The sequence below is a fragment of the Rathayibacter sp. AY1B4 genome (genome assembly GCF_002932815.1).
Lineage (GTDB): Bacteria > Actinomycetota > Actinomycetes > Actinomycetales > Microbacteriaceae > Rathayibacter.
The window spans coordinates 1-54633 of the sequence record NZ_PSWN01000016.1; the positions used below are offsets into that span (position 1 = coordinate 1).

The window sequence follows — 54633 nt, forward strand, 5'->3', positions numbered from 1 at the left end:
GGCGGGGCGTGCCGGGCAGCTCGAGGAGGCGGCAGTCCGGGGCCTCGCCCGCCCAGACCAGGTCGGGCATCAGGGCGACGGCGTGGCCGGAGGCGGCGAGGCGGATCTGCGCCTGCAGGTCGGCGGTCTCGAAGCGGACGTCCGGCTCGAAGCCCGCGACCCGGCAGGTCTGCTCGGCGAAGTGGCGGCTCGCGGTGCCGCGCGGCTCCATCACCCAGGCGGAGTCGCGGGCCGAGGCGAGGTCGACGACGGCGGAGTCGCGGCTCACGGCGAGGCGGATCGCGTCGGACGTCAGGTCGCTGCGAACCAGTCCGGGCAGCCAGGAGGTCGAGTGGCCGGGGTACTGCTCGGCGACGACGAGGTCGAACTCCCGCGCCCACGACGTCTCGTGCAGCGCACCCTCGGGCTCGCGCTGCACCATCTCGACGCGCACCTCGGGGAAGCGGTCGGCGACGGCCCGGAGCGCACCCGGCATGAGCGCGAGCGCGGCCGACTGGAACACCGCGACGCGCACCCGCCCGGTCACCGACTCTCCCGAGGCCGCGAGCGCCGCCTCCGCCCGCTCGAGCAGAGCCATCACCTCGCCGGCCGCCTCGACCAGGATCTCGGCCTGGGGTGTGAGCTGCACGCGCCGGCCCGCCTTCCGCAGCAGCTCGACGCCGGCCTCGCGCTCGAGCACGGCGAGCTGCTGCGAGACGGCCGAGGGACTGTAGGCGAGGGCCTCGGCCGCGGCGGCGAGAGTGCCGCGGATGGCCACCTCGCGGAGCAGGACCAGGCGGCGGACATCGAGCACGGCGTCCCTCCGATCGTTCAGCTGAGCTGACCGGTACCGATAAGGAACGGTCGCTTCTGCTCAACGGTAGTCGGTCGAATACTGAAGGCACCCACCTCAGAGCAGAAGGACCGCACCATGACGGATCTCGCCAGCCCCGCTCTCGCCACCGGCCCCGCGGCCGACGGCCCGTCCGCCGATTCGATCGATCCCCGCCTGGTCGACGAGAGCGTCGCCCTGGTGCGGCGCTGGCTGCGCGAGGCGTCCGCGATCCCGATCGACGCCTCCGGGGCGCAGCTGGCGGGCGTGCTGAAGGACCCGGCCGGCCTGGACTTCACGGTCGGCTTCGTCGACGGCGTCGTCCGACCCGAGGACACCCGCGTCGCGGCGGCGGCGCTGAAGGCGATCGCGGGCGGCGTGCCGTCCTTCCTCCCGGCTCCGATGCGCGGCGCGGTCGCCCTCGGCGGCGTCATGGCGCCGCTCCTCCCGGACGTCGTGGTGCCGATCGCGCGCCGGGTGCTGCGCCGGATGGTCGGCCACCTGATCATCGACGCGACCGACTCCCGCCTGGGCCCGGCCATCGCCGCGATCCGCCGCGACGGCGTCCGGCTCAACATGAACCTGCTCGGCGAGGCCGTCCTCGGCCGCGAGGAGGCCCACCGCCGCCTGGAGGGGACGCACCGGCTCCTCGCCCGCGACGACGTCGACTACGTCTCGATCAAGGTCTCCTCGAGCACCGCCCCGCACAACCCGTGGGCCTTCGACGCCGCGGTCGACGACATCGTCGAGGAGCTGGCGCCGCTGTTCGCCCGGGCCGCCGCCTCCTCGCCGCAGAAGTTCGTCAACCTCGACATGGAGGAGTACAAGGACCTCGACCTCACCATCGCGGTCTTCACCCGCATCCTCGACCGGCCGGAGTTCCTCGGTCTCGAGGCCGGCATCGTGCTGCAGGCCTACCTGCCCGACGCGCTCTCGGCGATGATCCGCCTGCAGGAGTGGAGCGCCGCCCGCCGGGCCCGCGGCGGCGCCGGCATCAAGGTGCGCCTGGTCAAGGGCGCGAACCTGCCGATGGAGCAGGTCGAGGCCTCGGTCCACGGCTGGCCGCTGGCGACCTGGAGCAGCAAGCAGGACTCCGACACGAACTACAAGCGCGTCGTCGACTACGCGCTGCACCCGGAGCGGATCCGCAACGTGCGGGTCGGCGTCGCCGGGCACAACCTCTTCGACGTCGCGTACTCGTGGCTGCTCGCCGGCACCCGCGGCGTCCGCGAGGGGATCGAGTACGAGATGCTCCTCGGCATGGCCCAGGGCCAGGCGGAGGCGGTGCGCCGCACGGTCGGCTCGCTCCTGCTCTACACGCCGGTCGTCGCGCCGGCCGAGTTCGACGTGGCGATCGCCTACCTGATCCGCCGGCTGGAGGAGGGCGCGTCGAGCCAGAACTTCATGTCGGCCGTCTTCGAGCTCGAGGCCGACCCGGCGCTCTTCGCGCGGGAGGAGGAGCGGTTCCGCGCCTCCGTCGCCGCCCTCGACGGGGCCGTCCCCCCGGCGCACCGCGTGCCCGACCGGTTCGCCGCGAGCGGCCGCCCGGGACCGGGCGACTTCCGCAGCACCCCCGACACCGACCCGTCCGTCGCCGCGAACCGCGAGTGGGCGCAGGCGATCCTCGCGCGCGTCCCCTCCTCCCGGGCCGGCGCCGACGCGATCGAGGCCGCCACGATCGGCACCCTCGACGAGCTGGAGTCGGTGCTCTCCGGCGCCCGCGGCAGCGGCTGGAGCGACGTCCCGGCCGAGGAGCGCGCCCGCATCCTGCACCGCGCCGGCGACGAGCTGGAGGCGCGCCGCGCCGAGCTGCTCGAGGTCATGGCGGCCGAGGGCGGCAAGACCCTCGACCAGGGCGACCCCGAGGTCTCGGAGGCCGTGGACTTCGCCCACTACTACGCCGAGCGCGCCCTCGAGCTCGACGCGGTCGACGGCGCCCGCTTCCACCCGGCCGCGCTGACCCTGGTCGCTCCGCCGTGGAACTTCCCGGTCGCGATCCCGGCCGGCGGCGTCCTCGCGGCGCTCGCGGCCGGCTCCGCCGTGGTGCTCAAGCCCGCCGGGCCGACCGCGCGCTGCGGCGCCGTGGTGGCCGAGGCGCTGTGGGCGGCGGGCGTGCCCCGCGAGGCCCTGCGCCTGCTCCGCCTGCCGGAGGAGGAGCTGGGGCGCGACCTGATCGCCTCCCCGCAGGTCGACCGCGTGATCCTCACCGGCGCCTACGAGACGGCGGAGCTGTTCCGCTCCTTCCGGAACGACCTCCCGCTGCTCGCCGAGACGAGCGGCAAGAACGCGATCGTGGTCACCCCCTCGGCCGACCTCGACCTGGCGGTGAAGGACGTGGTGGCGAGCGCCTTCGGGCACGCGGGCCAGAAGTGCTCCGCCGCCTCGCTCGTGGTGCTGGTGGGCTCCGTCGCGCGCTCGAAGCGGTTCCGCGCGCAGCTGCTCGACGCGGTCTCCTCCCTCACGGTCGGCTACCCGACCGACCCCGCGACGCGGATGGGGCCGGTGATCGAACCCGCCGAGGGCAAGCTGCTGCGCGGACTGACCGCGCTCGGCGCCGGTGAGACCTGGCTGCTGCAGCCGCGGAGCCTCGACGACTCCGGACGCCTGTGGAGCCCCGGCGTCCGCGACGGCGTGCGCCGCGGCTCCGAGTTCCACCGCACCGAGTACTTCGGGCCGATCCTCGGGATCATGACGGCGGCGACCCTCGACGAGGCGATCGCGATCGTCAACGAGGTCGACTACGGGCTCACCTCGGGCCTGCACGCGCTCGACCCGGAGGAGATCGGCACCTGGCTCGACGGGATCGAGGCGGGCAACCTCTACGTGAACCGCGGGATCACCGGGGCGATCGTGCAGCGCCAGCCGTTCGGCGGCTGGAAGAAGTCGGCGGTCGGCCCGGGCACCAAGGCGGGCGGGCCGGACTACCTGCTCGGCCTGGGCTCCTCGACCGCGGCGCCGTCGGAGGCGACCGCTCCGGTCGTCGGACCGGCCGCCCGCCTGCTCGCCGCGTCGCGCGCGGAGCTCCCGGCGCAGGAGTACGCCGCGGTGGAGCGGACGGCGCGCAGCTGCGCGGCGGCGTGGGCCGCGGGCGCTCCTCGCGACGTGACGGGGCTGGAGGCGGAGCGGAACGTCTTCCGCCGCCTGCCCTACGACTCCGCCGTGCTGGTGCGCCTGGCCGCCGGGGAGCCGCTGGGCTCGCTCGTGCGGGTGGCCGTCGCGGCGGCGACCGCGCAGGCACGGGTGGTCGTCTCGAGCGCCGTGGCGCTGCCTCCGCAGCTCGCCGCCGGTCTCGACGAGGCGGCCGGCGCCGTCGTGGTCGAGGACGACGCGGCGTGGGAGGCGCGGGTGCGCGCGCACGGCGCCGGACGGGTGCGCCTGCTGGGCGCCTCCGCCGCGACGGTGACGGCCGTGACGGGCGGGCGCCCCGACCTCGCGGTCTACGCCGGCCCGGCGACCGAGGCGGGCCGACTGGAGCTGCTGCCGTTCCTCCGCGAGCAGGCCGTGTCGATCACGGCCCACCGCTTCGGCACGCCGGACCACCTCACGGACGGGCTGCTCTGACCGGCCTGCTCTGACCGGCCTGCTCTGACCGGCCTGCCGCGGTCCGTCACTCCGCGATCCCCCTCCCGCGAGATGCCGCGCGGAAGAGGGCGCGGGAGCGCGCCGCCGTGTACCGGGAGCGCGAGGAGAAGCTCGAGACCGACTGCGTCGCCGCCACCGATCGAGAGGGCGCGCTCCTCGCGGAGCTCGAGGAGGAGATCTTGAAGCTGCGCGCGGCATCGGAGGAGCAGGCCGCGGCCGCTCGGCTCGATGCGGCGAGGGCGATCGAGGGCAGGGACGCCTCCGTCTCCGTGGACGCCGGTCGGTCCAGGGGGCGGTGGTCGACGTCGCGGGCTTCGCTGCTGCGCTGATCTCCTCGGCCATGGTCTCGCGGGACCGCCCGGACATCGTTGCGATTCGGCCGCGGAGGATCGCTTCGGGGAGTACGACACACGCGCCAACGTCGGAGGCGGCGGTCACGATGGTCTTCTTGCAGTGCTCACCTCGGGTCATGCCGACGGAGGCGCTGGCCCCCGTGGTGAACACCGTCGACGTGATGGCGCGTCAGCCTTGCGTCGAATCCGAGACCACTCGATTCGATGATCGAGAGTGTGTCATCTCGTCGAGAGCGGTCTGAAGGGGAGCGAGTGCGCACCGCTCAGGACTACCCGATCGTCAGGTCAGAGTGGTGGGCTGGGGCGTCACCGGGTACGACAGTGGCGGGACGTCGTCCGCGGTCGGGCAGAACGTCGTCGAGCCGAGTTCGACTCGCGTGGTGTTCGGAGCACCGGATACCGCGATGAGCATGGTGGCGGCGCCCGTGGGCACGCAGGAGCCGGTGGTATCCGTGAGGAAGGTGAGATAGGCGTGTCCGCCCGGGTCGACCTCGACTGGTGTTCCCGGGAACTGCTCGCCTGAACTCGCCTGGACAGCGATCGCCGCCTGGGTGCCCTCGGCGTCGAGGAACGTCACCTGCGGAGTGCCCTGCAGCTCGCAGGATCCGCCGCCGGCGTCGGTCAGCTCGACGATCACTGTCACTTCGTCCTGAGTCGTCAGCGTCGAGGTCTCGCTGAGCTCGCAGCTCTCGCCGGTCGGTGGTGTCGTCGTGACCGCACTCGAGCCGCGGACCGGGGTGGAAGCGTCCGGAGCGGAGCTGTGTGAGCTCGACGGGGTGCAGCCCGCGACTCCGAACGCGAGGAGAACAGCGGCGCCGCCGAGGATGAGCGCATTTCTCGTCACTGCGGGCCTCGATTGTCCACGCGGCACTCCTTCGATCATCCGGCGCGACGTGCGGCTCGTGGCCCTCAGGACGCTCTCGTCGCGACTCTTCGAGCGCCTCGTCACAGTGTGCGCGCGGAGAGGGCGGCAGGGGAAGAGAGACGCCGGTACCGACAGGTCTGCGTGGGGGCTGGGACTTCATGTGGTTGAGGATCGGCGTCGGCGACGTCACTGCCCTTCGAGCCGGGAGCACTGAGGTGACCACCGACTTCACGCACCACGACGCCCTGGCGATGTTCTGGATGGTGGGCACGGCGAGTCCAATTCATGATGGGTCATCTCAACCCACCCGGGATGCTCCGACAGACCCTCCCCTGGCTTTGCACGCGTCTCCCATAATCCGCGTTATGTCAGTTCGGATGGGCGCAACTTCGTGTCGAAGCACTACGCGGCGTCATCCGTCCTTGCCGAGTTCCGCTTTGGTCGAGCGAACGTGTCGAGCGGCATGGTTGACGGCTCGTTAGGTACGTTCGACGTCGAGGAGGACGCTTCCGACCGTGTCGGAAGCACGAACGGAACATGAATCAAGCGCAAGAGAGCCCCGCGGTCAGCCCGCTCACGCCGGAAGACATCGTTCCTGACGAACCCCTACAGGGCGTCGGCCGCGCTGCCATCTCTGCGGAACAAGACCTCCTTCATCATCGAGTAATTGCCCGGAGAATTGCCGAGTTGGCTGTATCGGCATCCGGCAAGGTCAACGTCGCATTGTTCGGCCCGTGGGGATCTGGCAAAAGCTCTTTCAATGCACTGCTCAAGGAAGAGCTCGCAGCCGTAGACAGAAGCGTCGGCCATATCACGTTTGATGCTTGGAAAAACTCCGGAGAAGGATTTCGGGCAAACTTCCTGAGCGAACTCGCTCGACAAATTTCCCCAAAGAACGACCATATCCCTGATCAGCTTTTCCAAGGGACCACAAAGGTTAGCTTCCCCCTAGGCGCTACCTACGTATCAACAAAAACGCGACGAATAGCGACCAGTATTTTACTGCCCTTAGCCCTTCTCCTCTTATTTCTAGGAGGTCCCCTACTATGGGCATTAGCAGCTAATGCGGTCGAACCGTCGAAGAGTTTTGTCGGGCTGTGGTGGCAAAACATTCAGGGGTGGAGTGCATTTGGAGTCAGCTCCACCTTGATTGTTGTAGTTCTCGCAGGACTAATCGAATTGTCCAAGGTGACTGTCTCTCAGTCGATGCCTTCTCACGTTGCCCAGTTCAGCAAATTGTTCGATCAACTCCTCGCGGCAGGACAAAGCAAACGCTATGTTGTCTTTATTGATGAACTCGACCGTTGCTCACCCGATGATGTAGTGAAGACTCTTGAGGGCCTGCGCACGTTCCTCGGCGACAAGCGATGTGTATTCGTAGTGGCTTTCGACCGCGAAGCTGTCGCAGAAACTATCTCGAAACATCTTCGCCACGAAGTACCGCATGGTCCTGCCGCGCCGTACTACGGCACGAGCGGCGAGTATCTGGATAAAATCTTCCAATTCCAGCTCTCCCTCCCACCTCAGGCCGCTCACACCTTCCGCCGATACGCACTTTCGCTCGTCTCCGCCAAGGGCGGTGTCTGGGCCGAACTTGGCGCATATAGAGAAAACTTGCTAGAGCGAGTCGTCACAGTACTCGCCCCAATGCACCTAGCCAGCCCACGCCGCACGAAAGTCTTACTCAATGAATTTGCCGTAACCGCGCGCATTTATCAAAGTTTAGGATTTGAATGGGTTCAGTTTGCCGAGGAGATAGCGATCCTAGCAGTGCTCCGAACCGAATTCCCTCATCTTATGACCGATGTCGAGCGGACGCCCGCATTGATGCGGTTTCTTTACCGCAACGAATCTTCTACCCGTCCAGAAGTAGCCAAGCTTCTCGCCAAGTATTCCGAGCCTGACCCCGAGGACGAGGATGCTTCGGAGCCTACGCAGCTCGACCGCGTGATCGCGAACACCGACACCGACGCCGTATCGGACCAGCTGCTTGTAAACCTACACCGCTATCTACGCCGACTGCGTGAACTGCGCGCGCCCGAACCGCGAGCTGAACTCATCATGATGCACTCGGGGGGCGCGCTAGTGCACTTCGAGGACCCGGCGGTCTATGACGCGGTGCTTCTCGCTCCCGACGCATCTCGTCGTGATGTAGTTGCAGAACTTGCCGCAGCCTCAGAGAGCGACCGGTCTCAAGCGATTCAACACATTCTGGAACAAGCGGAAAGAGAGTCCGCTCAAATCGCAGAGCATCTCAGAATTTTAGCCGGCGACCTAAGCTCGGTCCTGACCGTCGTCCCTGTGCCCTTATCCGATGCACTCCGTGCCGCCGTGACATCCGGTTTTGACGGCCACAGTGAAGACAGCTTGCGTGGCTACGCGGGCGCTATCTCTGTTGCATTCACTATTCCTAGCGCGACAGAGCTGCTGGATGCAGCGGAGCGCTCGCAGGGATCAGCAGGGAGCCTTGTGGTTCGATTTGTCGAAACTCTTACAGAGAACGACTGGCATGTCGCGCAAGCTCTCTTGACGTCGAAGGCTCTTCGCGTGGTTTTGACGGAGCCAGAAGTGCTCGAGACAGTTCTGCGCAGGGTTGAAGTGGCAGCCGAAAGTTCGCTTAGTGCCTCGGACCTGGCAATACTCACCGCTGAGCTTTCTGTTTCGAAGCCGGCAGAGGTCACACCTGAGTCCGCAACGGTTGCCGCGCGTCAGGCCGCTAACGAGGAAAACGAAGCCGCAACCGAAGCGTTTGAAGCGGCTGTCGCCGAGACGCGGGAAGCAACCACACGCGTGCTGCTGGTCTGGGACCACCTCCAGCCAGCCTCAGGGTTACGCCGCGATCTATTGCGAGTGCTTCGCAATGTTAGGGACGATTCACAGTGGCATCTGGACCAACACGACGCCCTCGTGACCCAGGTACGAGACGGTGGAGACATGTCTACTGCTAACCAATACCTGCTAGACGCAATCGCGGAACACCCTGAATGGGCAGCCGGTCGTTGGCGAAAGATGCTAACTATGAAGGCTCCTGTCAAGGCGATCGACAAAAGCAACGCACTGCGGGCGGTCGTCCACCGTGCCACGAACGCCACCAGAATTCTCGTGAGCGAGAATGGCGCCACTAACTCGCTGAGCATCGCCAACTTGATCTCTCCACCTATTTCAGCGGCCCCTTTGGTAGAAATGGTCCGTGAGGACTTAGACAAGGAATGGGAGGAGTACAGCGATAATCGTTTTGAATACCAGTGGACGCTTCTCGCTGCGCTCGATGCGATAGAGGATTCAACTTTGAGCACTCTCGAGCTACGTGCGCATCTGGTCGTCGATGCAGTCGGCACTGCGGCCGAAGACGGAGCATCGGTTGATGCAATCGTGCGCGCGGTGGGCACGGTTTCCGATGAGCAGTGCGTTTCTATCGCCAACATCCTTCAGAGTTCAAACCTGTGGGAGGAAGACGACTCCTTTGCTTCGCAACAGGTCCTTCTCACCACTCAACTTCGAATGTTGTCATTTGGAATTTCTGTCCATCCTCTCCCCAGTAGTGCCCTTGGGTTGATTACTGACGTTGAACAACGTGCGTCTCTCGGTCAACTATGGCTCCAGACCGCGCCGGCCGCACAGGAGATCGAGAAGGTTTTGGCAGACGTCACCTTCTCGAATAGCGCATGGGGTGTCTATAGCCGTAGGTCAACGATCGGTGAGCGCGCGAAGCTTTGGGAAGCGCTTTGGGCGGCGAATGCATCTCCTGCCGCCCTCCGCGCCCTAAGCTCTGCCGGGATGCCCTCCGACATCTACGAGAAAGCAGCCGGCCCTGTGACGGATGCGCAAAATACGAAGGCGCGCCGCATGGCTTTGGATGTGTTCCTGACGTTGCCACCCGGTGTTGCAGGTACCGCCACAGCCCGTGAACTGATCAAAGTGATGAGTACTGAAGCTAAGTTGACGCAGGTGCCCCTCGGTGTCGATTTACTTCGCGCCTACGCCCCATTTTGGCCAGTATCCACTCGAAGTGGCCTGCGGGGCCGGCTCACACCTTGGATGGAAGCCGGCAAGAACTACACCACTAAATCTAACTTGAACTGGCTGATGCAGGAGGGCTTCATCTCGAAGAAGTCCTCGCTCTTCGAGAAACTTCTTGGTATTTGATATCGCTCACCTCCGCGGTTGTGCGAGAGTACTCTAGACGCATAATTCCGTTGTCATAGAATCCCCTGCGATTGGCGGCTTCGCGCGCGAGGAGGACGGGTGCGGCCGCTCCCCGCGTGAGGCATGTGCCGGCCACCATGAGCGGATCGGTCACGCTTAGTGCAGGGAGCGAGAGCATAGCGAACCCGATGAGTGCGCCAAGGATGTTGCGCTTGGAGCCGATGCGGTCGGAGAGAATCGGAAATTGACTTGAGGATCACCCCGTCTACGTCATAGAGCGCGAGCAGTATGTGGATACGTAGGAGAGTGAATCCCATGTCCTCGCCCGTCGTGCCTGATCCTGCCGCAACGATGTGTGCCGGAGGGCGTCACCAAGCTGGCCGCGTAGAGCGGCGCCACTTGGGGAGCATCGGTGGGCCTGGTAGGAGTGCTCGGTCGTAGCGAGACCGACGACACTCGCCATAATCCGGCTAGCACCGCTGGCGACGGGGCGGAGCCGATACTAGGTCCTCGGCGAGTCGCGCTCGCGAACGTGCCTCTGAGCTGCGCCCTTCGCGGCGCTTCCGCATGTTGAACAGCCGACGAGTGCAGGTGGTCACATGTTCAAACATGAGAATTTGTTCGATAATGATACTTTTGTTAGCTTGGTCGCATGGGCGCTGTTCGACGGGCCTCGAGGTTCTGGTCGCACACGAGCCTCGGAAGTCGTCGAAGTCCCGCCTTGTTACGCGTCGGGTGCGAGCCCGAGCTGCTTGAAGATGCCGAGCTCGTCGCTGCTCCCCCAGCGCTCGGCGAGCTTGCCGTCGACAAAGGTGCTGATCTGCATGCCGCGGATCTTCACGGACTTGCCCGTCGGTGCGTGGCCCTGGAACACGCCGGTCTGCGTCCCGGTCAGCGTGTAGGCGAACGCGACGCTGTCGTCGTCGGCGACGAGCTTCTCGACCTCGAGCGCCATGTCGGGGAACGCGGTCCGCAGGTCGCTGAAGAACGCGGCGTACCCCTCCGGACCCGGTGCCTGGCCGGGCGCCGGGTCGTGGTCGACCGAGTCTAATGCGACGAGGTCGTCGAACGCGGCGAAGTCGCCGGCGTTCACCGCCTCGCCGAAAGCCTGCTGGGAGGCGATGTTCTGCTTGCTAGTCATGTGCTGTCGCCTTGCCTGCACCGGTCCGGTGCCTCGAGGAGTGGTGCGGGTCGTCAGCGACGGTACGCAGGTGCGTCAGGGCGGTACAGGGCTTGCGATTCCCCCAGGCGCTTCCCGCCATCGCTCCTATAACTGAGATTATGTCCGTTTGCAGTGCGGTCACACGCAAGAGCCTCGGCTCGAAGCTCGTTCGCTCGCCGACGACAGAAAGGCGGAACGTAGCCTGATGAGTTCGAAGCCAGAGTTTCTAACGGAGGGCTTCGCCGCTGCGCGCAAGGCCAGCCTCGACCGCTGAAGCCAGGTCCGGCGCGTGGATGCCAATAGAATTGGGCTCTCGCGAGACCCGCCAGCTGCCGCCAAGCCGACGAACCCACACCGTGTCTTGCCAAGTTCCATCAAAGAATCGCTGAACCACGAAGAGATCGTGATTTGAGTGGTGCACCTGAATAGTGCGACCTTCGCGATCGACCTCTATTGATTTTCCGTGAGGGATCGTGAACCAGTCGAACATGTCAAAATCCTACAGCGACCTCGGCGAAGCCGCACCACGATCAGCCAACGGGAGAGTACAACTCGTTCGGGTGGAGCATGCTGCGATACTCGACCTCATGACGGACGACGTATGGCCCCAGGTGGTGACCGGGGCGTTCACCTCGTCTGCAGCGTTGCTCGGATTCTTTCTCGCGGGCCTGAACGAAGCTCGCCGCGATGGAAGATCAGCGGTCCGGGAGAGGTCGGCGCGCGCGGAAGAGCGCCGTTCGGCCGCGCTCCAGAATCAGCATCAGTTTCAGCTTGACACCCTCCTCGCGTTGCAGGACGCCGTTCAGCGCATGGCGCGTCTTGCTGGACGCACGATGCACTTCGACCACATGGAGGCAAGGGAAGGCCGATATTCTCTGCTCCCCTCTGAGTACGACGCTGACATGACGACGAACGACTTGGACGTCATCAGGCTGCGGAATCGTCTGCTAGATGACGAGCTACGCGGTGCCGTCGAGAAATTTGCCTCCGCCGCCGCCGCGGCAACCAGGCCCCCGGTCTTCTACCGAGGGCTGGACGAAGGCGAGCGTGAGCGAAAAGCGAGCGACCTCATTCAAGATTTTGAGAGCGACTACAAGCTGGTAATGGATCAACTCGGTCAGACGCTACGTGCCGAACTCGCCTGGGTTCCGACCTACCCTGGGCACTGATCGCTCGAACGAGCGCGTCCCCCCGGGCCAGCGAGTCGACGTCCTCGCCGAGCTCACTGACCCTCTCCCCCGCCCTCCTCGATGTCGCCACCGTTCAGGTCAGAGAGCAGTAGGACGCTTGGCGGAGGCTCTGACGAGGCTCAACCGTCGCCGCGGTGCTTGTCGGTCTCGTCGTTGACCTCCGAGTAGGCGTGCAGCTCGGCCCAGAGCCCGGCGACGTCGTGGTGTCCGGCCTCGGTGAGGAGGTCGATGATGGGCGTTGCGCGGGCGCAGGTGAGCGTCGGGGCGATCGCTTCCGCGACGGCCGGGTCGGAGAGCGCCGAAACGTAGGCCTCGACAGCAGCCTTGTACGCGACGGCCGCGTCGGGCGAGGTGGGCTGCTCGACGAGCGCGTCTTCGGAAATCGGGGTCGTAGTCATGATGAATCCTCTCATTGCGGGCGTGATGGCGGCGGATTCGAGTGGGTGGCGGCGGTCTTGTTCTGACCTTCCCCCTCGTTTTTTGCCGTGATTCTCAATCAGGTTTGTCAAGCCAGCGGGGGTGGTCTGGCTCGCCTGTTCTTCCTTCTCTCCCAGCGTTTTTTTGCCTGGAAGGCACGTAGTGCCGAGCAGAGGCGGAGGCGGGAGCGCAACCCGGAGGGCGGCGGAGGAGAGGTTGTCGGCGCGATGTGAGGGAGCGCAGCGACCGCGTGGCGGGAACCTCGGAGGAGCCGGCCGCGCAGCGGCTTGCGTGGACGCCGCAGGCCCGTACGCTGCCGAAGGCTTCCAGGCAAAAATGCGCGCAGCGCACACCACAGCGCCGACCGAGGTCGGCGTCTGCTTGCTCGCGGAGACTTCCGCCGAGGGGGTTCGATCGGCCAGAGGACGAGCCTCTACTGGGAGGCTGTCTGCTCTTGAGCAGGAGCGCGCCGAGTGGCGTCCGCCTCGTGGCGATACAGCGAAGCCCGATCCCACCTGACGAGGTGGCCCGGATCCTCAGCAGTACGGCCGCGGGTACCGTTCCCTGGCGGTCTGCGTGCTCGTTCGCCTCGGTCTGCGCGGGGATGGAGAGCAGCGCGCTGCCTCGGGCCTTCACGCGAAGGAGCGCGCAACGGATCGTCGCTCTCGCTGAAGCCGCCCGCCGCGCGGATGCTCTCCCAGCGATCTTCTCGCCTCGTTGAACGTCCGCGACTGCTGTGTCGTGTCCTCGGTGGGACCACCTCGGCCCCCGCACTACAGGAGGCATCATGCTCAAGCGAATCGCGACCACTGTGACCACTGCGGCGTTCGCCGCCGTCCTTCTCGCCGGATGCTCGACGGCCGCCGGCTCGGCCGCCTCGTCGGAAGCGCCGGCCGACAGCCCTTCCGCCACCGCCTCCGCCTCCGCTGAGACGGCGGCTCTCACGACGGCGTCCTCGCCGCTGGGCGAGATCATCACGGACGAGGCCGGCTACACCGTCTACACGTTCACGAAGGACACGCAGAACTCGGGCAGCAGCAGCTGCTACGACGAGTGCGCCACGACCTGGCCGGCCGTGTCGGCGTCCAGCACGACCGCCGCGGATGGGATCACCGCAGAGGTCGGCTCGATCACGCGCACCGACGGGACGACCCAGCTGACCGTCGACGGATGGCCGGTCTACCGGTTCGCGAAGGACACCGCACCGGGCCAGGTCAACGGGCAGGGTGTGAAGGACGCCTGGTACGTCCTCCTCCCTGACGGCACGACGAACAAGGAAGCTGCGGGCATGAGCACCTCCACCCCGGCGTCCTGATGCGCCGGCGACCCGTCCCCGCGCGCAGCGAAGCGCATCGCCCGGACGGGTCGCCGGTTCTCGACAGGCAAAGACCGGAAGGGATGACCCGCAGTGATCGGAGCAACCGAGATGACGGAGTGCGCCGTGGCGCTTCGAGGCGGTGAGCACTGTGCCCCGCCCCGTCGATGAGCTCCTGGCGGCGCTATACGAGAGTCACGGCCCGGCGCTGCGGCGCTTCGTGCAGAACCTCACTCGGAACGCGGCGCTGACGGAGGACGTCGTGCAGGAGACGATGGTCCGGGCCTGGCAGCGCCCGCAGGTCCTCGAACGCGACGCCGACGCCGCTCGCGCGTGGCTGTTCACCGTCGCCCGCAACCTCGTCATCGACGACGCCCGCTCCGCTCGGAGCCGACGCGAAGTGCCGGCGAAGGACGAGGACGGCGGCGGCGCCGTCCCCGATCACACCGACGCAGTCCTGGACAGCATCCTCGTCGCCGACGCTCTCGCATCGCTGTCGGTGGAGCATCGTCGGATCGTGGTGGACGCGTACTTCCTCGGACACACCGTCCCCGAGATCGCCCGCCGGCACTCCATCCCCGAGGGAACAGCGAAATCTCGATTGCACTACGGACTGCGCGGACTGCGACTGGCTCTGCAGGAAAGGGGCGTCACCCGATGAACGACCACCACGGAAGCTCTGCGACGGAGGACGAGTACCGCGACTGGGACGCGTCCTACGTCCTCGGCGCTCTCCCCGCGGATCAGCGACTCGAGTACGAGCAGCACCTCAGCGGCTGCGCGGCCTGCCGCGCGGCCGTGGCAGAGCTGGCAGGACTGCCCGGCATCGTCGGTCGGCTCTCCGTCGAGGATGCTCTCGCCATCAGCGCATCGGACGACGGCGAGGACGCGCCGCCCTCCCCGGTGACGCTGCCCGCCATCGCTCACCGTGTCCGGACGCGCCGACGTCGGCGCCAGCTGGTGACGTCCCTCGCCGTCGCGGCCGCCGTCACCGCCTCCGTCTTCGGAGGCGTCGCTCTCGGCACGGGCATCGCGGGTGCTCCCGTGGCGAGCGAGGCGACCCTCGAACCGATGGACCCGATCGCGGACGATCCCGCTCTCGCTGCGGACATCCAGGTCGAGGGGAAGCCGTGGGGCACCCGGCTGGAGTGGAGCTGCACCTACAGTGGTGATGCGCCCGCCGACGCGGAGTACGAACTCGTGATCACCCGCACAGACGGCAGCACGATCACCGTCGCCACCTGGACGGCGGCCGGGCAGCGCGCCGTCGACCTGGCGGCGTCCACGGGCATCGCCCGGTCGGAGATCACCGGTGTCGACATCAGGGTCCGCGGCACGAACTCCCCCCTCGTCCGCACCGACACCTGAGACACCGCCCACCCGCAGGAGACACCGGCACTGCCCGCGGTGCCGCGGACACAGGACAGGAGCAGACCATGAGCACCGAGACCACACCGCTGCACATCACCCGCGAGGGCCCGAGAAGCTTCATCGGCCGCAACGCGCGAGGAGCCGAGGTCCGCATCGGCGGGTCGGACGCCGACGGCGTGTTCTCGCCCGGCGAGCTGCTGCACCTCGCCCTCGCCGCCTGCGGCATGCTCTCCTCGGACCACCTCCTCGCCAGCCGACTCGGAGCCGACTTCGAAGCGACCACCGACATCACCGCGACCAAGCCCGAGGGTGAGGACCGCTACGACTCCATCACCGCCGTGATCCGCGCCGACCTGTCGGCGCTCGATCCCGAGCGGATCGCCTCACTGTCCGAACGCACCCACCGGGCCGTGGATCGCCAGTGCACCGTCGGCCACACGCTCGAGCACGGCGCGGCGTACACCGTCGACGTCGTGGACGACCCGGCCGCTCCCGTCAGCGGTCCGAGGACGGGGACCGTCTGAGATCAGCGCCTCATCGGTCACGACGACCGGTGCCGACCGAGCCGCGGACGTCTCCCTTCAGTGCCGTCAGTCTGCGATTCGCCGACCGGATCCGAGACGATTCGCGAGGCGGAGCGCGTTCACGGAGCGGAGGTGCTGGTCGGCGCGGTGACGTCCGTTGGCCGGTGAGGGGTGCGGTGCCGCGAGTACGGGGACGACACGGGGATCATCGTGCAGGGTCAGATAGCGCATGACCCCGTCGAGCGCCACGGTCCCGTAGGTGACGACGGCGCCGAGCGCGGGCAGCAGCTCCAGCAGCTCACCGAGCGCGAGCCGACCCTCCTCGATGTCCGCGGGGCGGACGCGGCCAGGGATCTCCCACGGGATGAGGTTCCATCGGAGGTAGTGGTCGCGGGAGAGTCCGGACTCGATTCGGGCCGCCCGGAACGCGGCGGCGGTGGGCCCGAGGTTGTCCTCGCTGCAGACGGCAGCGGATCCCGCGGCGATCGTCCGAGGGCCGGGTGACTGCATCAGCACCAGGACGCGACTGGCGGTGCCGCCGGAGCAGGGATCGAAGCCCGGAACGAAGCGTCCGGTCGCGTCCGCGGTACTCCGCCAGGTCTCGGCGAGGGCGTTCAGGCTTCGGACATCCACGATGGTCCTCGATCCCGGTCAGGCCGGCCGCGGTGGTGCGAGCAGGGTTCCGCGGATCACGGAACCGTGGAACGTGCGGGCGGCGACGATGATCCACGCGGCGACCAGGCCGACGTAGTAGAGCACCGCGAGGCCGGCGACAACCGTGAGACCGGAGTGCAGGGCGAGGCCGTTCAGTCCGGTGACGCAGGTGCCGACGGGGAACGTGAACGACCACCACGTCAGGCTGAACGGCAGGTGCTCCTTCGCGGTGCGGAGGGTGATCGCGAGGGCGATGACGGTCCAGAGCAGTGCGAAGCCGAGCATCGCGAAGCCGTACACCAGAGCCACGACCAGCAGCGCACGCGCCATGCCGGCGTCCACGACGGTGGGCGCGTTCGAGGCGAGCAGATTCACGGCGGTGATCGACTGTCCGACCGGACCGAGGACGATCCACAGCGTCGGCACCATCCCCGCCGCTCCGACCTTGTGCTGCGCGAGCCGGTTCCAGATCAGGGTGATCACCACCAGCGACGCGACCAGGCTGAGGCCGAAGAAGCCGTAGCAGGACCACAGGAGCGTCTCCCGCGCTTGCCCGGCGGGCGCGTACGGCAGCAGCAGTGCGCCGGTGGAAGCGGACACCATCGGCGGAACGATCGGCATCAGCCAGCCGCCGAACGCCGAATCGGGCTTGTTCTCATGCCGGGTGAACGCGAGGTAGGGCACCAGGACCGCCGTCACCAGCCCGCCGAGAGTCCCCGCACCCCAGAGCACCCAGTCGATGGTGACAGCGGCCGGCAGGCCGATCCAGTCCTTGCCGAGGAGGAGGGTTCCCGCGCCGACAGTGAGGAACGCCATGGGCGGCGCGCCGTAGAAGTGCGAGAGCACGGGATTCAGGTGGTGCCTCACCGCTGTACCGCGGTAGCGGACCCAGTGCAGCCCGGTCGCGACCGTCAGCGCGACGAGCAGCAGCGCGGCGATCGCCCAGACGACGGTGGCCCCGGTGCGGAGTCCGGGGAACTGGAGTGGCAGGGACGCGGCGGCGACCGCGACGATGCCGGTGCCCATGATCGACGCGAACCAGTTCGGCGTCAGGTTCGACACGATCAGTCCCGGATGCTCCAACTCCCGGAACAAGCGCCTCGACCGCGGAGGATGCCCGATCGAGGAAGATGCGCGGGCGGGGGAGAGAGTTGTCATGCCTCCAGCCTGAGCATCGCCGGCACCAGCCGATACAGCGATCGTCTTGGCGGGGCACAATGAGTGCTTGTGGCGACGCGGCGATTGACGGACCGGATCCTGGATCTCGACACGCTGGAGGTGCTCGAGCGCATCGCCGAGGCGGGCTCGCTCTCCCGCGCTGCCGAAGACCTCGGCGTCACCCAGCAGGCCGTCTCGGCGCGTCTGCGGGTCGCGGAGCGCGCCATCGGGCAGCCGCTCGTGCGCCGCTCTCCGACCGGGTCCCTGATGACCGACGCGGGCCGGCTCGTGCTCGAGCTGGCCGGCCCGGTCCTCGAGGCGTCCCGCCGCCTCGAGGCGGGCGCGGCAGCACTGCGACAGCCGACCGGCTCACTGGTTCTCGCGGCGTCGCAGACCATCGCCGAACTGCTGCTCCCACGCTGGCTCCTCGAATTCCGACAGCGCACACCCGAGGTGAGTGTGCAGCTGATCGCCGGCAATTCAGCCACGGTCACAGAGCTCGTGAGATCCGGTGCCGCGCAACTCGGATTCGTCGAGACACCAGCGTCCACGGCCACGCTCTCCTCTGACGTGGTCACGGAGGACGAACTCGCTGTCGTCGTGGCACCCGACCACCCCTGGGCACGCGCGGCGAGTATCAGCGCCGAGGACTTGGCCGGCACCGCACTGCTGACACGAGAGGAAGGCTCCGGCACCCGGACGACCCTCGAAGCATGGCTCCACGACGCCGGGCTCGCACTCACGACTCCCGCCGCGATCCTTGAAACGACGGCGATCATCCGAGCGAACGCCCGCGCCGGCATCGCGCCCGCAGTCATGAGCATCCTCACCGTCGAAACAGATCTCGCCGCGCGCTCACTGATACGAGTGCCCCTCCGCGGACCAGCACTCGTGCGACCCCTCCGCGCCATCTGGTCCGATCGCATCGGGTCGTCCGCGGCGGCGTTCCTGGAGATCGCGCACGAGATGCGCTGACCGGTGCACGGCTCGTCGCAACGCCGATCACGCCAGCGGCCGTGTCTGCTCGAGCTGGAAGGCGGTTTTCCGCCTTAGCAACCGGAGGGCGCAGTGCAACCCGCAGGGCGAGGGGGGAGAGAGTTTCGGCGCGAAATAAGGGAGCGCAGCGACCGCGTGCTGAAAGTCTCGGAGGAGTCGGTGGCGCAGCCACTTGAACGGAGCCCGTAGGTAGCTACGACCGCAGCGAAGCGGAGGGAGCCGCCGAAGGCTTCCCTACGGTGAAAAACGTGGATCCGAAGCGTTCGTAAGCTTCGGAACGCGCCAGGGATCCCAGGTATGGCCAGAAGGCTTCAGCCCAGTGATGGCACGCCGTGATTTGCCACCCGGGACCCCGCAACGACACGACCGCTCATTGAGAAACGCGATTCATCGCCCCGTAGGGACTTGCCGGCTTGGTCGCTGAAGGCGCGCACGAAAACACACCTCGAGGAAGGACATGCGCGTGCCGCAACTCTGGGCCGGGATCGATGCCGGCAAGAACCACCACCACTGCGTCGTCATCGACGCAGACGGGAACAAGCTCCTCTCCCGCCGCTTCGCTAACCGCGAACCCGAGATCCTCACCCTAATCGGCGACGTGACAAGCGTGCAGGCAGGTGCCGAGATCACCTGGACGACTGACCTCAACCATGGCGGAGTCGGCCTCTTGCAGGCAGTGCTTTCCGCGCATGCGCAGCCCCTGCACTACATCCCCGGACGAGCGGTTCACCACGCGGCGAATACCTACCGCGGTGAGGCGAAGACCGACGCCAAGGACGCCGTGATCATCGCCGATCAAGCTCGGATGCGCCACGACCTCGAGCCCATTCGGCAAATCGACGACGTCTCGGCCGAACTCCGATTGCTCTCCGCTCGCCGCGAGGATCTGATCCACGACCGCACCCGCGCCGCGAACCGCCTCCGCTCAACCCTTGCGCACTACTTCCCCGCACTCGAGGCCGCCTTCAACTACGCGGCCACGAAGTCTCCGCTGATCCTGCTGACCAAGTACCAGACACCCGCCGCACTACGCCGCATCGGCCAACAGCGACTCACCAACTGGCTCAAGAAGAACGGAGCCCGCACCCCAGCCGCACTCGCCACGACAGCGCTGGGGGCGGCGGCTGAGCAGCACACTGCGGTTCACGGCGAAGCAGCTGCGGCTCGATTGGTCAGCCAGATCGCACACGACCTACTTCGCCTCCGCCAAGAACTCCTCGACCTGGATACCGAGATCGACGCACGCCTGAAGGATCACCCTCACGCCAACCTTCTCATGAGCGTTCCCGGCTTCGGACCCCGCCTTGCAGCGGACTTCTTCGCCGCAACCGGTGCCGACCTCTCCTACTTCGGAACACCCGACCGACTCGCCAGCTTCGCCGGCCTCGCCCCCTCAACGCACGACTCTGGGAAGATTTCCGGAAACCATCACCGACCACGCCGCTACGACCGGCGGCTACTGAACGCCTGCTTCCAAGCCGCGTTCATCGCCTCCATGCACTGCGACACATCACGGACCTTCTACGAACGCAAACGCCACGAGGGCAAATCCCACAAGCAAGCCCTCATCGCCCTTGCCCGCCGCCGTATCAACGTCATATGGGCCATCATTCGGGACGGCACACCCTTCACCGCCCCGGTCCTAAACGCGTAGGAGCTTCACCAACCAACACAGCCCCATAACGTCAGCCACGCCATGGGCTCTCTCCGCCATGCCTAGCGGGATACGACTCCGTTACCATTAGATCAGATAACGAGATGGCACACTAATAGCCGCGCAGGTCAAAGTTTTGGCCTGCGCGGCTACATGGTGAGTTCTAGACCAGCCTGAACAGCAGAGGCTTCAGCCGCCGATACCTGCTGGGAGCGAATCGTTCACCCATTGGGGGCAGGCCTCCTCGGGCGCCTGAATCGCTGGGCCCTTGCAGTAGGACGTGACGACACCGAGCTCGAATGCATCTGGACTTGCAGACGAGGGCTGTCGGTCATGAATCGTCTCGAAACGAATCTGAGGCTCACCGTCTTTCAGAAAGACCGCACCATAGAGATAGCGGCCATTGGCCTGCAACTGTCCTGCCGCGCTGCCCGTCACTACTGCGTCGATAGTTTGTTCTTCGACCCCGTGGTCGATCAATCCGTGCAGGTAGCCGAAAGCTGACGCACCTGACTGTCCCTGTCGCAAAACAACCTTCTCGCCCGTCTGGTCCTGGAACACAGCAAGACACGCGTAGGCAGGCGCCTGTGGGTAGGAGGTCGTCCCCGCGGCACAACCTACGTCGGCCCGCGCCTGAACCCCACCGCCTGGCGTACCAGGGCTGTCGAGCAACCACGTCCCGCCGGCCGGCCGCTCAAGCGTGGCGACAGAATCTTGCGGCACCGCCTCGACGGCCGCCGCATTGGACATCGCCCCGCCCGAAAGCCCTACAGCAATCACCGCCGTCATCAGAACTTTAAATGCTTTTCTCATACTTTATCCCCCGATATCTAGTAATGACTTGAACTAGCCTAAGATGATTTGAGCATGATGAAAAGCACCTTCCAGGCCCCTCGCAGGTTTCTTGCAATGACGCGGATCAAGTGGTACGGTGCGCGAGATGACGTTCTTTGAAACTCTCGAGTCAAAATTCGACGTAAGCAAAGTTGATGATGAAGCGATTTTACTTAGGCGCCGAGGGGATGGCCGCTCGATGCTTCTAATACTCAATGAGAATACTCGCCTCCACATTTCGCATATCGTCGAAGATCAGATACTCCTAGCTGAAATAAGTGAGGCAATTGGCCGATCTCGCGGAAAAGAGCGCTACCTCATTGTGTCCGGGGGTACACTCGTCCCCTCAATGGACCGGAGCATTCTCCTAACGGACGATTCATCAGTCGAGGAACCACCCAATGGTGGAAATTGGGAACCGTACGAGCACTGACGAAGGCAGCCCTGCCATGACGCTGCAAATGCCCCATCCGATCGACGCGGCCAGCGGAGGCGACCAACCTCGCGGCCATCGGTTCGTAGCGCGAGCCTTAAACGCCTTGCCGCGCTCCTCCTCCAACCGGGGCCAAACTGCTTGACAACCTGATTGAGAATCACGGCAAAAAAGGGTGTGAGCCCGCAGGGCGACCAACGGCGGCCGGCGCAGCCGGTCGACCTCCGGGCGTCGCTCCGTCGACGCTGCGCGGGCGGAGCTCGCGCCCCGCCGCCGGTGGAACATCGGGGAGTGTGAGGGGGTCGCCCCTCACGGGCCGGCCCGGTCCGGGGCGGCCCGCGCCCGCGCTCAGAGGGTGAGGGTGTGCAGGATCAGGACGGTGGAGCCGATGGGCTTTCCGAAGTCGGTGTAGTCGAGGGTTTCGCGGCGGTTGCTGATGAGGTCCAGGGCCACCAGCTCCTCCTCGGACTCATCGCTCATGCCGCCCGGGTCGTCCTCCCACTCGCGGAGGGTCTGACGATCGGCGTCGAGGACTCTCCACAGCCCCCAGACGTGGGCGACGGGGCCGGTCGTCTCGTACTTGAACACGAGGGCGGTAGCGGTGGGCCAGGCGTGCGCGGCCGCGGCGACGATCAGCGCTCGCGCGGCCGCGGCGATCGCGTCGAGGTCGCCGGTCGCGGTGGCGGCGGCGACGGCGGCTTGCGCATCGCGCAGCGCCGGGGTGTGTCCCCACACGTCGACGTCGACGGCGGGTGTCGTGGTGGTGGTCATGGCGGGCCTTTCTGCAGGAGTCGGGAGCGGGGGTGCGGGGACCGGCGGATGCCGGTCCCCGCGGAGCGGCTAGCTGATCCCGGCGGCGTTAGCCGGGGTGCTCTCGCCCGTGACGACCTGCTCGACCGGGGAGAGCGCGTACCCCCACGCAGCGAGCTGGCGGAAGTGGGCGGCGGCGCGCTCGTCGCCGCGTCGCCACGACTCCTTGCTCGTGTTCGCCTCCTGACCTCCGAGCACGACGGCCAGCGCGACCAGCCGGGCCTTCGCCGGGTTCGCCTCGACCAGCGCGGCGAGAGCGTCGGTGCGGTAGCCGGAGGGGCGGTCGATGCCGAGCAGCGTGTGGGCGAGGTCGCTGCCGTTGCTCATCCCCGACGACACCGCAAACCGGTGCGCGGTGAGCCCGAGAGCGATCACCCGATCCGCATCCTTCGGAAGCGTCTTGCGGCTGAGGAACGTGGCGATCCACTGGCGGCGGACCGTCTCGGCGGCAGTCCACGCCTTGTTGTTGGCGATGAGCACCTTCCGCTCGGCGGACTTCTCGACGCGCTCCTCCTCCGCCTCCTCGGGGGTGAGCGCCGCGGCGGGCACGTCGCCGCGGTAGGCGTAGGTGAATCCGGCCTCCGTGGGCTCCTGCACGAAGTGGGTCACGTCGATGTCGCCGTTCCAGCGGGTGTCGATGAGAGCCCCGCGAACCGGGATCGCGGCGATGTGCTCGGCGGTGACCTGCTCCCCGTCGGCCGTGCGGAGCTTGCGGAGGGCGACCCACGGGCTGCCCTCGCCGTAGGCGTCGGAGCGGGTGAGCACCTGGAAGCCGTTCGCGATCTGCTCCTGCTCGACGGCGGCGAGGCGTGCCTTCTCCGCGGCGTCCTCGCGGAGGCTCTGCGCGGTGTGCTCGAACTGGGTCGGGTCGTTGGTCGCGACCTCGATCAGGTGGGCGCGGGCGTCGGCGTCGTCCTCGAACTCCAACAGCACCGCGGCCTGGTCGAGAGTCAGCTCGTGCTCGTGGAGAACGGACGTGACGGTCGCGGACTCCGCGACGGCGAGGCCCTTCTTCACCGCGTCGGTCTTGGTTCCGGTGCGCTTGGCGATCTGCGAGGCGGTGATGCCCTCGAACGCGAGCTGCGCCCAGGCGGCGGTGCGATCCGCGGTGCTGAGTTCGGCGCGCTGGTCGTTCTCGATGATCTGCTGAATGATCCGGTCCGCGGTGGTGTCGTCGCCCTCCACGACGTAGACGGGGACCGTGGCGACTCCGGCCTCGCGTGCGGCGAGGGTGCGGCGCTGGCCTGCGCGGACGATGACGTTTCCGTGCTCGTCGCGGCGGGCAAGGATCGGGGTGATGACGCCGTTCTCGCGGATCGACGCGACGAAATCGCGTGTCACGGGGGCGCTGGTGCGCACGTTCGCCTCGATGACGAGGGTGGTCGGGTCGATGTGCTGAACGGTCCCGGTTCCGGTGGTGATAGTCACGATGGTTTCTCCTTGATCGGTGTGCGACCATTGAGGCGACGGGTCCCGTGGTGCTTCATTCACTACGGGGCTTTTGTCGTCTTCCTGATCGTTTTTCTTTGCCTCTCCGGCGAGTGAAAACCAATTGAGTGGAGTCGGCGGAGTGACGCCGATCACGGGCGAAATAAGCCCGCAGGGCGCGTCCGGGATCGGTGGCACGTAGCCGATGGAGCGAGATAGGTTGAAACCGCGGAGAGGTGAAGAAAACCTGGGAACGCGCCGCGTAGCGGCTCCCGCCGGCGGTGCTCCGTCACCGCTGCGCGTGCGGAGCTCGCGCCCCGCCTTCGGCGGAACACGGGGGAGCGCGAGGGGGTCGCCCCTCGTGGCCGGCCCGAGGGCCGGCCCCTCCCCCGCGCTACTCGGCGGGCGTCAGGAACGCGATCAACGCGGCGGCCTCGGCGGTGCCGTCGTCGTAGACGGGCATCCCGCCGGGGCCGCACTCCCCCGGCAGTCCGAGCGTGTTGCGGGTGTGCGTGAGAATCTCCACGTCGGTCGCGGTGGTGTTCTCCGGGTCCTCGTCGCGGCTGGTCGCGAGGATGAGGGCGAGCTGGTCGGCGCTCGCGCGGCCGGTGTCGGTGCGGGTCATGGTGTGGTCCTCTCAGCGGCTCAGGAACGGGGCGACGCGGCGGATCGCTGCGCGGCGGGCGTGGGCGACGCAGTGGCGGAACGAGCCGCTGGTGATGCCGTGCAGCTGGTCGGAGTGCCACGCCTCCCAGACCCCGGACTTGCGGCGGGTGACGTGCACCGAGGGCGTCGTCTTGGGGTCGGTGCCCACGACGCGGACGTCGACCGCGCGGGTGCCTCCGAGCGTGAGGTAGGTCTTCGCGGTGGTGTGCAAGTCGGTGGTGATCTGCATGGTGTGGGTGCTCCCTCTGGCTGATCGTTTTTCTTTGCCTCTCCGGCGGGGAAAACCGTTTGAGTGGAGGCGGCGCAGTGACGCCGATAGCGGGCGAAATAAGCCCGCAGGGCGCGTCCGATAGCGGTGGCACGGAGCCGGTGGAGCGAAATAGGTTGAAACCGCGGAGAGGTGAAGAAAACGGGTGGAACGGGCCGCATCGCGGCCTCCCATTGGCGGCGCTCCGTCGCCGCTGCGCGAGTGCAGCTCGCGCCCCGGAACGGGACACCGGGGAGCGTGAGGGGGTCGCCCCTCACGGGCGGGCAGCGCAGGCCCTCCTGCTTAATTGCTTGGCTGGCAGGCGGCGCTGGCGGCTACGGTGGGCGGATGAACCGCCTTACGGCAGCTGCGATCGCGATCGCGGTGCTCACTGTCGCCAGCGGTTGCTCGGCGGTTGCACCTGAACCCGCGTCGAAAGCGCCGAACGGCGATCCGATCGTCGCCGCTCGCAGCCTCCCTGATGCTGGTGGCGTCGTCGCCGGTAGCGACGCCAGCTCAAGCTGCGGCGAATACGTTCTTGAGCAAGGCGGTGACTTGCCTAGCGAGGCTCGAGCGTGCCTCGCGACCGCCGCGATCGCGGGAGACGAAGCGGAACTGGCGTGGAGCACACCGACTACCGAAGGCGACCCGATCGTCTCGTTCGCGTTCGTCGGAGGCTCGATCGACGGCGTCGACGTGTACACGACGACGGCGTTCGATCGCCACAACGGTCTCGAAGAGACCACGGGCGTGGGCGCCAGCTGGTCACTCCTGCACTGTGCCGATCCGGCAGATCTGCAAGGTTCGGGCGACTGCGAACGCTACGTCGAGGGATGAATCCTGAGCCGGGCACCTCGGAGACTGAGCCGCATCGCGGCCTTGGATGTGCGGTGCTCCGTCACCCGCCGGCCCCCACGCTCGAGCGGTTTGTGTCAGCGTCGGATGCGACGATGGGAGCCTGTAAGAGCTGGCACACCGGACGCGCGCGGAATCGGCATCAACGGTGGTGCGCAGCAGCGCGGCGACGCCGGCCGCGGCGATCCCGGAAGTGCGCGCAGCGATCCCGGAGGATCACGGGATCTTGTACATGCTCCGCCTCAAAAACTGAGCGCGCTAACGCTCACTCGTCCCGCTGGCGTGCGCGCTGGACCAGGCGAGGCAGCATGGGGATCTGGATGAGGACGAAGAGGGCGACACTCGCGGTGTACACCCCGCTACTCAGCGGCGGGACGCTCTCTGTCGTCCACGCGAGAACGAGCCAAATCGCTGCTCCAGCAAACATGAGTGCCAACGCCCAGAGCGTGGTCCGGGCCGCCCTCCGGTCGTTCACCGCGCCATCCGTCTTCCATGCACGGTTGCTGACGGCGAGGCCGAGTGCGACGGCGAGGAGTGCGGCGCCGACGACAGCGAGAGCGATGGTCAGCGAGGAATCGAACATCAGCTGCGATTATTCCGCTACGGGCGCGGCGCTGCGGCGCGGTGCGCGCTGGGTGGTTGTGGTGACGACGGCGGTCGCGCGGGTGAGGTTGGGGCCGATGGCGTCGGCTTCGAGGACGCGGCCGGTGCGGCGGTTCTCGCCTTCGCCCCAGGCGACGGTGCGCTCGTAGCCGACGACGATTACGGCGTCTCCCTTGTGGAGGGAGGCGAGCACGTGCTCGCCCAGTTCGAACTTCGCTTCGACGTAGTGCGTGGTCGGGGCGTCGTGCGGGGTCCACTCCCCCGCGCGGTATTCGCCGGTGTTCTCGATGACGCGCAGCTTCACGATCTGCACGCGGCCCGCCTGCACGGCTTCGGGGTCGGCGGCGAGGTTGCCGGTGATGGTTCTGGTGCTCATCTGTCGTCTCCTGCTCGTGCGGTTGGTGGGTCCCGTCGACGTCGACGGGTTCTCGTTCGCGGCCGCGGCCGCGGGTGTGTCGGTGGGGGGTGTCTCGATGCCCCAGGACGCCAAAGCGTCGCGGCGGGTGACTTCCACGGGCGGCTCGGACAGCGCTCTGCGCTGTTCGAGCTCGGCGCGCGTTACGGTGAGGGCGGGGATGCGGCGCTCGTCGCCGTAGGCGAGGCGGTAGAGCCGGTCGGCCTCGTTCTCCAGCCAGTCGACTTCGCCTTGCCGGTCGGCTTGTCCGGCGAGGTACCCGGCCCGGTAGTCGTCACCGGTGATGTTCGGGCCGGTCATGCGGCGTGCTTCTCGATGAGGTCGGGGCGGAAGCCCGACCAGTGGTCCTGGTCGCTCGCGACGACCACGGGGGCGGCGGAGTAGCCCAGCTCCTCCGTGACGTACGCGAGCGCTGCGGGGTTGGTGGTGATGTCGACGGTGGTGTACTCGATGCCCTTCTTCTCGAGCACCCGGTAGGTCATGGTGCACTGCACGCACGACGGCTTCGAGTAGACGGTGAGCATCAGTCGTCCCACCGGTCGCCGCGGTGCGGGTCGTGCTCGTCGTTGACCGGGGACCAGGCGTGCAGCTCGGCCCACTTCTCGGCGGCGTCGGTGTGTCCGGCCTGGGTGAGGAGGTCGATGATGCCCGTCGCGCGCCAGCACGGCAGCGTCGGGGCGATCGCTTCCGTGACGGCCGGGTCGGAGAGCGTGGCCGCGAAGGCCGCGACGGCCGCCTGGTAGGTCGCCGCCGGGTCGGGCGTGGTCTGCTGCTGCTCGCTCATCGGTGGGTTCCTTCCGGGGTGTGGGCGTCGCCTTCGTCGTCGTCGCTCGCGTGCTCCGCGATCCACAGGTCCGCGGCCTCATCTCGTCCGAATGCTCGCAGGAGTCCGGCCAGCGCGTCGACCTCGGCGCAGCTGAGTCGCACGGCCAGCTCGTCGGCGGTGTCTCCGTGGGAGAACACGGACGCGAACTCGGCCACCGCGCCCCAGAGGGTCGGCTCCTTGGCCGTGGGGCTGGTGGTGATGGTGTCGGACATGGCGTTTGCTCCTCGGTGGTGGTGCGGGTCAGGATTCGGTGCGGGTGAGGGTGTCCACGAACATGACGCCCTCGGGGCCGGGGATCGTGGCGGTGTGTGCCAGCGCCCACCCGTTGCGTGCCAGACCTGAGAGGTCGACGTCGCGCTCGGCGATCCGGCGCAACTGGCTCTGCATCCCGTCCTCGTTCGTGGCCGGGACGAAGGTGCTGACGGTGGTGATCTGCTGCATGTTCTTCCTCTTCCTCATCGTTTTTTTGCCGTGATTCTCAATCAGATTTGTCAAGCCAGCGGGGATGGTTTGGCTCGCCTGTTCTTCCTTCTCTCCCAGCGTTTTTTTGCCTGGAAGGCACGTAGTGCCGAGCAGGGTCGGAGGCGGGAGCGCAACCCGGAGGGCGGAGGAGGAGAGGTTGTCGGCGCGATGTGAGGGAGCGCAGCGACCGCGTGCCGAGAACCTCGGAGGAGCCGGCCGCGCAGCGGCTTGCGCGGACACTGGAGGCCCGTACGCTGCCGAAGGCTTCCAGGCAAAAATGCGCACAGCGCTCAACACCGCCGCCGGCCAGAGGCCGGTGTTCGCTCGGGTCTGTGAACCGCGACGCTCGTCGCGGCGGCTCTCAGTGGTCTTCGGTGAGGTGGCGGTAGATGGTGCCGCGAGACACGCCGAAGGTGTCGGCGATCTGCTGGACCGTGTAGGTCTTCTCGTCGTACATCGCACGCGCCTGTTTCGCCTTCGTCGGCGTCATCTTGAAGCGCCCGCCGCCCTTACGTCCGCGAGCTCGAGCGGCGGCAAGGCCGTCGTGGGTTCGCTCCACGATGAGGTCGTGCTCGAACTCCGCGATCGCGGCGAGCATGTGGAAGAACAGCCGGCCGCCCGGAGTGGTGGTGTCGATGCCCTGAGACAGCGCCTTCAGTCCGACGCCGCGCTGCTGGAGGCCGTCGGCTACCTCTTTCAAGTTCCGCACGGACCGGCCGAGGCGATCGAGCTTCGTCACGACGAGGGAGTCACCCTCGCGGAGGTAGTCGAGAGCGTCCTCGAGCGCGGGACGCTTCGCGAGTACTCCGGAGGCGTGCTCGACGAACACCTTCTCGCAGCCGGCTGCCGTGAGCGCATCGGTCTGAGCGTCGGGGTTCTGGTCTCTGGTCGAGACGCGCGCGTATCCGATCGAAGCCATAGGCCTGACTGTACTGCGAACGTAGGTTGCGGGTCATAGCTCTCGGACACGGGCCGTGGAACACGGCGCGCCGATTGGACCGCCGCGCTGCTCGACCGTCTCGTAAACGATCGTTCGCGAACACCTCGGCAGTGGTCGCTCAAATCGATTTCTGTCGATAACATCGGTGCATGCCGATTGATCACGTGCGGGGCACCTCTGCCGCCGTCTCCCTCTTTCACTCTTTGGCCGACCCGAAGCGTCTCCAGATCGTGCGGCGACTTCAGCATGGTGAGGCTCGGGTCAGTGATCTAGTGGCGGAGCTGGGCGTGGCGCAGTCGACGGCTTCTGAGCACATGAGCTGCCTGCGCGAGTGCGGCCTGGTCGTGGGGCGTGCAGAGGGACGGCAGGTGTTCTACTCGTTGGCCCGTCCGGAGCTGATCGATCTTCTCGAGTCCGCTGAGGCACTTTTGGAGGCGACGGGGTTCCAAGCGGATCTGTGCGGCACGTTCGGGGCGGAAGCACGGAGCGCACGTGACGTGGACGCTGCCGCATCGGAGGTCCGTCGGGGCGTGGAAGTGGCGCCGTGATCGGCACTATCGCGGCGGCAATCGGACTGTTCGCTGCGACGAACATCGATGACATCGTGGTTCTGACGGTGCTGTTCCTCGCGTCCGCCCGTGGCTCGCTGCCGGGCTGGAAGGTTGTGGCGGGGCAGTACCTCGGCTTCGCGACTCTCGTCGCGATCAGCGTCGTTGCCGCCGCCGGGTTGACGATCATCCCGGATGAGTGGGTGGGGCTTTTGGGCCTGATCCCGCTGGCGATCGGTCTGTACGGGCTCATCCGCACCCTGCGCAGCAGGGGCGATGATGACGACGACGATGACGAGAGTTCGATCAGTGCGGTCGGGCTGCTGGGCGTTGCGGGGATCACGATCGCGAACGGCGCGGACAACATCTCCCTCTACACGCCCGTATTCCGCACGAGCCCGATCGCGGACACGGTGGTCACGATCATCGTGTTCTTCCTCCTCGTCGCGGTGTGGTGCCTGATCGCTCGCGTCGTCGGCACGAACAAGACGGTGACCGAGCTGTTGGAGAGGGTCGAGCACTGGCTCGTGCCTGCCGTATTCATCGGCCTGGGTCTGTTCATCCTGATCGAGTCGGGTGTTCTGCCTCGACTCCTCGAGCTGTTCTGATGCCCGCCACGCGCAGGCTCGTCCTCCGAGTGGCTTTCATCGCTGCGCTGATTGCGGCCGCGTTCGGTCTTGATCAGCTCACGAAGAGCTGGGCCCTGACAGCGCTGGAAGACGGACGCACGATCGAGCTCGCTCTCGGAGCGCGGTTCGAGTTGATCTTCAACCCCGGCGTCGCCTTCGGGATGGGCTCCGAGCTGGGACCTGCACTGGCGGTCGGACTGATCGTCATTCTTGTGACCCTCACGGTGTGGGTGTTCGTGCGGACCATCCGCGGGGCTCCGCTGGGTGGACCGGCACTTCTCGCTCTCGCCGCCGGCGGTGGCGCAGGGAACATCTGGGACCGCATCAGCCGAGCCGCGGACACGCCGCTGGGCGGAGAGGTCGTCGACTTCATCGCGGTCGACTGGTTCGCGATCTTCAACGTCGCCGACATCTTCACCACCTGCGGCATCGCCGGCTGGGCCCTCCTGCAGGTCTTCGGCAGAGCGGACGCGCCCCAACCACAGACGAGCGAAACCTGATCGAGGCGCAGCCCTGAGCCTCACCGTTCGCCGGATCACGGCGCCGTCCCCTTGTTTCTGCCGACCACCGGCCTGACAGAAAGCACCACCCGTGAAAACCAGCACCAAGGTCAACCTGATCGCCATCGCCGCGGCTGTCTTCGTCGTCGCGGTCATCGCCGCGATCGCGATCTTCCGGCCCTTCTCCGCCTCCCGCGAAGAGGTCGCCGCCGCGACGCCCGTCCTCGAGCAGAACACCCACATGCTCGATCAGGCGGAGGACGGGAAGGTGACGCTGGTCGAGTTCCTCGACTTCGAGTGCGAGGTCTGCGCGGCCGTCTACCCGACCATCGAGCAGCTGCGTGAGGAGTACGCAGGCCGGGTCACCTTCGCGACCCGCTACTTCCCGATTCCCTCGCATCGCAACTCCGAGAATGCCGCTCTCGCCGTCGAGGCAGCAGCGCGGCAGGACCGGTTCGAGGAGATGTACGACCGGATGTTCCAGACGCAGGCGAGCTGGGGCGAGAGCCAAGACTCCAAGGCCGACGTGTTCCGCGGCTTCGCGGAGGAGATCGGCCTCGACCTGGAGCAGTACGACGCGGATGTGGCCGACCCGTCGACGCTCGAGCGGGTGCGCTTTGATTTCGAGGCGGGCAAGGACCTGGGGGTGCAGGGCACGCCGACGATCTTCGTCAACGACGAGGCGATCCAGCTCGAACGCCTCGAAGACATCCAGGCCGCTCTCGACGCCGCTCTCGCCTCGTGAGCGCCCTCAGCCGCCGCGCCCTGCTGGCCCTTCCCCCGCTCGCGATGATCGGCATCGGGACCAGCGGATGCGCGCGGGACGACCTCGCGGAGCAGTACCGCGGCGGGTCGAACAAGAACTACGTCGCCGGTGACGGCACCGTCATCGAATGGCCTGTCGGCAGCCGCGGCGAGCCGGTCGACTTCGCCGGAACGAGCGAAACGGGCGACGCGATCAGCTCCGAGGATTACCGCGGGCAGGTGCTCGTCGTGAACTTCTGGTACGCCGCCTGCGCCCCCTGCCGCGCCGAAGCACCCGACCTGCAAGCGCTGCACGAGCAGTACGACGGGAACGGAGCGGCGTTTCTCGGTGTCAACGTTCGCGACCAAGCCGACACCGCCACCTCGTTCGCGAACACCTACGGCATCACCTACCCCTCGATCATCGATACCGACGCCGCCGTGGCCCTCGCGTTCTCTGGGAAGTTCGCCGCGAACGCCGTCCCTACCACCCTCGTGCTCGACGTCGACGGCCGACCCGCCGCGCGGATCCTCGGCCGGGTCACCGCCCGCTCCATCCTCGACACCCTCATCGCGGACACCATCGCGGAGGCGGCCTCGTGAACTGGGGAGAGGCTGTGTTCAGCGGCCAACTCCTGCTCGCCGCGCCCATCGCGGTCCTCGCCGGCCTCGTCTCGTTCGCGTCCCCGTGCGTGCTCCCCCTCGTCCCCGGCTACCTCGCCTACATCGGCGGAAACCCCGACCTCGCCACAGGCAGCCGGCGCCGCCTCGTCGCCGGAGTGGGCCTGTTCATCGCCGGTTTCGCCGTCGTCTTCATCGCCTACGGCGCCGCGTTCGGCGCCCTCGGGACATGGCTGCTCGAATGGCAGGACACCGTCACCCGCATCCTCGGAGTGCTCGTGATCCTCATGGGCGTCGTGTTCATCGGGCAGGTCCGGTTCCTGCAACGCACCATCCGCCCCCGCTGGAAACCCGCGACCGGACTCGCCGGAGCACCCCTGCTCGGTGTGGTGTTCGGGCTCGGCTGGACACCCTGCTTCGGGCCCACCCTCGCCGCGATCTCCGCGCTGAGCCTGGACGGCGCCTCCGCCGGCCGCGGCGCGTTCCTCGGCCTGCTGTACTGCCTGGGCCTGGGACTGCCGTTCCTGCTGATCGCCCTCGGATTCTCCTGGGCCGCCACCGCGACCAGCTTCCTCAAACGCCACATCCGCACCATCAACCTCCTCGGCGGAGGGCTACTCATCCTCATCGGCACCGCCATGGTCAGCGGCCTGTGGACCCAGTTGATCTACCGCCTCCAGAACCTGATCAACGGATTCGTCCTCCCCATCTGACCCGTCACCCCCGCCCCGAGAGGACCACCGAATGAGCGCACTCACCCCCGCCGAGACCGAACAGCTGACCCGACGCGGGCTGCGCCTGGCGCAGTTCACCGTCGCCTACAACGTCATCGAGGGCATCGTCGCGATCGCGGCCGGTATCGCCGCGGGACTCGTGTCCGTGATCGGGTTCGGCATCGACTCCGGCATCGAGTCGATCGCCGCCGTGCTGGTAGGGCTGCGCCTGGCGGCGCGGCTGCGGCATGGTGAGGCGGACGAAGCGAAGGAGCGGCGCACGTTGAAGTTCGTCGCCGTGACGTTCTTCCTCCTCGCCGCCTACGTGAGCATCGAGGGCATCCGCAGCCTGATCGCGGGTGACGCTCCCGAGTCCTCCCCGGTCAGCATCGTGCTCCTGATCCTCTCGATCATCGTCATGCCGGTCCTTGCGGCGGTGAAAACGCGTGTCGGGAAGAGGCTCGGAGACCCCCTGATCCTCGCGGACGCAGCGGAGACTCGGATCTGCGTGCTGTTGAGCGTCTCCACCCTCGTCGGGCTCGTCCTCTACGCCCTCACTGGAGCCGCGTGGCTTGACCCGGTTGCAGGGTTCGTCATCGCTCTCTTCGCCATTCACGAGGGACGCGAGGCCTGGGAAGGCGAGCTCGTAGAAGACGACGATGACGATGACTAGAGCGGGCGCCGACAGGCGAGCCACGAGCGGGCTGACGATCGATGTTCCGGGGCAGACACCCTCAACCTCAGAAGTGCTCTCCTCGGGTGCGACGCGCACGGCGGGAGGATGATCGGAGAATGATGATCGAGGTTCTTCACATCGACGACTGCCCGAACTGGAAGGACGTCGGCCCTCGCCTGGACCAGGCGCTGAAGTCCACCGGCCACTCCGACATCCCCGTCACCTACCGGCTTCTGGCGACACCGGAGGACGCCGCCGGCGTCGCTTTCGCGGGTTCCCCGACGATCACCCTCGACGGGGAAGACCTGTTCCCGTCGGGCGGGCGGACCACGGATCTTGCCTGTCGGATCTACTTCACGCCGAGCGGGCTGGCGGGTCTTCCGACGACGGAGCAGCTCGTGGAAGCGATCGCTGCCCGTGAACCCTGATTCCTCCGTCACCTGTTCCTGCTGCGGACGGGCCCGCCGTCGACGTCAGGTTCACGCACTCAACGATGGCGCCGCGTACGTGTGCCGGCGGTGCGGGCTCTGGATAGCGCTGCGCCCGGGCAGCGATCACCCCCGCGCCTCCTCATTGTCTCGGCGCTGACACGCCGGAACTCAACGCCGGTCAGGTCGTTCGGGTTGCTCTCAGCCCGAGCCGGGTGCGGCCGCGAGGCTTGAGGACGGACAGGGCGGTGATAACCACGAGAACGACGGCGCCGCCGGCGGTCGCGACGACCAGTTGCGTGCGGGTTCCCTCGAGCGTGGAGGGGATGAGCCCGTGGCGGGCGGCGAGGGACATCGTCTCGATGAGGCGCGTGTGCAGCAGGAGGACTGCGGTTGCGAAGACACTCAGCCACAGCTTGATCGCCACCCAGTAGTGGCGCACCAGTCCCCAGTGCGTTCCGAGGCCTTGCAGGATTCCGGTGGCGAGGGAGGCGAGGGCGAACGGGATGATGACGAACGTCCCCAGCGGGTCCAACGCCAAGTAGGCGCTTCGGACCGTGAAGGGGTCGCTGCTGGTCGCTCCGACGAGCGCGATCGCGAGGAACGCGCCCACCGCGCCGAACCAGCCCACGGACACCAGGACGTGGACGGTGAGGGCGACTCGGCGAGCTCGCGGGCCGAGCATCATCAGTGATTCATCATCTGCGCCCCGCCGCCGGTGAGCAGGTGCACGACGATGAAGCCGATCGCGAGGACGACGACGACGACCATGAACACCTTCACCCAGCGGGGGCGCTCCGGGACGGGCGACGGCGTGCCAGACGGGTTGGAGTCACTCATGCGCTCAGCCTAGGCACCCGCCCAACCCATCCCGTATCGATGTGGTGCGTTGCCCCTGCCCCGACATCTTCGGTCAAGTCGGGAATCTTCCGCCCGATCACCCCGTTGTCTGATACCCCCGGGGGGTATACCGTCGGATCAGGCCGGAAGCGGCCGGAAGGAGTCATGATGGCGCAGCACCACCTGCACGATGACGAGCACGAGAGTGCTCACCGCACCGTCGAAGCACGCGACGTCGACGCGGGAAGGACAGGTCATCACGTGAGTACGGCCCCTGACGGGCACGCCGGGCACCAGATGCGCGGAGCGCCTGATCCTCACGCAGGCCACAACATGACGGCGGGCGCTGCCGGCCACGGCGGCCACGGCGGCCACGGCGGCCACGGCGGCCACGGCGATCATGTCGGCCAGTTCCGGCGGTTGTTCTGGATCATGCTGGTGTTCGCGGTGCCGGTGGTCGTGTTCAGCGGCATGTTCTCGATGATCCTGGGCTACTCCCTCCCCGACGTTGCGGGGGTCGGCTGGATCTCGCCGGTGCTCGGGACGGTGATGTACGTCTGGGGCGGCCGGCCCTTCCTGCAGGGGGCGGTGTCGGAGCTGCGCTCGAGGACGCCGGGGATGATGCTGCTGATCGCTCTGGCGATCACGGTCGCGTTCCTCGCGTCGTGGGGTGCGAGCGCGGGGCTGCTGGATCACGAGCTGGACTTCTGGTGGGAGCTGGCGCTGCTGATCGTGATCATGCTGCTCGGGCACTGGATCGAGATGCGCTCTCTCGCGCAGACGTCCTCCTCGCTGGACTCTCTCGCGGCGCTGCTGCCGGATGAGGCGGAGCGGGTGCGCGAGGGTGAGGTGGAGAAGGTGTCTCCCGCGGACCTGGTGCAGGGGGATGTCGTGGTCGTGCGTCCCGGCGGCCGGGTGCCGGCGGACGGCCGGGTGCTGGAGGGCACCGCGGACGTGGATGAGTCGATGATCACCGGGGAGTCCCGCCCGGTCAGTCGCGGCCCGGGATCGATGGTCGTGGCCGGCACGGTCGCCACGGACACGGCGTTGCGGGTGGAGGTGACGGCCGTCGGCGACGACACCGCTCTCGCCGGCATCCAGCGCCTGGTCACGGAGGCGCAGAACTCGTCCTCCCGGGCGCAGCGCATCGCTGATGTTGCCGCCGGGTGGTTGTTCTGGTTCGCGTTGGGCGCGGGAGTGATCACCGCGATCGTGTGGTCGCTGCTGGGCAGTCCCGACGAGGCGGTGATCCGCACCATCACGGTTCTGGTCATCGCGTGCCCGCACGCGCTGGGACTCGCGATCCCGCTGGTGGTGTCCATCGCGACCGAGCGGGCCGCGAAGGGCGGCGTCCTCGTCAAGGACCGTCTCGCGTTGGAGAGCATGCGCACGGTGACCACGGTCCTGTTCGACAAGACGGGCACCCTGACCAAGGGCGAGCCGACGCTCGCCGCCGTGCACACTGTCGACGGGGTGAACGAGGAGCAGCTGCTCGCGGTCGCTGCGGCGGTCGAGGCGGACAGTGAGCACCCTCTCGCTCGGGCGATCGTGGCAGCCGCGAACAGCCGCGGCGTGCGGGTGCCGGCAGCGACCGGTTTCCAGGCGTCGACCGCTGTCGGCGTCACGGCGCAGGTCGAGGGGCGTGCGGTGAGCGTGGGCGGTCCGTCGATGCTGCGCGCGCACGACGCTGCCGCGCTCGAGCAGACGCGCGCGTGGGAGGCGGAGGGGATGATCATCCTCCACGTCCTCGCCGGCGGTCGGGTCATCGGGGCTCTCGGGCTCGCGGATGAGGTGCGGGAGGAGTCCCGGCAGGCTGTCGACGCGCTGCACGCGATCGGCGTGCAGGTGGTCATGATCACCGGCGACGCGGAAGCGGTCGCCCGCACCGTGGGCGAGGAGCTCGGCATCGACCGGGTGTTCGCCGGCGTGAAGCCGGAGGACAAGGCCGCGAAGGTCATCGAGTTGCAGCGCGAGGGCCGACGGGTCGCGATGGTCGGTGACGGCGTCAACGACGCTCCCGCTCTCGCGCAGGCCGACGTGGGAATCGCGATCGGCGCAGGCACCGATGTCGCGATCGCATCCGCCGGGGTGATCCTGGCCTCCGATGACCCCCGGTCGGTGCTGTCCGTGATCGAGCTGTCCCGGGCCAGCTACCGGAAGATGAAGCAGAACCTGTGGTGGGCGGCCGGCTACAACCTCCTCTCCGTCCCCCTGGCCGCGGGAGTGCTCGCGCCGATCGGGTTCGTGCTGCCGATGTCGGTCGGGGCTCTGCTGATGTCCGCGTCCACGGTCGTCGTCGCCGTGAACGCGCAGCTGCTGCGCCGCCTGGAGCTGTCCCCGCAGGCCAGCACCCGCGCCGCGCGCGAACGCGACACCAGCCCAGTCCGTCACGAGGAGGGCCGCAGTACCGTCCAGGTGCGCCCGTAGTCGCCGGAGGCGACCACTCCGCGCTCGTCGGCGGCAAGGACCCACTGTTCTTCGCCGTCGACGAGCGCGAACGCCTCCGGCTGCCCCTCGAGGGTTCCGTGGCTCTGCCAGGAGCCCTCGAGAGTTCCCGTCCACAACGTCCCGTCGACGTCGACACCGACCAGCTGCCCGCCGGCACTGCCGTCCACGAGGAACAGGGCGGGCGCGCCGGAGACGGGCCGGAACGTGACCGCGGCGACCTCGCTGACCTGTAAGCCCGTCTCGGTCGTCGCGAACACCCGGTCGGGACGCTCGGGGTCCACGGTCAGATCGCGCAGCGGCAGTTGCGCAGACGGGGTCCATGCGGCGCCGGAGTCGTCGCTGCGGAGGATGACGCCGCGGCTCGCGTCGTACCCGTACACGCGGGTCGCCGCATCGGTGAGAGCGACGGTCGCGAGGTCGTGGAAATCCGTCTCCCCACTCAGGGACACCGGCTCCCAGGTCGCGGCCGCATCGATGCTGCGGATCAGACCCAGGTTGGGTCCTGGCGCGGACCTGTCGGCGGGGTCGGGATGCCCGGAGGCGTAGAACACTCCCTCCGGGGTGATCGTGAACCCCATCGTGTCCTGCGCCCGGCCGGCGACCGGCCCTCCGCCCGCTTCGTCGTCGGTCGGGGTGGGGCTGGCCGGGTAGGTGTCCGGGAGGGTGTCGGTGGGGATCACCCACACTCCCGAGTGCGCAGCCGCGTAGGTGAGCCCGGTCACCGGATCCCAGCCCAGCCCGTGCACGTGCTCCAACCCTGCCGGCGCGGCCACGAGCGCGCCCGTCTCCACGCGGCCTGACGAAACGCAGCCGGTGAGCAGCGCCACCGTCACGGCGGCGCCGACGATGACGGCGAGACGCCGCGTGCGGCGCGAGCGGTGCCCGCAATGCTCAGCCAAGGCCGACACCCAGATCGCTCATGAAGCCTTCCGGGTCCACGGGGCTCCCGTCCACGCGCGTTTCAAAGTGCAGGTGACAGCCGGAGGAGGCGCCGGTGGAGCCCACGAGAGCGATCAGGTCGCCGGCGGCGACCGTGTCACCCACGTCCACGAGCAGGTCGCTGTTGTGCGCGTAGCCGGTCTCGATGCCGTCGCTGCTCGCCAGCAGGATCCAGTTGCCGTAGCTGCCGGCGTAGCCGGCTTCCTCGACCGTGCCGCCAGTCGCTGCGACCACCGGGGTTCCGCAGGGGGCGGCGAGGTCGGTGCCCTTGTGGAACGCGCTCACGCCCGCGACCGGGGCATCCGGGCGAGGACCGAACGTGCTCGAGATGCGCCCCGCGACCGGCACCCGCCAGGTAGCGGACGCGACCTCGCTGTCCTCAGTGGATGCGGCGGACTCTTCTGATGCGTCGTCCACGAGTTCCGTGGCGACGGCGGCGGTCACCAGCACCTCGGGTTTGGCTTCCGCGCCGAACGTGTCCCGGGTGACGGTGAGCTGCACCGCGCCGGCCGCGACGAACGTCTGCGGCTGCGCCTCGCTGACGGCCAGGGTCGTGGTCTTGGTCGGGGTGCCGTCGACGGCGAACGCGGGCATGGAGGAGGTCACCGCGATCATCGTGACGAGAGTCATCGCGGACATCCCAGCCAGGCGCGGCCGCATCGTGGCCGTGCCCGGCGGGGCCGGGCGCGGGCGGGCCGCGACGCGGGCGGCGTGCTGCAACGCCTGCGCGTCGGCTCGCGAGGGCGCCGTGTACGTCACCCGGCGTCCGAGCGTGAGCGCAGCCTGCCGCGGGGAGGCATCGCGGGTGCGGGTTCGGGTGCGGTGCACGTCGCGGCGGCGCGGGTCGCTCGTCGGCGTCGACGCGGCGCTCACCGGGCGACTCCCGAGCGAAGCGGACGGGGGTGAAGAGGAAGGCGGTGCATAGGGGGACGTTTCTGGTTCGAGCGCCCTCAGAGGGCGCGAAGAAGTAGAGGGTGGGGATCGCCAGGTACGGCGACCCCCACCGGGGCGCGGCGGTAGCGCGCACGGGCGCGACGCAGCAGCGCTCCGCCTGCCCAGGAGGGGGAAGGGGCGTCAGAAAGACGGGTCAGCGGGACGCGAGGAGATCCTGCATGGTTGCGATCTCCTCGGTCTGGGTCTGCACGATCGTGTTCGCCATGTCGATGGCGTCCGCGTTCTGGCCCTCGTCGACCTCGGTCTGCGCCATCTCCACGGCGCCCTCGTGGTGCATCATCATCTGCTCGAGGAACAGCGTCTCCGCCTCGGCGCCGGTCGCGCTCTCCAGCGAGGACATGTCCTCGTCGGACATCATCCCGTCCATGCTGTGATCCATGCCCGACATCGAGTCCTCAGCGCCCCACGCGCTGATCCACTCCTCGAGCTGCGCGATCTCCGGACCCTGCGCTTCCTTGATCTGGGTCGCGAGGTCGGTGACGTCGGTGCTGATGCCGTCCTTCGCGAGGATCATGTCGGCCATCTCCACCGCCTGCTCGTGGTGGGGCTTCATCATCTGCGCGAACATCACGTCCTGATCGTTGAAGTCCGCCTCCGCCGCAGCAGTCGAAGACGGCGACGCGGACGCGGACGAGGAGGAGCTGCTGTGGTCCATGCCGCCCGTGCCGGAGCTGTCCGAGCAGGCGGCCAGAGTAATTGCGGTCGCCAGAGCGAGAGTCGAGGCGAGAAGAGTGCGCTTGGTGTTCATGAGTGTCGTATCCGTTCAGTAGGTAGCAGGAATCGCCGGAACCGCGCCCTGCGGGCGGGGTGATGAGGTCGCAGCGGACGCTGCGACGACAGGCGAATCAGGTGCGACTGATCGACAACACCGTCAACGACGGCAGATACACATGGAACTTCGCGCGCGGAACGAGCAGCAGAAGACGCGGACCCGCGTCGAGCACGCGCGCGAACAGCGCCGGCACCCGGGCCAGGAGGATCAGGGACGCGAGGAAGAAGACGATGACGCACGTCGCCGCCATCAGAGCGCACCCCATCGCGCAACTGTCATCACACGGCACCATCGGCACGACCGCGCCCTGATCGGCGCCAGCCACGAGAGCCATCCCGCCTGTCGACGCAGCTACCGGGTCGGCGTGAGCATCGGTCTGCGCATGCGTGTGTCCTGCGGACACAGACGCGTCGGAATGGCTGCCCATCATCGAGTGCATCGCGAACACGCCCAGCAGCAGAGCCGCCAACGTCAGCACCACGACCACCGCGCGCATCAGCGGCGCGGACAGCTTAGAAACGACGCTGTCGCTCATGATCCACACCTCCGACACTGCTCGTCACTCGTCCGAGGGCATCAGAAGGGACGCCCATGCATACCCCCCTAGAGTATGCAGAAAGCAGCCGGAGCGGCTGAAAACCCCCTCCGTACCCGTCCGCCCCGCGCAGCAGCGGACGAGCTGCACCAGCACCCGGGGGATGAGGACACCGTGACCGAGCAGACGAGCGAGCAGACCGACATCACCGGCGCCCACGGCTACATCTCCGACAAGGACCAGTACCTCCGCCGCCTTCGCCGCATCGAGGGGCAGGCTCGCGGCCTGCAGAACATGGTTGAAGACGAGCAGTACTGCATCAAGATCCTCACCCAGATCTCCGCGATGACCAGCGCCCTCGAGTCCGTCGCGCTCGGTCTCCTGAACGACCACCTGAACCACTGCGTCCTCGAGGCCGCCGCAGCCGGCGGCGACGAAGCGAAGATCAAGCTGCAAGAAGCCTCCGACGCCATCGCGCGGCTCGTCCGCTCCTGACGTTCAAGTGCGCAACCCGCCCTGAATGACGCCGGCGGTCCTCGACGCAGCGGGATACCGGCGCCCTGGCTAAGCGTTCCCGCTTGTCCTTCGACGGCTTCACGGCAGTTCGATCCGCTGCGATCCGTGGGATGAGGCGAACGAACACGACCGCAGTAGCGCCGCAGCCTGGCGCAGGCGTGCCGAGGTGAGCGATGACATCGGCTATCGGGGCAGCAGTTCGGTTCGTAGGGTCGGACTTATGGAACCGTCTCGACAGCTACCCGCCATCGGCGCCCCGGCCTCCCGCGCGCTCGAGGAAGCGGGCGTGCATGATGCGGACGACCTGCGGCGGGTGGGCCTGGACCACCTCGCGACCCTCCATGGGGTAGGACCTAAGGCTCTCCGACTTCTCCAGCAGACCCTCGACGCCGACGCGCGCAAGCGGTGACAGCCGATCGATCGGGTGCTCTCCATGCACCCCGAGCATGTGTGTTCCTGCGACATGCTCGCGCCTTTGAGCTGTCCGGAGCGGCCCGTCCGGGCTGTTCTGCCGCCAGTGGTGGCGGGGGTCGCTGACATGATGACGGGGTGCTGATCGCGTACCTGGACGAGTCCTACACACAGGACTTCTACTTCATCGGCGCTGCCGTGACGACACAGGAGAAGTGGGAGCAGCTCGAGCACGGCTACGCCGCTCTCCGGGAGCAGATCGCCGCGGATCACGGGGTGCCGGCGGATGTCGAGTTTCACGGGCACGAGCTGATGGGCGGCGCCGGCGAGTGGGCTCCTCTGCGCGGGAAGCATCGTGAGGCGGCGGGCATCTACGCGGCCGCGCTGCGCATCGCGCAGGAGGCAGAAGTCCGCTACCTGTTCCGGGGCGTGGACGTGAAGCGCCTGAACGCCCGGTACCGGTACCCGGAGCAGCCGCACAAGATCGTGCTGCAGCACCTGCTCGAGCGGGTGAACGAGTACCGCCGTGACGTCTTCTCCTTCGATACCGAGGAGGTGATCGTCGTCGCCGACGAGATCGCGACGCAGGAGGAGCACCGGCGGCAGTTCGAGAGCTACCGGTCACTGGGCACGCCGGGCTACCTGACGAGCCGCCTTAACCTGATTTCCTCCCCGATCCAGTTCGCGTCCTCGAGGAACGCCGCCGGGGTGCAGGCGGCCGACCTCGCGATCTACCTGCACCGGCGTCGGCAGACGGTGACGGAGACGCACCCGAAGTCCGCGGCGACGATGACGCGCCTGGGCGCTCTGATCGACGCGTCGACGTCGCACGACCGGATCTGGACGCCTTAAAAACGAAGACCCCGCTAGGCGGGGTCTTCGGCTGGCAACGTTCCGGGAACCGGCCCGTTGTGACGATCACGATACACGCGGATCCTGGACGAGTCACGGCGTCACGGGCGCCGCCGCTCGATGAGGATCGTGTCGCGCCAGCGGCCAGCCTCCGGCCCGTACGTCATCTGCGCGATGCGCTCCCGGATGCCCACACGCCGGAATCCAGCGCGGTCGTGGAGGGCGAGACTGGCGGTGTTCTCGGGGAAGATGCTCGACTGGATCGTCCACAGGTCCGCGTCGTCCGCCGCGGCGATGAGCGCGGCCAGCAGCCTCGATCCGACGCCGCGGCCACGTGCAGCGGCGGCGATGTAGACGGAGTGCTCGACCACGCCCGGTAGACGGGGCGGGCCGAGACCTTCGACAACGCGGCCCAGCCGAGGATCTGTTCTCCGTCGACGGCGACCAGGCGCCCGACGTCGAGCTTCCCCGCGTCGAACGCCTCCCGCGTGGGCGGTTCGGCCTCGAAGGTGGCGTGCCCGGTCGCGATCCCCTCGCGGTAGATCGTCTCGACCGCCGCCCAGTCTCCGGGGGTCATCGGCCGGATCGCGGTCATGAGCAGCAGCTCCCTCCGGCGGATCCGATGTCGGTGGAGCAGACGCCGGTTTCGGGGAGCACGAGCTGGACGCGCCGGGCGGCGGCGTGATCGCCGGCGAGTTCGTCCGCGATGGAGCGGACCTGCTCGTAGCCGGTGGCGAGCAGGAAGGTCGGCGCACGGCCGTACGACTTCATCCCGGCGATGAAGAAGTTCGGCTCGGGGTGGGCGAGTTCCGCGACGCCGTGGGGGTCGACGGTGCCGCAGGAGTGCAGGTTCGGGTCGATGAGCGAGGCGAGGGCGCGGGGTGCTTCCACGATCTCGTCCAGGGAGACGCGGATCTCGCGCAGCATGTCGAGGTCGGGCCGGAACCCGGTGGCCTGCACCACGACATCGACTTCCACGCTCTCGCGCTCCTTCCGGCGGCGCCCCATCACCGTGACGCCGCCGGAGGGGGTCTTCTCGAGGCGGTCGATTTCGAAGCGGTCCAGGAGGGTGATCGCGCCGTCGCGGACGAGCTGGTGGACGGTGCCGCCGAGCTTGCCGCGCTCCTCGAGCTCGTCGTCGCCGGAGCCGAAGACGCGCACCGGGCTCGTGCCGCGGATCGCCCACGTGATCCTCGTCTCCGGTTCCTCGCGGGCGAGTCGAGCGAGCTTGATCAGGGTGTTCGCGGCGGAGTGGCCGGCGCCGACGACGAGGACGCTTTTCCCGGCGAACCGGGCACGGTCCGCACCGAGCACGTCCGGCAGTGCGTGGCTGAGGTGCTCCGCGACATCAAGGACACCGATTGGGTCAAGGCCCGCGGAGGCGAGCGCGTTGGGCGTGGAGTAGGTGCCGGAGGTGTCGATGACCGCGCGCGCGGTGACCTCGACGGCGCCCTCCGGAGTGTCCAGGCGCAGCAGGAACGGGGTCGCAGCGCGGCCGGTGGAGCGGGTGCGATCCATGCCCTCACGAGAGACGGCGGTGACACGGGAGCGGTAGCGGATGACCGGGGCGAGCTCCGGGGTCGCGGCGAGAGGAGCGAGGTAGTCGCGGACGAACTCGTGCCCGGTGGGCAGCTTCTTCGCTGCGGGGGCCTCCCAGCCGGCGGCGTCGAGCAGGCGCCCGGCGGCCGCGTCGACCAGGAACTCCCACGGGGAGAACAAGCGAGTGTGACCCCACTGCTGCACAGCGGCACCTGCGCTCTCACCCGCCTCGTAGACGATGACGTCGAGGCCGCGCTCGAGCAGCTGCGCGGCGGCGGCGAGACCCACGGGGCCGGCGCCGATGACGGCGACGGGCAGGCCGGTGAGGCGGCGCTCGTCGGTGCGGGGCGGGACGGTCAGCAGCAGGGTCATCAGGTGCACTCCTCAACATCGACGGTCATCGATGGATCGAGTCTGCCCCGGCATATCGATGGCTGTCAATGTGTGGGAGGGTGGAGGCATGGCGACGACCGAGCTGACTCTCACCGCGGCGGCGGCCGCGTGCTGCGCGCCGCTCGCGCGCGAGCCGCTGAGCGCCGAGGGCGCGGAGCTGCTGGCGCGAGCGTTGAAGGCGATGGCGGATCCGGCGAGGCTCCGCCTGGTGTCGATCGTGGCGTCGAGCAGCTCGGGCGAGGTGTGCGTGTGCGACTTCACGGAGCCGGTCGGGCTGAGTCAGCCGACCGTGTCGCACCACTTGAAGATCCTCGTGGACGCCGGGATCCTGGCCCGCGAGAAGCGCGGCACGTGGGCGTACTTCTCCCTCGTCCCCGGCGCGCTCGACTCCCTCGCCGGGATGCTCACCCGCGTCTGATCAGGCGGCCGTGACCCTCGCCGCGAGAGCGTCGACGCGCGCGGCGAGCTCGTCGTAGGCCGCATCGAACGCAGCATCCGTGCCGGCAGGTACCGGGTCGGGGATCGACCAGTGCAGCGCGTCCGAGCCGAGTTCCTCGTGCGCGGCGTCGCAGACGGTGATCACGAGGTCTGTGTCGGCGGCGACGTCCGCGAGCTGCTGCGGGGCTCCTTCGGGTAGCGGGAGGCCGTGGCGTTCGGCGGTCGCAATCGCTCCGGCGGCCACCGCGGCGGCCGGGTGGGTGCCGGCGGAGGCGACGGGGATGGGGCTGCGCTGCGCCCAGAGCTGCGCGGCGAGCTTGGAGCGGGCGGAGTTCGCGGTGCACACGAACAGCACTCGCCGCGCTGCGGCGGTGGTCGAGGGCCCGAGCTGGTCGAACGCCCCGGGGATCAGATGGACGTAGCTGCGGCGCCGGTCCGCCTCCGAGCGGCGACGGAGGATCATGCCTTCGCGCTCGAGGACGGCGAGGTGGTGCGCGACGAGGTTCGAGGGCATCCCAAGACGGTCCTGCAGCTCCCGCGGCGCGAGGTCTCCGAGGGTGAGCAGGTCGGTGATCCGCAGGCGCGCGGGGTCGCTGAGGGCGGCGTGCCGGGCGGCGCGCGCTTCGAGTTCGGTTCGCTCGGTGTTCATTGACTCAATCTTGACTGAGTGATCGTGAGCGGTCAAGATGGCCGACGACATGGACACCACTTCCCCTCCTCCGCTCGCTCGTCGGGCCGTGGCCGAGTTCCTCGGCACCGGTCTGCTCGTGGCGATCGTCGTCGGCTCCGGCATCGCCGCTCAGACGCTCTCCCCGGACGACGTCGGTCTGCAACTGCTGGAGAACTCCCTCGCGACCGCGCTGGGGCTGGCGGTGCTGATCCTCACTCTCGGCCCGGTGTCGGGGGCGCACTTCAATCCGCTCGTCTCCGCCGTGGACGCGGTCCTCGGTCGTCGCGACCGCACCGGCCTGCTGGGGCGGGAGCTGGCGGTGTTCGTGGGCGCGCAGCTGCTCGGAGGCATCGGCGGCGCGGTCCTCGCGAATGCGATGTTCGAAATCCCGTCCTCGATCGCGACGACGGAGCGGGTCACTGCCGGGCACCTGCTCGGGGAGGTCGTCGCCACCGCGGGCCTGGTCCTCGTGATCCTCTCCCTCGCCCGTACGCACCGAGGCCCGCTCGCGGCGGCCGCGGTCGGCGCGTACATCGGTGCCGCGTACTGGTTCACGTCCTCGACCTCGTTCGCGAATCCCGCCGTGACTCTCGGCCGCGTCTTCACCGACACCTTCGCCGGCATCGCCCCCGCCTCCGTCCTGCCGTTCGTCGCTGCGCAGCTCGTCGGCGCCGCGATCGGCGTCGGCATCGCCGTGTTCCTCTTCCCGGGCGCCGCCCGGGCCGCCGGGGACCTTGTGGTCCCGGCCACCTCGACCTCTTCACACGTCTGATTCGAAAGGCCCATCTGATGCATCTCGTCGCTATCGGCGGCAGCGACGCGGGGATCTCCGCCGCGCTGCGCGCCCGCGAGCTCGACCCGTCCGTCGACGTGACCGTCGTCGTCGCCGACTCGTACCCGAACTTCTCCATCTGCGGGATCCCGTACTACTTCTCCCGCGAGGTGCAGCCATGGCAGTCGCTTGCGCACCGCAGCCACGCCGATCTCGAAGCCACCGGCATGACCCTGCGCCTGGACACCTTCGCGACGGACATCGACGTCGCCGGGCAGCAGCTCACCGTCCGCACCCCCGACTGCTCGCTCGACCGGATCGGGTACGACGAGCTGATCGTCGGCACCGGCGCCCTCGCCTCCTCCGCCGGCATCGCGGGAGTGGACGCACTGGGGCCGGAGGACGGAGTGCACGTGCTGCACTCGATGGGCGACACCTTCGCGCTCGAGCGGTTCCTCGACAGTCGAGACCCGCAGACCGCGATCATCGTCGGCGCCGGCTACGTCGGCCTCGAGATGGCCGAAGCCCTCACCGTCCGCGGCCTCCGAGTCACCCAGCTCCAGCGCGGCCCGGAAGTGCTCTCCACCCTCGACCCCGAACTCGGCGCCCTCGTCCACACCGAACTGACCGAGCGCGGCGTCGAGGTTCTCACCCGCACCACCGTCGCCTCGATCGAGAAGACCGCCACCGGCCTCGCCGTGCACGCCGACCACGACGGCACACCTCTCACCCGCACCGCTGACGTCGTCCTCCTCGTCGTCGGCGTGAAGCCGAACACCGACCTGCTCGCCCGCGCCGGAGCGTCTCTCGGCGCCGGCCGCGCGGTCGTCGTCGACGAGGCGATGCGCACGGGCCTGCCGCACGTGTTCGCGGCAGGCGACGGAGTGACCACGCACCACCGTCTGCTCGGCAGCACCTACCTGCCGCTGGGCACCACGGCCCACAAGCAGGGACGGGTGGCCGGCGAGAACGCTCTCGGCGGCGATGCCCGGTTCGCCGGCTCGGTCGGCACGCAGGTCGTGAAGGTCTTCGACCTCGTCGCCTCCCGCACCGGCCTTCGCGAGCACGAGGCCCTCGCCGCGGGCTTCGCGCCGGCGACGACGAGCGCGGTCGCGGACGACCACAAGCGCTACTACCCGGGCGCGCAGCCCATCACGATCCGCATCACCGGCGACACCCGCGACGGACGTCTGCTCGGCGCGCAGCTCGTCGGACGCCTCGGCACCGAGACCGCCAAGCGCGTCGACACGTACGCGACCGCCCTGTTCGCCGGGCTCACCGTCGAGCAGGTCTCCGACCTCGACCTCTCCTACACACCCCCGCTCGGCTCCCCCTGGGACGCCGTGCAGATCGCCACCCAGACCTGGACCCGCACCACCACCGGAAGCAGCATCCCCGCATGACCGAGAAGCCCACCGTCCTCTTCCTCTGCCAGCACAACGCCGGCCGCTCCCAACTCGGCGCAGGCCTGCTCGAAGTCCTCGCCGGCGACCGCTACACCGCCACCTCCGCCGGTCTCTCCCCCGCCGAGACGGTGAACCCCGCGATCGCTGCGACCGTCGCCGAGCTCGGCCTCGACATCAGGAACCACATCCCCCGCGCCGTCACCGTCGAGGACCTCGAGAACGCGGACATCGTCATCACCATGAAGCCCGGCCTCACCCTCCCCGCAACGCCGACCGGCCGATTCCTGGAGTGGAAGTTCCCCGACCCGACCGACTGGAGCACCGAGAACGTCCGCCCCCTCCGCGAGGCCGTCGCCGCCCGGATCCAGACCGAACTCCTCACCTAGACGCGTCAGGCGGCCGCAAGGGCGATGGTGGGTCTGCTCCTCGATGGCGACTCTGGACCGTGCTGCAGAAGCGGGGTGACGGGATCGTTCGGCCGGGGCGGGGTGGGGTTGAAGGTCGTCTGGTCACGGAAGATCGCCCAGATGACGTTCATACGGCGCCGGGCGAGAGCGATCAGAGCCTGCTTGTGCGACTTCCCCTCCTGGCGTTTCCGATCGTAGAACGAGCGCGAGACCGGGCAGTTCCTCGACGCGATGAACTCCGCCTGGAAGCAGGCGTTCAACAGCCGCCGGTCATAGCGACGTGGCCGGTGATGGTTGCCGGAGATCTTCCCGGAGTCCCGCGGCACGGGAGCGAGACCCGCGAAGCTGGCCAACCGGTCGGGCGTCTCGAACGCGGCGAGGTCAGTACCGGTCGCGGCAAGGAAATCCGCGGCGAGCCTGCGCCCGAACCCAGGAATCGACACCAGAAGATCCGCGGATCTGCTGTCCTGCAAAGCGGCTTCGATCTCCCCGTCGAGCTCGGCGACCTCGTCGCGGATGCGGAGGAGATCACGCGCGGACCGGCTCACCAGCCGAGCCGCTGCCCCCTCCCCCACGACGACCGATGTCTGCTCGCGCGCGGCTTCCACCGCCGTCTTCGCGACCGCCGCGGATTTCCAGCAGCCCTGTCCCTTCAACCACGCCGCCAGCCGGCTCTCCCCCATGCGCCGGATCGCACCGGGGGTCGCGTACCGGGTGAGCAGCACCAGAGGTCCCCTGGTCGTCGCGTAGTTGAATGCCCCCTCGAGCGACGGAAAGTAGTGGACCAGGATGGCGCGCAGGCGATTCACGGCGCGGGTGCGATCGTGCACCAGGTCTTCTCGTCGCGCCGAGAGCAGGCGCAGTTCCGCCGTGACCTCGTCGGCCTGGCGCATCAGCGTCACGTCTCGCCGGGTCCGCGCTTGGTCGGCGATGATGACCGCGTCCTTCGCGTCTGTTTTGGCTTCGCCGCGGTAGGCGCCCGAGGCGTGATGCACGACGCGGCCTGAGATGTAGAACAGCGGCTGCGCATGCGAGTGCAGGAGCGTCTGCAGCAGCCCTGTCCCGCCGTGGTTGAGGTCCGTTGCCCAGGCGACGTCGGTGCCGCCTGGCAGGGAGGCGACGTCTCCCATCAGGGTCAGGATCGCCGTTTCTCGGTTCTTGAACCGTTGGGAGAGCAGCTTGGTTCCGTTGGCGTCGATGACGACGCAGTGGTGTTCGGTCTTGCCGGCGTCGATACCGGCCCAGAGTTGGGGCACGCAGGGTCCTTCCGTTGAGGGTGCGGTGCGCCGTGAACGACCTTGCCGGCATGTCCTTACGGGGCGATCTGGTCGCGTTTCTCAATGAGCGGTCCTGCCGTTGCGGGGTCCCGGGCGGCTAATCACGGCGTGCCATCAGTCGGCTGAAGGCGGTCAGCCATACCCGGGACCCCTGGCGCGTTCCGGAGCCTACAACTGCCCCGGATCCACGGAAATAACGGTAAGGAAGGCGGTTTTCCGCCTTCGCGACTGGAGGGCGTAGTGCAACCCGGAGGGCGGCGGAGTAGAGAGTTTCGGCGCGAGATAAGGGAGCGCAGCGACCGCGTGCCGAAAGTCTCGGAGGAGCCGGTGGCGCAGCCACTTGCGCGGAGAGCTCCGGTCGCAATGAGGGAGCGCAGCGAACGAGCCGCCGGAGGCTTCACGGCAAAGAAACGTGAGCCCACCGGGCGAGCCGGAGCGGCCGGCGCAGGCGGACGGGCCTCCGGGCGGCGTTCCATCGCCGCTGCGCGAGCACAGCTCGCGGCCCGGAACGGGATGCTTGGGAAGGGTGAGAGCCGCCCCTTCACGGGCCGCCCGAAGGCCGGCCCTCGCCCGATCCGCTCGGCGAGGACGTCTCCGTGGCGGCCTCGCGGGCTACATCGAGTTCGGCGGCGGTGTGGTGCCCCTGCACGTCGGAGTTGTTCACCTTGTAGGGGCGAGTGCCGTCGTTCCAGTCGAGCGCGACGGTCACGCTCTTGGGGTTCACGCGGGTGACGACGTGCCAGCCGAACCGGTGCTTGATCATGTCGCCCTTGGCGCTTGTCTCGCGGCTGTGGATCGTGACCTGTCCCGCGGCGGTCTGCGCCTCGCGGACGACCAGCCAGTACGACTTCGAGCCCGACGCTCTGCGCACACTCGCCCCACGAATCGAGCACGGGATGCAAGCCGCGAGCGGGGTCGGTCGGGCTGCTGGCGGTCGTCGGATCACGTCAACCAGTAAGCGCGCTGCGCGTCCCTCCGGGATGCCCTCTGGGGCACTCCTGACGACCACCCGCCTCCGGCATCGCACCGCTTATCGGATGGATGGCCTCGATGCGTGTTCAAGCGAAACGACTCAGGTTGAAAGCCGTGTTGCCGACGCGTGCGACCCTGTCGAGATGCACGCCCCTCGGAGACATTTCCTGGCGATAGGCACGGCGTTCATCCGGCTCCTACGCCTAGGATTCGCCCGAGGGACGGTGAGTCATGGCGAGTTGGAAGAAGCTCCACGGCACGACTCTCACCGGCCTGGCTACAGCTTTCAGCGCTCGGCTTGAAAGCGAAGGCCATGCGCCGGGTCAGCTCGCCGGGACTCAGCCTCGCGGTCGGAGCGGCGGGCGTGGCCTACTGGCTCGCCAGCCCTTCAACTTTTGACCAGCTCCCCTCCCGTTTAAAGAGAATGCGAGTCTGACAATCTTCCCTTAGGGAATCCGCAGCAAGTCTGGTAAAAACTGCCGTCGGGCGCGTAGCGCCGAACCCTCTATGACGCAACGATCGCTCGAGGTCGACAGCATCGTCGACTGAATCGCTACTGAGCGACAGTCTCAAATAGCGGTCCGTAGGTGAGCGATGGAGCCTCACCCAATCGCTCGGCCAGAGGTGTCAGGCGCTCTTGCAAGGGGTTACCCGCCAGCACGTGATCCCAGGCCGTCAGCGCTCGCACGAGTAGCGCCGAGGCCACGCGCAACCACATGTCCGCTTGCGGATGGCGGGCCTGATCGAACCAGCCGAAACCGGAAGGGCTGCCTGGATCTGCAGCCGTGTAGAGGTCCACGATTTTCGCGCCGGCGTGACTCACCCCGGATGCCATCCGGAACAGCACGTACAGGCGATCCGTGCCCGTGACGGACCTCGCCCTCTGCTGGAAGTCGTTGTCGGTCGTGTACTCACCGAAGCGGTTGAGCAGCTCTTTCGCGCGAGCCAGCTCCGCCCCGACCAGGTCCGGTTTCAGGTCGGGATTGGCCTGGCGAATGTTGTTGAGCAGCTTGCGCCTCGCCTCCGCACCTTCCCGCGTGAACCCCTTCCAGCCGTCCGGTGCCTTCAGGAGCCAAGCTGCGGTCGTCGCATCCTCCATCAGCGTGCGTATGACGGGAACAGCCGCGAGCGGCTGCTTCGCTTCATACAGCGTTGCGATCGCCCGGCCGCAGTCGACGGCGTGCGCGACGAGCGCTCGAACGGCGATGACGGTCTGCGTGTTCACAGGGGTGGAGTACTTCGTCACGGGATTGGCAGCGTGGTCGTCCCAGAGGACGCAGAGGCGACGCAGCGTATCGGTCGACTTCGTCTCCTCGAGCCACTGCTGGCGCCTCGTGTCAGCGCGCCGCTCCTTGGCGTCGCTTCGACGCCGTTGGTCTCGGGCGCGGCTCACTTCACGCGTCCCGAGGCATCATCAGCGTCGCATCAGCGATCCGAGCGTCCGCCACTGCGGCACGCTGCACCGCGCGGTACACGGTCCACCGCGCCACACAATACTGCTGCGCGAGCTTCGCGATCGAGTGGTTGCAGGACCGGTACTCCGCCACGAGGTGACCTTCGATTCTCGGGCTCAACTTGGGCTTCTTCCGTCGGAGCCGACCCTTCTCCTTCGCAACCTTCATCCCCTCCCGGGTTCGAGCGCGGATCAAGTCGCCCTCGAACTCAGCGATCATCGCCAAGACGTTGAATAGCAGCCGACCGATCGGATCTATCGGGTCATTCACCGTGCCGCCGATTCTCAGCCGCGCTCCCTTGCGTGTCAGCTCATCAGCTATGTCGCGGGCAACACTAATCGATCGGGCCAGGCGGTCGAACTTCGTGACAAGGAGGGTCGATCCGTCATGGCAGGCGGCCAGGGCCGCGGCCAGCGCAGTGCACGCGCGATTGGAGCCCGTGGGGCCCGAGTCGACGTAGAGGCGATCAGCCGGGACGCCGGCGGCCGCGAGCGCGTCGCGCTGCACCTGCGCGTCTTGCTTGTCAGTAGAAACGCGGGCATAGCCAACGAGGTCGGTCATTCTGACATTGTCCCAGTGAGCATCCCCCAACCGGACAATTCACCAGGCGAGTCTAACGGAAAGAAAAGAAAGGCTTCTCGGCGCGGAGGCGTGCAGGCGTGCAGGCGTCCGCAGCGTCCGGTGAACTATCTCTTTGCGGGACCGGCAGGCAGCAGGCTCGACGGGACATCCTCACGCTCCCAGCGAACAGAGAGGGTGTCCCTGCTACGGGCTGGCAGAATGAACACAACAACAGGTCGGACCCGCGGATTCGCAGGTGCCGGCCCAGCAACGGAGACACCCACACTGACGCCGCGCAAGCGATCGTCAATCGGACTAGCCGCGCAAGCGGTGGATCTCACGTTCTGCGAAAGACCTTCCTCACCGAAGATCGTCGAGTCACATGCTCCGCGTCCCGCGACGTCGAGCCGAAACCGCTCAGACGATGCATCCCGGCGCGGAAGTAGCAACGCCCCTAGTAGTCAATCGATCTAGGCGCGACTGCGCGGGCTGTCGCGCCGGCATCGAGACTCTTGTGAGCGACTTCCTCGCCGCGACCGGCACGGTCGTAACCTTCTCCGCCCTTCTGAGCGGACTCGCGACCTTCGGGCCGTGGGTCGTCGGAATCGTCTGCGCTCTTTTCCTGCTGGTCATGCTGGGGTCGCGGACAATCGACCTAGTGGCGCGGGCGATCGATACCGTCGTTGTGCCGCTCGTAGCCCTGTTCGGGAACAAGACCAGGAGCGGTAATGCCCGGGCTGTACTCGAATCGCGCTCCGGCGCCGTTGAGCCTAGGAGGAAGGGACCCTCGTGAGCGGGCGTCTCTAGCTGAGGAGCTGCACGAGGACGTCGGCGGCGACGTCCTCGCCCTCGATAGGGGGGAATCCGCTGACGGTCCCGGTCGCGTCGACGCCGAGCGAGGAGTCCGGGAACCGGGCGACGAGGGAGGCGCCACGATCCGTGACGTGGGTGCCCAGATCACGTCGAGCCGCCCTCGCGCCAGAGCCGATCGCCTGCTCGTGCGACTTCCCCTCGCCGCGTGTCCGGTCGTCGAGAACTCGTGACTCGGTCGTCTGCTGCACGCTGACCATCGCTGCGAGGCAGCAGGCGCGCGGTCCCGAGTACCGCCCGGTGACGATCGGGGACGGCTGCTGGATCGGAGCCGGCGCGATCGCGCTTCCCGGGATCACGGTGGCCGCGGGCTGCGTCAGCGCCGCGGGCGCCGTCGTCCCGTCCGACTCGGAACCGCACGGCCTCTCCGATGGGGCGCCGCGCCTGCGCGATCTCGACGAGTAGCCGGTCGCGGCGTACGGCCGGCTCAGCCGTCCCCTCCGCCCGGGATGTCCCGGACGACGCTTCAGCGCGGGTCCAGCCGGGTCGCCGCACCACCGCCCGAGGAGCGGCTGTGGAACCACGGTGCGTGGGAGTCGGCGTGATTCCCGCCGAGCACGGCGTCGCTCAGGTGCGCCCGCGTCTTCTCGCGCCGGCGCTTCATCGCCGAGGCCCAGGACCGGGTCGCGGAGCAGACCGCCTGACGACGGCGCTCCCTGGCCGCTCGTGCGCACGTCGCCGTGCGCGCGAGCGGCCCCGCGGAGGGATCAGAACAGGCCGCGCGGGGGCTCGATCGAGGCGAGGACGCCGGGAGCGGCGATCACGCTGAGGCGGCCGACCTCCTCCGGGGTCAGCTCGGGCAGGCGCTGCGCGAGGTCGAGGAAGCGCTCGATCTCGGACTCCTCGAGCACGTCGGCGGCGAGCGTGCGGAACTTCGACACGTACTGCTCGCGGCTGAACGGATGCGCGCCCAGCGGGTGCGCGTCCGCCACCGCGATCTCGTCGACGATCGTCGTGCCGTCCGTCATCAGGATCTCGACGCGCGCGCCGAACGCCTTCTCGCCCGGATCGGTGGAGTGGTAGCGGCGGGTCCACTCCGCGTCCTCCTGCGTGGTGACCCGGTGCCAGAGCGCGATCGTGTCGGCGCGGGCGGCCCGCTCGGGGGCGTAGCTGTGCACGTGGTGCCAGGCGCCGTCCTGCAGCGCCACCGTGAAGATGTACGGCACGGAGTGGTCCAGCGTCTCGCGGGACGCGGCCGGGTCGTACTTCTGCGGGTCGTTCGCGCCCGAGCCGATCACGAAGTGCGTGTGGTGCGAGGTGTGCAGGACGATCCGCTCGACTCGCTCGGGATCGGCGGCCTCGGGGTGCGTGCGGTGCAGGCGGCGGGCGAGGTCGATCAGCGCCTGCGCCTGGTACTCGGCCGAGTGCTCCTTCGTGTACGTGTCGAGGATCGCGCGCTTGGCCTCGCCGCGGTCGGGCAGCGGGACGTCGTAGCTCGCGTCGGCGCCGTCGAGCATCCAGGCGATGACGCCGTCCTCGCCCTCGTAGATCGGCGACGGGCTGGTCTCGCCGCGCATCGCCCGGTCGACCGCCTCGATCGCCATCTTCCCCGCGAAGGCCGGCGCGTACGCCTTCCAGCTCGAGATCTCGCCCTTGCGCGACTGCCGCGTGGCGGTCGTCGTGTGCAGGGCCTGCGCGACGGCCTGCTCGATCGTCGCGACGTCGAGGCCGAGCAGCGTGCCGATCCCGGCGGCGGCCGAGGGGCCGAGGTGCGCGACGTGGTCGATCTTGTGCCGGTGCAGGCTGATCGCGCGCACCAGGTCGACCTGGACCTCGTATCCGGTGACGATGCCGCGGACGAGCTGCGCCCCGCCGATGCCCGCGTGCTGGGCGACGGCGATCAGCGGAGGGATGTTGTCGCCCGGGTGCGAGTACTCGGCCGCCAGGAACGTGTCGTGGTAGTCGAGCTCGCGCACGGCGACTCCGTTGGCCCAGGCCGCCCACTCGGGCGACACCCGGCGGGCCGGGTCGACGCCGAGGACGACCGAGCCCTGGCCGCCGATGGAGGCGGGGTGCGCGAGAGCCTGCGCG

62 protein-coding genes and 2 pseudogenes (1 of these 64 only partly in view) are annotated in these 54633 nt (G+C 68.1%); 29 read left to right on the forward strand and 35 right to left on the reverse strand.

Annotation, left to right across the window (positions count from 1 at the left end; all coding sequences use genetic code 11):
* On the reverse strand, nucleotides 1–793 hold a 793-nt coding region (locus tag C5D66_RS11330), incomplete at its 3' end, for a LysR family transcriptional regulator (RefSeq protein ID WP_104256075.1).
* A 117-nt stretch (nucleotides 794–910) separates the two neighbouring features.
* Here C5D66_RS11330 and C5D66_RS11335 point away from each other — a divergent pair.
* Nucleotides 911–4372, forward strand: a complete 3462-nt coding sequence (locus tag C5D66_RS11335) for a bifunctional proline dehydrogenase/L-glutamate gamma-semialdehyde dehydrogenase (RefSeq protein ID WP_104256076.1) — start codon at nucleotides 911–913, stop codon at nucleotides 4370–4372.
* 107 nt (nucleotides 4373–4479) lie between these two features.
* On the forward strand, nucleotides 4480–4722 hold the full coding sequence (locus C5D66_RS11340; protein WP_104256077.1) for a hypothetical protein: 243 nt from the start codon (nucleotides 4480–4482) through the stop codon (nucleotides 4720–4722).
* Nucleotides 4723–5026: 304 nt separating this feature from the next.
* On the opposite strand, the gene C5D66_RS11350 is transcribed toward C5D66_RS11340, so the two are convergent.
* Nucleotides 5027–5590, reverse strand: coding sequence for a DUF4232 domain-containing protein (locus tag C5D66_RS11350; RefSeq protein ID WP_181028850.1), 564 nt, complete (start codon nucleotides 5588–5590; stop codon nucleotides 5027–5029).
* A 558-nt stretch (nucleotides 5591–6148) separates the two neighbouring features.
* Between C5D66_RS11350 and C5D66_RS11355 the strand changes: the two genes are divergently transcribed.
* Nucleotides 6149–9757 (forward strand): P-loop NTPase fold protein, encoded by a 3609-nt coding sequence (locus C5D66_RS11355; protein WP_104256103.1) that lies wholly within the window; start codon nucleotides 6149–6151, stop codon nucleotides 9755–9757.
* 724 nt (nucleotides 9758–10481) lie between these two features.
* On the opposite strand, the gene C5D66_RS11360 is transcribed toward C5D66_RS11355, so the two are convergent.
* Both C5D66_RS11360 and C5D66_RS16820 read right to left on the reverse strand, forming a co-directional pair.
* The gene (locus C5D66_RS11360; protein WP_104256080.1) at nucleotides 10482–10898 is read right to left on the reverse strand and encodes an ester cyclase; all 417 of its coding nucleotides are present in this window, start codon (nucleotides 10896–10898) and stop codon (nucleotides 10482–10484) included.
* Nucleotides 10899–11145: 247 nt separating this feature from the next.
* Nucleotides 11146–11409, reverse strand: a complete 264-nt coding sequence (locus C5D66_RS16820; RefSeq protein WP_146079353.1) for a hypothetical protein — start codon at nucleotides 11407–11409, stop codon at nucleotides 11146–11148.
* Between C5D66_RS16820 and C5D66_RS11365 the strand changes: the two genes are divergently transcribed.
* Nucleotides 11408–12088: a hypothetical protein gene (locus C5D66_RS11365; protein WP_146083183.1), complete on the forward strand. Its 681-nt coding sequence runs from the start codon at nucleotides 11408–11410 to the stop codon at nucleotides 12086–12088. The two genes, C5D66_RS16820 and C5D66_RS11365, sit on opposite strands and share 2 nt — an antisense overlap.
* A 140-nt stretch (nucleotides 12089–12228) precedes the next feature.
* On the opposite strand, the gene C5D66_RS11370 is transcribed toward C5D66_RS11365, so the two are convergent.
* A complete protein-coding gene (locus C5D66_RS11370; RefSeq protein ID WP_104256082.1) occupies nucleotides 12229–12507 on the reverse strand; it encodes a hypothetical protein in 279 nt (92 codons plus the stop codon).
* A gap of 806 nt (nucleotides 12508–13313) precedes the next feature.
* On the opposite strand from C5D66_RS11370, the gene C5D66_RS11375 reads away from it, so the two are divergent.
* The 4 genes from C5D66_RS11375 (at nucleotide 13314) to C5D66_RS11390 (ending at nucleotide 15736) form a co-directional block, all read left to right on the forward strand.
* Nucleotides 13314–13841, forward strand: a complete 528-nt coding sequence (locus tag C5D66_RS11375) for a hypothetical protein (protein ID WP_055794425.1) — start codon at nucleotides 13314–13316, stop codon at nucleotides 13839–13841.
* A 151-nt stretch (nucleotides 13842–13992) separates the two neighbouring features.
* Entirely contained in the window at nucleotides 13993–14502 is a 510-nt protein-coding gene (locus C5D66_RS11380) for a sigma-70 family RNA polymerase sigma factor (protein ID WP_055794427.1), read from the forward strand.
* Entirely contained in the window at nucleotides 14499–15209 is a 711-nt protein-coding gene (locus tag C5D66_RS11385) for an anti-sigma factor (RefSeq protein WP_104256083.1), read from the forward strand. Before C5D66_RS11380 ends, C5D66_RS11385 begins: the two co-directional genes overlap by 4 nt.
* 68 nt (nucleotides 15210–15277) lie before the next feature.
* The gene (locus tag C5D66_RS11390; RefSeq protein WP_055794432.1) at nucleotides 15278–15736 is read left to right on the forward strand and encodes an OsmC family protein; all 459 of its coding nucleotides are present in this window, start codon (nucleotides 15278–15280) and stop codon (nucleotides 15734–15736) included.
* Between the two features lie 66 nt (nucleotides 15737–15802).
* Here the strand turns inward: C5D66_RS11390 and C5D66_RS11395 are convergent, their stop codons facing one another.
* Nucleotides 15803–16369: a uracil-DNA glycosylase family protein gene (locus tag C5D66_RS11395; RefSeq protein ID WP_235576811.1), complete on the reverse strand. Its 567-nt coding sequence runs from the start codon at nucleotides 16367–16369 to the stop codon at nucleotides 15803–15805.
* 18 nt (nucleotides 16370–16387) lie between these two features.
* Nucleotides 16388–17452 carry a TDT family transporter gene (locus tag C5D66_RS11400; RefSeq protein WP_020624523.1) on the reverse strand — a complete coding sequence of 355 codons (1065 nt, stop codon included), beginning with the start codon at nucleotides 17450–17452 and terminating at the stop codon, nucleotides 16388–16390.
* 216 nt (nucleotides 17453–17668) lie between these two features.
* On the opposite strand from C5D66_RS11400, the pseudogene C5D66_RS17645 reads away from it, so the two are divergent.
* The 3 genes and pseudogenes from C5D66_RS17645 to C5D66_RS11410 all read left to right on the forward strand — a co-directional run.
* Nucleotides 17669–17773: pseudogene (locus C5D66_RS17645) on the forward strand (LysR family transcriptional regulator); the annotation flags it as partial.
* Nucleotides 17774–17815: 42 nt separating this feature from the next.
* The gene (locus tag C5D66_RS11405; RefSeq protein ID WP_244248318.1) at nucleotides 17816–18523 is read left to right on the forward strand and encodes a LysR substrate-binding domain-containing protein; all 708 of its coding nucleotides are present in this window, start codon (nucleotides 17816–17818) and stop codon (nucleotides 18521–18523) included.
* Nucleotides 18524–19007: 484 nt separating this feature from the next.
* A complete protein-coding gene (locus C5D66_RS11410) occupies nucleotides 19008–20198 on the forward strand; it encodes an IS110 family transposase (RefSeq protein ID WP_181067910.1) in 1191 nt (396 codons plus the stop codon).
* 189 nt (nucleotides 20199–20387) lie between these two features.
* Here the strand turns inward: C5D66_RS11410 and C5D66_RS16825 are convergent, their stop codons facing one another.
* From C5D66_RS16825 to C5D66_RS11430, 5 genes are all read right to left on the reverse strand, one after another.
* Nucleotides 20388–21011 (reverse strand): hypothetical protein, encoded by a 624-nt coding sequence (locus C5D66_RS16825; protein WP_146079351.1) that lies wholly within the window; start codon nucleotides 21009–21011, stop codon nucleotides 20388–20390.
* A gap of 802 nt (nucleotides 21012–21813) precedes the next feature.
* Nucleotides 21814–22236: a hypothetical protein gene (locus tag C5D66_RS11415; RefSeq protein ID WP_056045796.1), complete on the reverse strand. Its 423-nt coding sequence runs from the start codon at nucleotides 22234–22236 to the stop codon at nucleotides 21814–21816.
* 69 nt (nucleotides 22237–22305) lie between these two features.
* A complete protein-coding gene (locus C5D66_RS11420; RefSeq protein WP_159424188.1) occupies nucleotides 22306–23703 on the reverse strand; it encodes a ParB/RepB/Spo0J family partition protein in 1398 nt (465 codons plus the stop codon).
* 394 nt (nucleotides 23704–24097) lie between these two features.
* Nucleotides 24098–24328 (reverse strand): hypothetical protein, encoded by a 231-nt coding sequence (locus C5D66_RS11425; protein ID WP_104256087.1) that lies wholly within the window; start codon nucleotides 24326–24328, stop codon nucleotides 24098–24100.
* Between the two features lie 12 nt (nucleotides 24329–24340).
* On the reverse strand, nucleotides 24341–24598 hold the full coding sequence (locus tag C5D66_RS11430; protein WP_104256088.1) for a hypothetical protein: 258 nt from the start codon (nucleotides 24596–24598) through the stop codon (nucleotides 24341–24343).
* Nucleotides 24599–24964: 366 nt separating this feature from the next.
* Here C5D66_RS11430 and C5D66_RS16830 point away from each other — a divergent pair, with 366 nt between their 5' ends.
* The gene (locus C5D66_RS16830; protein WP_146079350.1) at nucleotides 24965–25453 is read left to right on the forward strand and encodes a hypothetical protein; all 489 of its coding nucleotides are present in this window, start codon (nucleotides 24965–24967) and stop codon (nucleotides 25451–25453) included.
* Between the two features lie 283 nt (nucleotides 25454–25736).
* On the opposite strand, the gene C5D66_RS11435 is transcribed toward C5D66_RS16830, so the two are convergent.
* The 7 genes from C5D66_RS11435 to C5D66_RS11465 form a co-directional block, all read right to left on the reverse strand.
* On the reverse strand, nucleotides 25737–26054 hold the full coding sequence (locus C5D66_RS11435) for a hypothetical protein (RefSeq protein WP_104256089.1): 318 nt from the start codon (nucleotides 26052–26054) through the stop codon (nucleotides 25737–25739).
* A gap of 9 nt (nucleotides 26055–26063) precedes the next feature.
* On the reverse strand, nucleotides 26064–26789 hold the full coding sequence (locus C5D66_RS11440) for a single-stranded DNA-binding protein (protein WP_104256090.1): 726 nt from the start codon (nucleotides 26787–26789) through the stop codon (nucleotides 26064–26066).
* Nucleotides 26786–27016: a glutaredoxin-like protein NrdH gene (nrdH, locus tag C5D66_RS11445; RefSeq protein ID WP_056045893.1), complete on the reverse strand. Its 231-nt coding sequence runs from the start codon at nucleotides 27014–27016 to the stop codon at nucleotides 26786–26788. Before nrdH ends, C5D66_RS11440 begins: the two co-directional genes overlap by 4 nt.
* On the reverse strand, nucleotides 27013–27273 hold the full coding sequence (locus C5D66_RS11450) for a hypothetical protein (RefSeq protein ID WP_104256091.1): 261 nt from the start codon (nucleotides 27271–27273) through the stop codon (nucleotides 27013–27015). The genes nrdH and C5D66_RS11450 overlap by 4 nt, the downstream gene beginning before the upstream one ends.
* Nucleotides 27270–27527, reverse strand: a complete 258-nt coding sequence (locus C5D66_RS11455; protein ID WP_219814232.1) for a hypothetical protein — start codon at nucleotides 27525–27527, stop codon at nucleotides 27270–27272. The genes C5D66_RS11450 and C5D66_RS11455 overlap by 4 nt, the downstream gene beginning before the upstream one ends.
* Nucleotides 27528–27555: 28 nt before the next feature.
* Entirely contained in the window at nucleotides 27556–27756 is a 201-nt protein-coding gene (locus C5D66_RS11460; protein ID WP_104234445.1) for a hypothetical protein, read from the reverse strand.
* A 382-nt stretch (nucleotides 27757–28138) separates the two neighbouring features.
* On the reverse strand, nucleotides 28139–28696 hold the full coding sequence (locus C5D66_RS11465) for a recombinase family protein (RefSeq protein WP_104256092.1): 558 nt from the start codon (nucleotides 28694–28696) through the stop codon (nucleotides 28139–28141).
* A gap of 170 nt (nucleotides 28697–28866) precedes the next feature.
* Between C5D66_RS11465 and C5D66_RS11470 the strand changes: the two genes are divergently transcribed.
* From C5D66_RS11470 to C5D66_RS11505, 8 genes are all read left to right on the forward strand, one after another.
* Nucleotides 28867–29265 (forward strand): helix-turn-helix transcriptional regulator, encoded by a 399-nt coding sequence (locus tag C5D66_RS11470; RefSeq protein WP_055794452.1) that lies wholly within the window; start codon nucleotides 28867–28869, stop codon nucleotides 29263–29265.
* Nucleotides 29262–29873: a cadmium resistance transporter gene (locus tag C5D66_RS11475; protein ID WP_055794455.1), complete on the forward strand. Its 612-nt coding sequence runs from the start codon at nucleotides 29262–29264 to the stop codon at nucleotides 29871–29873. The genes C5D66_RS11470 and C5D66_RS11475 overlap by 4 nt, the downstream gene beginning before the upstream one ends.
* Nucleotides 29873–30394: a signal peptidase II gene (locus tag C5D66_RS11480; RefSeq protein ID WP_055794457.1), complete on the forward strand. Its 522-nt coding sequence runs from the start codon at nucleotides 29873–29875 to the stop codon at nucleotides 30392–30394. Before C5D66_RS11475 ends, C5D66_RS11480 begins: the two co-directional genes overlap by 1 nt.
* Before the next feature lie 91 nt (nucleotides 30395–30485).
* Complete coding sequence (locus tag C5D66_RS11485) at nucleotides 30486–31139, forward strand: thioredoxin domain-containing protein (protein ID WP_082481720.1); 654 nt, start codon at nucleotides 30486–30488, stop codon at nucleotides 31137–31139.
* On the forward strand, nucleotides 31136–31741 hold the full coding sequence (locus C5D66_RS11490; protein WP_104233615.1) for a TlpA disulfide reductase family protein: 606 nt from the start codon (nucleotides 31136–31138) through the stop codon (nucleotides 31739–31741). The genes C5D66_RS11485 and C5D66_RS11490 overlap by 4 nt, the downstream gene beginning before the upstream one ends.
* A 14-nt stretch (nucleotides 31742–31755) precedes the next feature.
* On the forward strand, nucleotides 31756–32472 hold the full coding sequence (locus C5D66_RS11495) for a cytochrome c biogenesis CcdA family protein (protein ID WP_374952936.1): 717 nt from the start codon (nucleotides 31756–31758) through the stop codon (nucleotides 32470–32472).
* A gap of 31 nt (nucleotides 32473–32503) precedes the next feature.
* Nucleotides 32504–33145 (forward strand): cation diffusion facilitator family transporter, encoded by a 642-nt coding sequence (locus C5D66_RS11500; RefSeq protein ID WP_055794460.1) that lies wholly within the window; start codon nucleotides 32504–32506, stop codon nucleotides 33143–33145.
* Between the two features lie 119 nt (nucleotides 33146–33264).
* Nucleotides 33265–33576, forward strand: a complete 312-nt coding sequence (locus tag C5D66_RS11505; RefSeq protein WP_055794463.1) for a hypothetical protein — start codon at nucleotides 33265–33267, stop codon at nucleotides 33574–33576.
* A gap of 181 nt (nucleotides 33577–33757) precedes the next feature.
* Here the strand turns inward: C5D66_RS11505 and C5D66_RS11510 are convergent, their stop codons facing one another.
* Nucleotides 33758–34264 carry a DUF2269 domain-containing protein gene (locus C5D66_RS11510; protein WP_219812359.1) on the reverse strand — a complete coding sequence of 169 codons (507 nt, stop codon included), beginning with the start codon at nucleotides 34262–34264 and terminating at the stop codon, nucleotides 33758–33760.
* Entirely contained in the window at nucleotides 34264–34416 is a 153-nt protein-coding gene (locus tag C5D66_RS17180; protein ID WP_157603228.1) for a hypothetical protein, read from the reverse strand. The genes C5D66_RS11510 and C5D66_RS17180 overlap by 1 nt, the downstream gene beginning before the upstream one ends.
* Nucleotides 34417–34749: 333 nt before the next feature.
* Here C5D66_RS17180 and C5D66_RS11515 point away from each other — a divergent pair, with 333 nt between their 5' ends.
* Nucleotides 34750–36843 carry a heavy metal translocating P-type ATPase gene (locus C5D66_RS11515; protein ID WP_374953324.1) on the forward strand — a complete coding sequence of 698 codons (2094 nt, stop codon included), beginning with the start codon at nucleotides 34750–34752 and terminating at the stop codon, nucleotides 36841–36843.
* Here the strand turns inward: C5D66_RS11515 and C5D66_RS11520 are convergent.
* From C5D66_RS11520 to C5D66_RS11535, 4 genes are all read right to left on the reverse strand, one after another.
* Nucleotides 36804–37763, reverse strand: a complete 960-nt coding sequence (locus C5D66_RS11520; protein ID WP_146079323.1) for a F510_1955 family glycosylhydrolase — start codon at nucleotides 37761–37763, stop codon at nucleotides 36804–36806. The genes C5D66_RS11515 and C5D66_RS11520 overlap by 40 nt on opposite strands.
* Complete coding sequence (locus C5D66_RS11525) at nucleotides 37756–38418, reverse strand: M23 family metallopeptidase (RefSeq protein WP_146078442.1); 663 nt, start codon at nucleotides 38416–38418, stop codon at nucleotides 37756–37758. The genes C5D66_RS11520 and C5D66_RS11525 overlap by 8 nt, the downstream gene beginning before the upstream one ends.
* A 472-nt stretch (nucleotides 38419–38890) precedes the next feature.
* Entirely contained in the window at nucleotides 38891–39505 is a 615-nt protein-coding gene (locus C5D66_RS11530) for a DUF305 domain-containing protein (protein ID WP_104256095.1), read from the reverse strand.
* 97 nt (nucleotides 39506–39602) lie between these two features.
* Nucleotides 39603–40064 (reverse strand): hypothetical protein, encoded by a 462-nt coding sequence (locus tag C5D66_RS11535; protein WP_146078443.1) that lies wholly within the window; start codon nucleotides 40062–40064, stop codon nucleotides 39603–39605.
* A gap of 174 nt (nucleotides 40065–40238) precedes the next feature.
* Here C5D66_RS11535 and C5D66_RS11540 point away from each other — a divergent pair, with 174 nt between their 5' ends.
* The gene (locus tag C5D66_RS11540) at nucleotides 40239–40559 is read left to right on the forward strand and encodes a metal-sensitive transcriptional regulator (RefSeq protein ID WP_055794478.1); all 321 of its coding nucleotides are present in this window, start codon (nucleotides 40239–40241) and stop codon (nucleotides 40557–40559) included.
* Between the two features lie 570 nt (nucleotides 40560–41129).
* Nucleotides 41130–41843, forward strand: coding sequence for a DUF3800 domain-containing protein (locus C5D66_RS11550; RefSeq protein ID WP_055794482.1), 714 nt, complete (start codon nucleotides 41130–41132; stop codon nucleotides 41841–41843).
* A gap of 101 nt (nucleotides 41844–41944) precedes the next feature.
* Here C5D66_RS11550 and C5D66_RS11555 read toward each other — a convergent pair.
* Together C5D66_RS11555 and C5D66_RS11560 are read right to left on the reverse strand one after the other, a co-directional pair.
* A pseudogene (locus C5D66_RS11555) lies at nucleotides 41945–42438 on the reverse strand (GNAT family N-acetyltransferase).
* Complete coding sequence (locus C5D66_RS11560; protein WP_104256096.1) at nucleotides 42435–43754, reverse strand: FAD-dependent oxidoreductase; 1320 nt, start codon at nucleotides 43752–43754, stop codon at nucleotides 42435–42437. Before C5D66_RS11560 ends, C5D66_RS11555 begins: the two are co-directional and overlap by 4 nt.
* A gap of 88 nt (nucleotides 43755–43842) precedes the next feature.
* On the opposite strand from C5D66_RS11560, the gene C5D66_RS11565 reads away from it, so the two are divergent.
* Entirely contained in the window at nucleotides 43843–44193 is a 351-nt protein-coding gene (locus C5D66_RS11565) for a helix-turn-helix transcriptional regulator (RefSeq protein ID WP_055794488.1), read from the forward strand.
* On the opposite strand, the gene C5D66_RS11570 is transcribed toward C5D66_RS11565, so the two are convergent.
* Nucleotides 44194–44862, reverse strand: a complete 669-nt coding sequence (locus C5D66_RS11570; RefSeq protein ID WP_055794490.1) for a helix-turn-helix domain-containing protein — start codon at nucleotides 44860–44862, stop codon at nucleotides 44194–44196. It lies immediately after the preceding gene.
* A gap of 49 nt (nucleotides 44863–44911) precedes the next feature.
* On the opposite strand from C5D66_RS11570, the gene C5D66_RS11575 reads away from it, so the two are divergent.
* The 3 genes from C5D66_RS11575 to C5D66_RS11585 are packed head-to-tail and all read left to right on the forward strand — an operon-like array spanning nucleotide 44912 to nucleotide 47447.
* Nucleotides 44912–45655: an MIP/aquaporin family protein gene (locus C5D66_RS11575; RefSeq protein WP_181028834.1), complete on the forward strand. Its 744-nt coding sequence runs from the start codon at nucleotides 44912–44914 to the stop codon at nucleotides 45653–45655.
* Nucleotides 45656–45672: 17 nt separating this feature from the next.
* Nucleotides 45673–47058 carry an FAD-dependent oxidoreductase gene (locus C5D66_RS11580; RefSeq protein WP_055794493.1) on the forward strand — a complete coding sequence of 462 codons (1386 nt, stop codon included), beginning with the start codon at nucleotides 45673–45675 and terminating at the stop codon, nucleotides 47056–47058.
* On the forward strand, nucleotides 47055–47447 hold the full coding sequence (locus C5D66_RS11585; RefSeq protein ID WP_055794495.1) for a low molecular weight phosphatase family protein: 393 nt from the start codon (nucleotides 47055–47057) through the stop codon (nucleotides 47445–47447). Before C5D66_RS11580 ends, C5D66_RS11585 begins: the two co-directional genes overlap by 4 nt.
* Before the next feature lie 5 nt (nucleotides 47448–47452).
* On the opposite strand, the gene C5D66_RS11590 is transcribed toward C5D66_RS11585, so the two are convergent.
* The 4 genes from C5D66_RS11590 to C5D66_RS11605 form a co-directional block, all read right to left on the reverse strand.
* Nucleotides 47453–48724: an IS110 family transposase gene (locus C5D66_RS11590; protein ID WP_258063899.1), complete on the reverse strand. Its 1272-nt coding sequence runs from the start codon at nucleotides 48722–48724 to the stop codon at nucleotides 47453–47455.
* Between the two features lie 562 nt (nucleotides 48725–49286).
* Complete coding sequence (locus C5D66_RS11595; protein WP_104256098.1) at nucleotides 49287–49616, reverse strand: hypothetical protein; 330 nt, start codon at nucleotides 49614–49616, stop codon at nucleotides 49287–49289.
* Between the two features lie 654 nt (nucleotides 49617–50270).
* Nucleotides 50271–50942 (reverse strand): DUF5677 domain-containing protein, encoded by a 672-nt coding sequence (locus C5D66_RS11600; RefSeq protein ID WP_146079324.1) that lies wholly within the window; start codon nucleotides 50940–50942, stop codon nucleotides 50271–50273.
* A 169-nt stretch (nucleotides 50943–51111) separates the two neighbouring features.
* Nucleotides 51112–51732, reverse strand: a complete 621-nt coding sequence (locus tag C5D66_RS11605; protein WP_104256100.1) for a recombinase family protein — start codon at nucleotides 51730–51732, stop codon at nucleotides 51112–51114.
* 514 nt (nucleotides 51733–52246) lie between these two features.
* Between C5D66_RS11605 and C5D66_RS11610 the strand changes: the two genes are divergently transcribed.
* Nucleotides 52247–52525 (forward strand): hypothetical protein, encoded by a 279-nt coding sequence (locus C5D66_RS11610; RefSeq protein WP_104256101.1) that lies wholly within the window; start codon nucleotides 52247–52249, stop codon nucleotides 52523–52525.
* A 10-nt stretch (nucleotides 52526–52535) separates the two neighbouring features.
* Here the strand turns inward: C5D66_RS11610 and C5D66_RS17490 are convergent, their stop codons facing one another.
* Nucleotides 52536–52793: a hypothetical protein gene (locus C5D66_RS17490; RefSeq protein ID WP_146083186.1), complete on the reverse strand. Its 258-nt coding sequence runs from the start codon at nucleotides 52791–52793 to the stop codon at nucleotides 52536–52538.
* A 49-nt stretch (nucleotides 52794–52842) separates the two neighbouring features.
* Here C5D66_RS17490 and C5D66_RS17495 point away from each other — a divergent pair, with 49 nt between their 5' ends.
* Nucleotides 52843–53007 (forward strand): hypothetical protein, encoded by a 165-nt coding sequence (locus C5D66_RS17495; protein ID WP_258061468.1) that lies wholly within the window; start codon nucleotides 52843–52845, stop codon nucleotides 53005–53007.
* Nucleotides 53008–53068: 61 nt separating this feature from the next.
* Here C5D66_RS17495 and C5D66_RS17185 read toward each other — a convergent pair whose 3' ends face one another.
* Together C5D66_RS17185 and C5D66_RS11620 are read right to left on the reverse strand one after the other, a co-directional pair.
* Complete coding sequence (locus C5D66_RS17185) at nucleotides 53069–53206, reverse strand: hypothetical protein (protein ID WP_181028835.1); 138 nt, start codon at nucleotides 53204–53206, stop codon at nucleotides 53069–53071.
* A 103-nt stretch (nucleotides 53207–53309) separates the two neighbouring features.
* Nucleotides 53310–54633: the 3' portion of an MmgE/PrpD family protein gene (locus C5D66_RS11620; RefSeq protein ID WP_104251037.1), read on the reverse strand. 200 nt of this gene lie beyond the right edge of the window; the window shows 1324 of its 1524 coding nt (coding positions 201–1524); its start codon lies beyond the right edge, outside the window; it ends in the stop codon at nucleotides 53310–53312.

Coding starts and splice junctions, on each gene's coding strand:
- C5D66_RS11335 (WP_104256076.1), top strand. CDS start 911: ATGACGGATCTCGCCAGCCCCGCTCTCGCCACCGGCCCCGCGGCCGAC.
- C5D66_RS11355 (WP_104256103.1), top strand. CDS start 6,149: ATGAATCAAGCGCAAGAGAGCCCCGCGGTCAGCCCGCTCACGCCGGAA.
- C5D66_RS11360 (WP_104256080.1), bottom strand. CDS start 10,898: ATGACTAGCAAGCAGAACATCGCCTCCCAGCAGGCTTTCGGCGAGGCG.
- C5D66_RS11365 (WP_146083183.1), top strand. CDS start 11,408: ATGTCAAAATCCTACAGCGACCTCGGCGAAGCCGCACCACGATCAGCC.
- C5D66_RS16820 (WP_146079353.1), bottom strand. CDS start 11,409: ATGTTCGACTGGTTCACGATCCCTCACGGAAAATCAATAGAGGTCGAT.
- C5D66_RS11370 (WP_104256082.1), bottom strand. CDS start 12,507: ATGACTACGACCCCGATTTCCGAAGACGCGCTCGTCGAGCAGCCCACC.
- C5D66_RS11375 (WP_055794425.1), top strand. CDS start 13,314: ATGCTCAAGCGAATCGCGACCACTGTGACCACTGCGGCGTTCGCCGCC.
- C5D66_RS11385 (WP_104256083.1), top strand. CDS start 14,499: ATGAACGACCACCACGGAAGCTCTGCGACGGAGGACGAGTACCGCGAC.
- C5D66_RS11390 (WP_055794432.1), top strand. CDS start 15,278: ATGAGCACCGAGACCACACCGCTGCACATCACCCGCGAGGGCCCGAGA.
- C5D66_RS11405 (WP_244248318.1), top strand. CDS start 17,816: ATGACCGACGCGGGCCGGCTCGTGCTCGAGCTGGCCGGCCCGGTCCTC.
- C5D66_RS16825 (WP_146079351.1), bottom strand. CDS start 21,011: ATGAGAAAAGCATTTAAAGTTCTGATGACGGCGGTGATTGCTGTAGGG.
- C5D66_RS11415 (WP_056045796.1), bottom strand. CDS start 22,236: ATGACCACCACCACGACACCCGCCGTCGACGTCGACGTGTGGGGACAC.
- C5D66_RS11425 (WP_104256087.1), bottom strand. CDS start 24,328: ATGACCCGCACCGACACCGGCCGCGCGAGCGCCGACCAGCTCGCCCTC.
- C5D66_RS11430 (WP_104256088.1), bottom strand. CDS start 24,598: ATGCAGATCACCACCGACTTGCACACCACCGCGAAGACCTACCTCACG.
- C5D66_RS16830 (WP_146079350.1), top strand. CDS start 24,965: ATGAACCGCCTTACGGCAGCTGCGATCGCGATCGCGGTGCTCACTGTC.
- C5D66_RS11435 (WP_104256089.1), bottom strand. CDS start 26,054: ATGTTCGATTCCTCGCTGACCATCGCTCTCGCTGTCGTCGGCGCCGCA.
- C5D66_RS11440 (WP_104256090.1), bottom strand. CDS start 26,789: ATGACCGGCCCGAACATCACCGGTGACGACTACCGGGCCGGGTACCTC.
- C5D66_RS11450 (WP_104256091.1), bottom strand. CDS start 27,273: ATGAGCGAGCAGCAGCAGACCACGCCCGACCCGGCGGCGACCTACCAG.
- C5D66_RS11455 (WP_219814232.1), bottom strand. CDS start 27,527: ATGTCCGACACCATCACCACCAGCCCCACGGCCAAGGAGCCGACCCTC.
- C5D66_RS11460 (WP_104234445.1), bottom strand. CDS start 27,756: ATGCAGCAGATCACCACCGTCAGCACCTTCGTCCCGGCCACGAACGAG.
- C5D66_RS11465 (WP_104256092.1), bottom strand. CDS start 28,696: ATGGCTTCGATCGGATACGCGCGCGTCTCGACCAGAGACCAGAACCCC.
- C5D66_RS11470 (WP_055794452.1), top strand. CDS start 28,867: ATGCCGATTGATCACGTGCGGGGCACCTCTGCCGCCGTCTCCCTCTTT.
- C5D66_RS11480 (WP_055794457.1), top strand. CDS start 29,873: ATGCCCGCCACGCGCAGGCTCGTCCTCCGAGTGGCTTTCATCGCTGCG.
- C5D66_RS11500 (WP_055794460.1), top strand. CDS start 32,504: ATGAGCGCACTCACCCCCGCCGAGACCGAACAGCTGACCCGACGCGGG.
- C5D66_RS11505 (WP_055794463.1), top strand. CDS start 33,265: ATGATGATCGAGGTTCTTCACATCGACGACTGCCCGAACTGGAAGGAC.
- C5D66_RS11510 (WP_219812359.1), bottom strand. CDS start 34,264: ATGATGCTCGGCCCGCGAGCTCGCCGAGTCGCCCTCACCGTCCACGTC.
- C5D66_RS17180 (WP_157603228.1), bottom strand. CDS start 34,416: ATGAGTGACTCCAACCCGTCTGGCACGCCGTCGCCCGTCCCGGAGCGC.
- C5D66_RS11515 (WP_374953324.1), top strand. CDS start 34,750: ATGACGGCGGGCGCTGCCGGCCACGGCGGCCACGGCGGCCACGGCGGC.
- C5D66_RS11525 (WP_146078442.1), bottom strand. CDS start 38,418: ATGATCGCGGTGACCTCCTCCATGCCCGCGTTCGCCGTCGACGGCACC.
- C5D66_RS11530 (WP_104256095.1), bottom strand. CDS start 39,505: ATGAACACCAAGCGCACTCTTCTCGCCTCGACTCTCGCTCTGGCGACC.
- C5D66_RS11535 (WP_146078443.1), bottom strand. CDS start 40,064: ATGAGCGACAGCGTCGTTTCTAAGCTGTCCGCGCCGCTGATGCGCGCG.
- C5D66_RS11560 (WP_104256096.1), bottom strand. CDS start 43,754: ATGACCCTGCTGCTGACCGTCCCGCCCCGCACCGACGAGCGCCGCCTC.
- C5D66_RS11565 (WP_055794488.1), top strand. CDS start 43,843: ATGGCGACGACCGAGCTGACTCTCACCGCGGCGGCGGCCGCGTGCTGC.
- C5D66_RS11570 (WP_055794490.1), bottom strand. CDS start 44,862: ATGAACACCGAGCGAACCGAACTCGAAGCGCGCGCCGCCCGGCACGCC.
- C5D66_RS11575 (WP_181028834.1), top strand. CDS start 44,912: ATGGACACCACTTCCCCTCCTCCGCTCGCTCGTCGGGCCGTGGCCGAG.
- C5D66_RS11580 (WP_055794493.1), top strand. CDS start 45,673: ATGCATCTCGTCGCTATCGGCGGCAGCGACGCGGGGATCTCCGCCGCG.
- C5D66_RS11585 (WP_055794495.1), top strand. CDS start 47,055: ATGACCGAGAAGCCCACCGTCCTCTTCCTCTGCCAGCACAACGCCGGC.
- C5D66_RS11605 (WP_104256100.1), bottom strand. CDS start 51,732: ATGACCGACCTCGTTGGCTATGCCCGCGTTTCTACTGACAAGCAAGAC.
- C5D66_RS17185 (WP_181028835.1), bottom strand. CDS start 53,206: ATGAAGCGCCGGCGCGAGAAGACGCGGGCGCACCTGAGCGACGCCGTG.